Annotated in this window: 58 protein-coding genes and 1 riboswitch (2 of these 59 only partly in view); of the genes, 39 read left to right on the top strand and 19 right to left on the bottom strand. The window is 59.9% G+C overall.

Going from position 1 to position 55,033, the window contains the following annotated elements:
- The 4 genes in view from HF257_RS02380 to copD are tightly spaced (at most 50 nt apart) and all read left to right on the top strand, a layout consistent with a single transcriptional unit that may run on beyond the window.
- Window positions 1-43: the final stretch of a copper resistance system multicopper oxidase gene (locus HF257_RS02380; RefSeq protein ID WP_185703539.1), read on the top strand. The gene continues 1,664 nt to the left of window position 1, outside the view; only the last 43 of its 1,707 coding nucleotides appear in the window; the start codon falls outside the window, past its left edge; the stop codon is at window positions 41-43.
- Window positions 44-53: 10 nt separating this feature from the next.
- Entirely contained in the window at window positions 54-869 is an 816-nt protein-coding gene (locus HF257_RS02375) for a copper resistance protein B (RefSeq protein WP_185703541.1), read from the top strand.
- Window positions 870-919: 50 nt separating this feature from the next.
- Window positions 920-1,306: a copper homeostasis periplasmic binding protein CopC gene (gene copC / locus HF257_RS02370; RefSeq protein WP_185703543.1), complete on the top strand. Its 387-nt coding sequence runs from the start codon at window positions 920-922 to the stop codon at window positions 1,304-1,306.
- Window positions 1,303-2,157 carry a copper homeostasis membrane protein CopD gene (copD, locus tag HF257_RS02365; RefSeq protein WP_185703545.1) on the top strand — a complete coding sequence of 285 codons (855 nt, stop codon included), beginning with the start codon at window positions 1,303-1,305 and terminating at the stop codon, window positions 2,155-2,157. Before copC ends, copD begins: the two co-directional genes overlap by 4 nt.
- Here the strand turns inward: copD and HF257_RS02360 are convergent.
- From HF257_RS02360 to HF257_RS02350, 3 genes are all read right to left on the bottom strand, one after another.
- On the bottom strand, window positions 2,154-3,020 hold the full coding sequence (locus HF257_RS02360) for a DUF6279 family lipoprotein (RefSeq protein ID WP_185703547.1): 867 nt from the start codon (window positions 3,018-3,020) through the stop codon (window positions 2,154-2,156). The genes copD and HF257_RS02360 overlap by 4 nt on opposite strands.
- A gap of 65 nt (window positions 3,021-3,085) precedes the next feature.
- Window positions 3,086-3,808, bottom strand: coding sequence for a TorF family putative porin (locus tag HF257_RS02355; protein WP_185703549.1), 723 nt, complete (start codon window positions 3,806-3,808; stop codon window positions 3,086-3,088).
- Between the two features lie 206 nt (window positions 3,809-4,014).
- Window positions 4,015-4,194, bottom strand: coding sequence for a hypothetical protein (locus HF257_RS02350; RefSeq protein ID WP_003193095.1), 180 nt, complete (start codon window positions 4,192-4,194; stop codon window positions 4,015-4,017).
- A gap of 322 nt (window positions 4,195-4,516) precedes the next feature.
- On the opposite strand from HF257_RS02350, the gene HF257_RS02345 reads away from it, so the two are divergent.
- From HF257_RS02345 to HF257_RS02335, 3 genes are all read left to right on the top strand, one after another.
- Entirely contained in the window at window positions 4,517-5,353 is an 837-nt protein-coding gene (locus tag HF257_RS02345; RefSeq protein ID WP_015885267.1) for a CvfB family protein, read from the top strand.
- A gap of 52 nt (window positions 5,354-5,405) precedes the next feature.
- Complete coding sequence (locus HF257_RS02340; protein WP_185703551.1) at window positions 5,406-5,804, top strand: DUF2177 family protein; 399 nt, start codon at window positions 5,406-5,408, stop codon at window positions 5,802-5,804.
- A gap of 199 nt (window positions 5,805-6,003) precedes the next feature.
- Window positions 6,004-7,446: an NCS1 family nucleobase:cation symporter-1 gene (locus HF257_RS02335; RefSeq protein WP_185703553.1), complete on the top strand. Its 1,443-nt coding sequence runs from the start codon at window positions 6,004-6,006 to the stop codon at window positions 7,444-7,446.
- Here HF257_RS02335 and HF257_RS02330 read toward each other — a convergent pair.
- The gene (locus tag HF257_RS02330; RefSeq protein ID WP_185703555.1) at window positions 7,396-8,565 is read right to left on the bottom strand and encodes an MFS transporter; all 1,170 of its coding nucleotides are present in this window, start codon (window positions 8,563-8,565) and stop codon (window positions 7,396-7,398) included. The genes HF257_RS02335 and HF257_RS02330 overlap by 51 nt on opposite strands.
- A gap of 104 nt (window positions 8,566-8,669) precedes the next feature.
- Here HF257_RS02330 and ptrR point away from each other — a divergent pair, with 104 nt between their 5' ends.
- The 4 genes from ptrR to HF257_RS33250 all read left to right on the top strand — a co-directional run bounded on the left by ptrR (window position 8,670) and on the right by HF257_RS33250 (window position 11,719).
- Window positions 8,670-9,563, top strand: a complete 894-nt coding sequence (gene ptrR / locus HF257_RS02325) for a putrescine utilization regulator PtrR (RefSeq protein WP_185703557.1) — start codon at window positions 8,670-8,672, stop codon at window positions 9,561-9,563.
- 143 nt (window positions 9,564-9,706) lie between these two features.
- Entirely contained in the window at window positions 9,707-9,829 is a 123-nt protein-coding gene (locus HF257_RS33420) for a PA1414 family protein (protein WP_003193089.1), read from the top strand.
- A 364-nt stretch (window positions 9,830-10,193) separates the two neighbouring features.
- Entirely contained in the window at window positions 10,194-10,712 is a 519-nt protein-coding gene (locus HF257_RS33255; protein ID WP_233081198.1) for a Rossmann-fold NAD(P)-binding domain-containing protein, read from the top strand.
- A gap of 38 nt (window positions 10,713-10,750) precedes the next feature.
- Window positions 10,751-11,719 carry a hypothetical protein gene (locus tag HF257_RS33250; RefSeq protein ID WP_233081201.1) on the top strand — a complete coding sequence of 323 codons (969 nt, stop codon included), beginning with the start codon at window positions 10,751-10,753 and terminating at the stop codon, window positions 11,717-11,719.
- A gap of 63 nt (window positions 11,720-11,782) precedes the next feature.
- Here HF257_RS33250 and HF257_RS02315 read toward each other — a convergent pair whose 3' ends face one another.
- The 4 genes from HF257_RS02315 to speB are packed head-to-tail and all read right to left on the bottom strand — an operon-like array spanning window position 11,783 to window position 16,106.
- Window positions 11,783-13,165: a sodium:solute symporter gene (locus HF257_RS02315; protein ID WP_185703559.1), complete on the bottom strand. Its 1,383-nt coding sequence runs from the start codon at window positions 13,163-13,165 to the stop codon at window positions 11,783-11,785.
- A gap of 35 nt (window positions 13,166-13,200) precedes the next feature.
- On the bottom strand, window positions 13,201-14,712 hold the full coding sequence (locus HF257_RS02310) for a purine-cytosine permease family protein (RefSeq protein ID WP_185703561.1): 1,512 nt from the start codon (window positions 14,710-14,712) through the stop codon (window positions 13,201-13,203).
- Between the two features lie 21 nt (window positions 14,713-14,733).
- Window positions 14,734-15,156 (bottom strand): YybH family protein, encoded by a 423-nt coding sequence (locus HF257_RS02305; protein ID WP_185703563.1) that lies wholly within the window; start codon window positions 15,154-15,156, stop codon window positions 14,734-14,736.
- Window positions 15,156-16,106, bottom strand: a complete 951-nt coding sequence (gene speB / locus HF257_RS02300; protein WP_010563906.1) for an agmatinase — start codon at window positions 16,104-16,106, stop codon at window positions 15,156-15,158. Before speB ends, HF257_RS02305 begins: the two co-directional genes overlap by 1 nt.
- 246 nt (window positions 16,107-16,352) lie before the next feature.
- Between speB and HF257_RS02295 the strand changes: the two genes are divergently transcribed.
- The 7 genes from HF257_RS02295 (at window position 16,353) to HF257_RS02265 (ending at window position 24,003) form a co-directional block, all read left to right on the top strand.
- Complete coding sequence (locus tag HF257_RS02295; protein WP_034108063.1) at window positions 16,353-17,246, top strand: LysR family transcriptional regulator; 894 nt, start codon at window positions 16,353-16,355, stop codon at window positions 17,244-17,246.
- A gap of 5 nt (window positions 17,247-17,251) precedes the next feature.
- Window positions 17,252-17,860, top strand: coding sequence for a tRNA-uridine aminocarboxypropyltransferase (locus HF257_RS02290; protein WP_185703565.1), 609 nt, complete (start codon window positions 17,252-17,254; stop codon window positions 17,858-17,860).
- 103 nt (window positions 17,861-17,963) lie between these two features.
- Window positions 17,964-18,866, top strand: a complete 903-nt coding sequence (gene cysM, locus HF257_RS02285; protein WP_017735422.1) for a cysteine synthase CysM — start codon at window positions 17,964-17,966, stop codon at window positions 18,864-18,866.
- Entirely contained in the window at window positions 18,866-20,218 is a 1,353-nt protein-coding gene (gene rlmD / locus HF257_RS02280; protein WP_185703567.1) for a 23S rRNA (uracil(1939)-C(5))-methyltransferase RlmD, read from the top strand. Before cysM ends, rlmD begins: the two co-directional genes overlap by 1 nt.
- A 137-nt stretch (window positions 20,219-20,355) precedes the next feature.
- Window positions 20,356-22,599: a GTP diphosphokinase gene (gene relA / locus HF257_RS02275; RefSeq protein ID WP_185703569.1), complete on the top strand. Its 2,244-nt coding sequence runs from the start codon at window positions 20,356-20,358 to the stop codon at window positions 22,597-22,599.
- The gene (mazG, locus tag HF257_RS02270; RefSeq protein ID WP_185704345.1) at window positions 22,599-23,432 is read left to right on the top strand and encodes a nucleoside triphosphate pyrophosphohydrolase; all 834 of its coding nucleotides are present in this window, start codon (window positions 22,599-22,601) and stop codon (window positions 23,430-23,432) included. The genes relA and mazG overlap by 1 nt, the downstream gene beginning before the upstream one ends.
- Window positions 23,433-23,457: 25 nt before the next feature.
- Entirely contained in the window at window positions 23,458-24,003 is a 546-nt protein-coding gene (locus tag HF257_RS02265; protein ID WP_185703570.1) for a DUF2058 domain-containing protein, read from the top strand.
- A 94-nt stretch (window positions 24,004-24,097) separates the two neighbouring features.
- Here the strand turns inward: HF257_RS02265 and HF257_RS02260 are convergent, their stop codons facing one another.
- The 4 genes from HF257_RS02260 to purM form a co-directional block, all read right to left on the bottom strand.
- On the bottom strand, window positions 24,098-24,286 hold the full coding sequence (locus HF257_RS02260) for a hypothetical protein (RefSeq protein WP_017734626.1): 189 nt from the start codon (window positions 24,284-24,286) through the stop codon (window positions 24,098-24,100).
- Between the two features lie 378 nt (window positions 24,287-24,664).
- The gene (locus HF257_RS02255) at window positions 24,665-25,378 is read right to left on the bottom strand and encodes a DUF3108 domain-containing protein (protein WP_017734627.1); all 714 of its coding nucleotides are present in this window, start codon (window positions 25,376-25,378) and stop codon (window positions 24,665-24,667) included.
- A gap of 8 nt (window positions 25,379-25,386) precedes the next feature.
- Entirely contained in the window at window positions 25,387-26,037 is a 651-nt protein-coding gene (gene purN, locus HF257_RS02250; RefSeq protein WP_185703572.1) for a phosphoribosylglycinamide formyltransferase, read from the bottom strand.
- A complete protein-coding gene (purM, locus tag HF257_RS02245; protein ID WP_005790182.1) occupies window positions 26,037-27,095 on the bottom strand; it encodes a phosphoribosylformylglycinamidine cyclo-ligase in 1,059 nt (352 codons plus the stop codon). Before purM ends, purN begins: the two co-directional genes overlap by 1 nt.
- A gap of 354 nt (window positions 27,096-27,449) precedes the next feature.
- On the opposite strand from purM, the gene HF257_RS02240 reads away from it, so the two are divergent.
- From HF257_RS02240 to HF257_RS02155, 18 genes are all read left to right on the top strand, one after another.
- On the top strand, window positions 27,450-28,490 hold the full coding sequence (locus tag HF257_RS02240; RefSeq protein WP_185703574.1) for a DUF2066 domain-containing protein: 1,041 nt from the start codon (window positions 27,450-27,452) through the stop codon (window positions 28,488-28,490).
- A gap of 45 nt (window positions 28,491-28,535) precedes the next feature.
- Entirely contained in the window at window positions 28,536-29,609 is a 1,074-nt protein-coding gene (locus tag HF257_RS02235; RefSeq protein ID WP_185703576.1) for an AI-2E family transporter, read from the top strand.
- 203 nt (window positions 29,610-29,812) lie between these two features.
- Window positions 29,813-30,517 (top strand): DnaA regulatory inactivator Hda, encoded by a 705-nt coding sequence (gene hda / locus HF257_RS02230; RefSeq protein WP_010208669.1) that lies wholly within the window; start codon window positions 29,813-29,815, stop codon window positions 30,515-30,517.
- Between the two features lie 213 nt (window positions 30,518-30,730).
- Window positions 30,731-31,360 carry a C40 family peptidase gene (locus HF257_RS02225; RefSeq protein WP_185703578.1) on the top strand — a complete coding sequence of 210 codons (630 nt, stop codon included), beginning with the start codon at window positions 30,731-30,733 and terminating at the stop codon, window positions 31,358-31,360.
- A 144-nt stretch (window positions 31,361-31,504) separates the two neighbouring features.
- Window positions 31,505-32,041 (top strand): C40 family peptidase, encoded by a 537-nt coding sequence (locus HF257_RS02220; protein ID WP_185703580.1) that lies wholly within the window; start codon window positions 31,505-31,507, stop codon window positions 32,039-32,041.
- A gap of 153 nt (window positions 32,042-32,194) precedes the next feature.
- Window positions 32,195-32,442: riboswitch (cobalamin riboswitch) on the top strand.
- Window positions 32,443-32,521: 79 nt separating this feature from the next.
- The gene (gene cobO / locus HF257_RS02215; protein WP_010208674.1) at window positions 32,522-33,133 is read left to right on the top strand and encodes a cob(I)yrinic acid a,c-diamide adenosyltransferase; all 612 of its coding nucleotides are present in this window, start codon (window positions 32,522-32,524) and stop codon (window positions 33,131-33,133) included.
- Entirely contained in the window at window positions 33,130-34,425 is a 1,296-nt protein-coding gene (locus HF257_RS02210) for a cobyrinate a,c-diamide synthase (RefSeq protein ID WP_185703582.1), read from the top strand. Before cobO ends, HF257_RS02210 begins: the two co-directional genes overlap by 4 nt.
- Window positions 34,422-35,072 carry a 5,6-dimethylbenzimidazole synthase gene (bluB, locus tag HF257_RS02205; RefSeq protein ID WP_185703584.1) on the top strand — a complete coding sequence of 217 codons (651 nt, stop codon included), beginning with the start codon at window positions 34,422-34,424 and terminating at the stop codon, window positions 35,070-35,072. Before HF257_RS02210 ends, bluB begins: the two co-directional genes overlap by 4 nt.
- A complete protein-coding gene (cbiB, locus tag HF257_RS02200; protein WP_185703586.1) occupies window positions 35,069-35,977 on the top strand; it encodes an adenosylcobinamide-phosphate synthase CbiB in 909 nt (302 codons plus the stop codon). Before bluB ends, cbiB begins: the two co-directional genes overlap by 4 nt.
- Entirely contained in the window at window positions 35,970-36,959 is a 990-nt protein-coding gene (gene cobD, locus HF257_RS02195; protein WP_185703588.1) for a threonine-phosphate decarboxylase CobD, read from the top strand. Before cbiB ends, cobD begins: the two co-directional genes overlap by 8 nt.
- Entirely contained in the window at window positions 36,956-38,407 is a 1,452-nt protein-coding gene (locus tag HF257_RS02190; RefSeq protein ID WP_185703590.1) for a cobyric acid synthase, read from the top strand. The genes cobD and HF257_RS02190 overlap by 4 nt, the downstream gene beginning before the upstream one ends.
- A 43-nt stretch (window positions 38,408-38,450) precedes the next feature.
- Entirely contained in the window at window positions 38,451-38,972 is a 522-nt protein-coding gene (gene cobU / locus HF257_RS02185) for a bifunctional adenosylcobinamide kinase/adenosylcobinamide-phosphate guanylyltransferase (RefSeq protein WP_185703592.1), read from the top strand.
- On the top strand, window positions 38,969-40,024 hold the full coding sequence (cobT, locus tag HF257_RS02180) for a nicotinate-nucleotide--dimethylbenzimidazole phosphoribosyltransferase (protein WP_185703594.1): 1,056 nt from the start codon (window positions 38,969-38,971) through the stop codon (window positions 40,022-40,024). The genes cobU and cobT overlap by 4 nt, the downstream gene beginning before the upstream one ends.
- Entirely contained in the window at window positions 40,021-40,599 is a 579-nt protein-coding gene (gene cobC / locus HF257_RS02175; RefSeq protein WP_185703596.1) for an alpha-ribazole phosphatase family protein, read from the top strand. The genes cobT and cobC overlap by 4 nt, the downstream gene beginning before the upstream one ends.
- 2 nt (window positions 40,600-40,601) lie before the next feature.
- Window positions 40,602-41,330, top strand: a complete 729-nt coding sequence (locus HF257_RS02170; protein WP_185703598.1) for an adenosylcobinamide-GDP ribazoletransferase — start codon at window positions 40,602-40,604, stop codon at window positions 41,328-41,330.
- Between the two features lie 42 nt (window positions 41,331-41,372).
- Window positions 41,373-41,777 carry a MarR family winged helix-turn-helix transcriptional regulator gene (locus tag HF257_RS02165; protein ID WP_124526548.1) on the top strand — a complete coding sequence of 135 codons (405 nt, stop codon included), beginning with the start codon at window positions 41,373-41,375 and terminating at the stop codon, window positions 41,775-41,777.
- 63 nt (window positions 41,778-41,840) lie between these two features.
- Window positions 41,841-43,040 carry an MFS transporter gene (locus HF257_RS02160; protein WP_185704347.1) on the top strand — a complete coding sequence of 400 codons (1,200 nt, stop codon included), beginning with the start codon at window positions 41,841-41,843 and terminating at the stop codon, window positions 43,038-43,040.
- Between the two features lie 150 nt (window positions 43,041-43,190).
- Complete coding sequence (locus tag HF257_RS02155) at window positions 43,191-43,739, top strand: glutathione peroxidase (RefSeq protein ID WP_185703600.1); 549 nt, start codon at window positions 43,191-43,193, stop codon at window positions 43,737-43,739.
- Window positions 43,740-43,804: 65 nt separating this feature from the next.
- On the opposite strand, the gene HF257_RS02150 is transcribed toward HF257_RS02155, so the two are convergent.
- From HF257_RS02150 to HF257_RS02135, 4 genes are all read right to left on the bottom strand, one after another.
- A complete protein-coding gene (locus HF257_RS02150; protein ID WP_185703602.1) occupies window positions 43,805-45,103 on the bottom strand; it encodes an OmpP1/FadL family transporter in 1,299 nt (432 codons plus the stop codon).
- Between the two features lie 146 nt (window positions 45,104-45,249).
- A complete protein-coding gene (locus HF257_RS02145; protein WP_185703604.1) occupies window positions 45,250-45,732 on the bottom strand; it encodes a hypothetical protein in 483 nt (160 codons plus the stop codon).
- 279 nt (window positions 45,733-46,011) lie between these two features.
- Entirely contained in the window at window positions 46,012-46,236 is a 225-nt protein-coding gene (locus HF257_RS02140) for a hypothetical protein (RefSeq protein ID WP_016972449.1), read from the bottom strand.
- Between the two features lie 443 nt (window positions 46,237-46,679).
- Complete coding sequence (locus tag HF257_RS02135) at window positions 46,680-46,985, bottom strand: hypothetical protein (RefSeq protein WP_185703606.1); 306 nt, start codon at window positions 46,983-46,985, stop codon at window positions 46,680-46,682.
- 457 nt (window positions 46,986-47,442) lie between these two features.
- Between HF257_RS02135 and HF257_RS02130 the strand changes: the two genes are divergently transcribed.
- Entirely contained in the window at window positions 47,443-47,766 is a 324-nt protein-coding gene (locus tag HF257_RS02130) for an SEL1-like repeat protein (RefSeq protein ID WP_105694832.1), read from the top strand.
- Window positions 47,767-47,827: 61 nt separating this feature from the next.
- Window positions 47,828-49,306, top strand: a complete 1,479-nt coding sequence (gene rmuC / locus HF257_RS02125) for a DNA recombination protein RmuC (RefSeq protein ID WP_408635589.1) — start codon at window positions 47,828-47,830, stop codon at window positions 49,304-49,306.
- 138 nt (window positions 49,307-49,444) lie between these two features.
- On the opposite strand, the gene HF257_RS02120 is transcribed toward rmuC, so the two are convergent.
- The 3 genes from HF257_RS02120 to HF257_RS02110 all read right to left on the bottom strand — a co-directional run bounded on the left by HF257_RS02120 (window position 49,445) and on the right by HF257_RS02110 (window position 54,025).
- Window positions 49,445-52,915: a hybrid sensor histidine kinase/response regulator gene (locus tag HF257_RS02120; RefSeq protein WP_185703608.1), complete on the bottom strand. Its 3,471-nt coding sequence runs from the start codon at window positions 52,913-52,915 to the stop codon at window positions 49,445-49,447.
- A 118-nt stretch (window positions 52,916-53,033) separates the two neighbouring features.
- A complete protein-coding gene (locus HF257_RS02115; RefSeq protein ID WP_185703610.1) occupies window positions 53,034-53,417 on the bottom strand; it encodes a YbaN family protein in 384 nt (127 codons plus the stop codon).
- Window positions 53,418-53,437: 20 nt separating this feature from the next.
- Window positions 53,438-54,025, bottom strand: coding sequence for a UPF0149 family protein (locus tag HF257_RS02110; RefSeq protein WP_185703612.1), 588 nt, complete (start codon window positions 54,023-54,025; stop codon window positions 53,438-53,440).
- A 276-nt stretch (window positions 54,026-54,301) separates the two neighbouring features.
- On the opposite strand from HF257_RS02110, the gene recQ reads away from it, so the two are divergent.
- Window positions 54,302-55,033 carry the start of a DNA helicase RecQ gene (recQ, locus tag HF257_RS02105; protein ID WP_185703614.1) on the top strand. It continues 1,395 nt past the right edge of the window, so only the first 732 of its 2,127 coding nucleotides appear in the window; it begins with the start codon at window positions 54,302-54,304; its stop codon lies off the right edge, out of view.

Below are 55,033 nucleotides of genomic sequence, written 5' to 3'. Positions count from 1 at the left end.
CATGGAAATGGGCATGTTCCGTGAGGTGCGTGTGCATGAATGAGGACGCGAGCATGAGCCGTCATGTTTTACCCGCGTTGATCGCGCTGGTGTTCGTTCCGCTGGCGCAGGCCGACGAGTTCCAGGGCATGAGCCCGGCCACGCCGGCACTCACCGAGAGCCGTACCCCGATCCCCGTGCTGAAGGATGCCGATCGCGCTGCGGTCTACAACGCGCCCGGCGGCCATATCGTTCACGACAGTGCGATCAACTCGCTGCTGCTGATCAACCAGTTGGAATGGCAAGGCGGCGGCGGTGATGGCGCGCTGAACTGGGATATCAAGGGTTGGGTTGGTGGCGATATCGACCGCCTGTGGCTGCGCAGCGAAGGCGAGCGCAGTGCCGGTCGCACCGAAAACGCCGAAGTCCAGGCTCTGTGGGGCCATGCCATCAGCCCGTGGTGGGACTGGGTGGGCGGTGTGCGCCAGGACTTCAAACCGGGAGATGGCCAGACCTGGGCGGCGTTCGGCGCCCAAGGCATGGCGCTGTACAACCTTGAAGTGGAAGCCACGCTGTTCGTCGGTGAGGCGGGGCGTACCGCTGCTCGGTTGGAAGGCGACTACGACATCCTGCTGACCAATCGGTTGATCCTGCAGCCTACGGCCGAATTCAATTTTTATGGGCGCAACGACCCGCAGCGCGACATTGGCTCGGGCCTCTCGGACAGTGAGCTGGGCCTGCGGTTGCGTTACGAAGTGCGTCGCGAATTCGCTCCCTACGTAGGCGTCACCTGGAATCGCAGCTACGGCCAGACCGCGCAATACGCCCGTGATGAGGGCGAAGACACGAGCCAGGTGCGCTGGGTGGTCGGTGTGCGCCTGTGGTTCTGACGTTTGTACTCTTCCTATAACTCGCCGCCATGAGCGGCGTGGAGCCTTGCATGTCGATGTTTAAAACCGTCCTGGCGGGCGTTGTGCTGTGCGTTGGATCAATCACCAGCCTGGCGGCTTCAGCCCATCCGAAGCTGCTGTCTTCCACCCCGGTGGCCGGTGCCCAGGGAGCGGCCCCGGCGGTGATTGAGCTGCGTTTCTCGGAAAACCTGCTGACGCAGTTTTCCGGCGCCAAGCTGATCATGACCGATATGCCCGGCATGCCGAACTCGCCGATGCCGGTTAAAGCCAGTGTTGCGGCCAGCAGCGATCCCAAGGTGATGCTGATCAAGCCGGCCTCCACGTTAACGACGGGAACCTACCGTGTGGACTGGCGTGCGGTGTCGTCCGACACCCACCCGATCCTGGGCAATGTGGTGTTCAGCGTTCAGCCATGAGTGAACTGGTCCCGGTTTTATTGCGTTTTGCGCTTTATCTGGACTTGATGTTGGTGTTTGGTCTGGGGCTATTTGGCTGGTACGCCGACAGCAGGCTGTTGCATCTGAAATCGCGGCTAAGGATGTTGGCGTGCCTGGGCGTGCTGCTTTCGATGGTGTCGCTGGTGTCCATGACCCAGGCCATGAGCGGCGCCGAAGATTGGCAAACGCTGCGCACGCACCTGCAGGTGATGCTCTGGCAGACCGAGCTGGGCTGGACCTGGTGGCTACGTATTGCGGCGCTGGTGCTGGTTGCGTTCAACACCCGTTTGGCCACCCTGTGCGGCGGCGCCGCTTTGGTGACGTTGGCCTGGACGGGGCATGGCGTGATGCATGAGGGCGCACTTGGGGCGTGGCATATGTTCAGCGACGGTGTGCACCTGCTGGCGGCGGCGGGTTGGGTCGGGGCGTTGGCGGCGTTCGGATTGTTACTGATGTGCGCGTCTTCGCAGGCGGTGCCTGTGCTTGCGCGTGCCTTGGCGGGATTTGAGCGTATGGGCGCGGTATTCGTGGGGGTGCTGATCATCACGGGCGTGGCGAATTATCTGTTTGTGGTAGGGCCGAACCTGGATGGCATCACGCGGGGGACTTACGCGATCCTGTTATGCCTCAAGCTGGGATTGTTTGGCCTGATGCTGGGTTTGGCGGCGCTCAATCGCTGGCACCTGACGCCGTTGTTGCAGCGTTCCCTGGCTGCGGGCGACGTGACGGCGGCGCATAAGACACTGCGCCGAAGCATAGGCTTGGAATGTGCGGCGGTGGTGCTGATCCTGGTGTTGGTGGCTTGGTTGGGAACCTTGGCGCCGAATTAGGCCTGTGCACTCTTCAAGCATTTAAGCGCTTGGAAATCGCTACGCACCTTGTCGATTTTCTGAGTGAGCTTCTGCCGTTGCTGCACAGTGCTTTCGGCCATCACGTCGACAATCAGGCTGCGGGCCGCCGCTTCTGTTTGTGCATAGGCTGCGCGGTACTGCGCAGGCCACAAACTCTCGCGGTCTACCAGCAGTTGCTGGATTTTCTGTGGGAAATCGGCGCTGTGGCGTTGCTGCACGGCGTCGATGAATTGTGCCTGCCAACGGGCGCGGTTGCCGATCCATTCCTGGTTCTGTTCGCCCAACGCGATGGACCAAGCGGTCACGCGGTTCTGCTGGCTGGTGCTGAGCGGACCGATCCAGGCGTCCAGGCGTTTGTTCATGCGCTCGGCGCGTTCCTTGATCTGCTGGGCCAGAGGCGGTTTGAGGTATTCGTCTTGACGCTTGCGCAGGTCCTTGGCCAGAGCGTCGTTCATTTCCTTGACCTGTTGATCGTCCAGGCCTTGAAGCAATTCGATGGCGGACGGTGTTATTTCGCGGGCGATCTCGTCGATGGCTTGTTTAGCCTCGGTGGTACGGGCCTGTAGGGCGGCGTCGGTGACTTGGTTGTCATCGGCCATCTGTTGCAGGCGGTCGAGCCAGTCCAGGTAGCCGGGCAATTGCGTCGTGCAGTGCCAGGCCAGGTGTTCCTTGAGTTTGTCGTTGAACCAGTTCTTCTGCTCGGCGTGCATGCCCAGGTAGTCGTTGAGGGTCCAGGGGATGATCACGTCAAGGTTGCGGTAGGCCAGGCCCACCCGATTGCAGCCGCCGAGCACCAGGCTCAGGGTCAGCAATACCACCAGTAGTTTGAGCCGACGCAGCATGGGCGGGTCCTTCGCAGAGTGGGTTGTCACATGTGAACCCACGCGGTGCGCGACAGTTCAGCCCATCAATAAAACGACCGTGCAGCCTTCAAGGTCAACAGACCATCGCATTGCGAATTGTGTCCGGAATAGGCCGAGCAATCGCCGCCGCTGAGGCTGGAGTCGCTGTAGATCAGGTTGAGATCCACGCCCATCCACTGCCGGGAGAATTGCACCGACCAGTCGCTGAACGTACGAATGGAGCCGCCATCCACCGAAACCGGGGTGCCCAACTGATGAGTGGTGTATTTCATGCTCACACCGATGCCGAAGGGCTGGGTACCACCGAGGTCGGCGAACAGGGTGCTGTCCTGGCGGTCCGGGTCGTTGCTGAAAGAGGCGCCGAAGCGGTTGCCCAGCAGGTTCAGGCCGCCGTAGAACTCCTGGCTGTCGAGGGGACTGAGCTTGGGGTAGCTGTAGTGGATCAGGCCTACTTCGTAGCCCAGGGTCTGGTCGAAAGGGTGTTTAAAGCCCATGTAGGAATCGACTTCAAGGGTGCTGGCGGAGGAGAGGCCCATATTGGGCGAGAATTGCCCGAAATACAGGCCGCTGTCGTGGCTCAGGTCAAGGCCACCGTGGAATGAATCACTGCCGGGAGATGTTGGCTTAACCAACCCCTGGGCCATGCTGCGGCTGGGCGTGGTGCCCAATTTCAGGTCGAAGTCGCCCAATTCGCGCTGGAAGATCTGCGCTTCGGCAAGGGGGCTGGCTGCTAAGGCAGTGACCAGGAAGATGCAGGCTTTGAACATGCTTCACTCCATGAAAAGCGAGGAGCAGTAACGGAGGAAATCGGGCAGATGCCCGTTCTAGACGTGTGCAAGCATACCGGCGAATGCAAGGCGGTGAGGCCCGTTCGTCGATTGGCTGGCTAATGAAAGAGTTGCGAGGGTGTTTCGGGCTCTAGTCCTAGCGCCTTGATGGCAAGACGCTTAGGGACCAGGTGTGCTGCGCGGTGTTACTTTTTACCCAGGCTGATCTGCTTGGACGGGCCGAAAGTCTGGCCGCTTACGCCCTTGGCAATTTGCTGGATTTCGCCGCCGGACTTGAGGAAAGCAGCAATCTGGCTGTTGATCGATTCGCTGGTTTCAACGGCGGGAGCTGGCTTTGCTTTGCTGTTGGATGCTTTTACGCGCATGGCGGCCACTAACCTGTAGAAAATTAACTTGGCCAGGCATCGTACAGGAAATACTTGACAATTGCTTGGCAAATATCCCCCTGAAATAAAGGCAGTGCGTGAAAATAACCAAAGTTCATCTTTGAAATAAGCCGCTAACTTACTGTTTTAACTCGAATCCATGGGCGTACCGGCGCCGAGGGTGGCGTAAAAATTCAGCCGATTGATCGGACGAGCGGGGCGGTGCCACTGGAACGCCACGCAAGCCCGCGATTTTTCAGGCGCGCGCGCGTGGCGGGCGCAACTCGGGTAGAATGCCGCCCACGTAACGAGGGTATTGGAAATGGCTTTAGTCGGGCGCTACAACAGCTTGCAAGTGGTTAAACACACTAACTTTGGTTTGTACCTGGACGGTGCGCAAGACGGTGAAATCCTCTTGCCTAATCGGTATATCCCCAAAGATATTCCCAGTGAAGATGAAGACTGGCTTAACGTTTTCATTTATCTGGACAGCGATGACAAACTTATCGCCACGACTGAAAAGCCGAAAGTTCAAGTAGGCGAGTTTGCCAGTTTGAAAGTCGTGGAAGTCAACAGCATTGGCGTATTCCTCGATTGGGGTTTGCCAAAAGATCTGTTGTTACCGTATTCGGAAGAAAAACGCCAGATGACGGCCGGCGAGTACTGCGTGGTGCACGTCTACCTCGACAAGCACACCAAGCGCATCACCGCGACTGCACGCCTGGACCGCTACCTGGACAAGACCCCGGCCAACTATCAGGTCGGCCAGGAAGTTGACCTGCTGGTCGCCGAAGCCACGGACATGGGCTTCAAGGCGATCATCAACAACAAGCATTGGGGCCTGATCCACAAGAACGAAGTGTTCAAGTTCCTGCGCCCTGGCAAGGAAGAGAAAGGCTTTATCAAAGAGATCCGCGCCGATGGCAACATCAGCCTGAGCCTGCAACCGGTCGGCCAGGAAGCGGCCTCCAGCCTGAACTCGAAGATCCTCGCCAAGTTGCGTGAAAACAACGGCACCTTGCCGGTCAGCGACAAGAGCGACCCGGCGGTGATCAGCAACTTGTTCGGCGTAAGCAAGGGCAACTTCAAGAAGGCCATCGGTGCCCTCTACAAGCAGGGCCAGATTGTGATTCATGCGGATCGCATTGAACTAAGCTGAGAGCGGTTTGCTCTTCTGTAGGAGCCAATCGGCTCCTGCAGAGGCTGTCTCAATGTCCAGAAAAGCTATCTTCGCCTACCTCGGCACCCTGTTCGCCTTCCTTGTGCTCGACGGCCTCTGGCTCGGCGTCGTGATGGGGCCCACCTACAAATCCCTGCTGGGCTCGCTGATGCTTGATCAGCCACGCCTGTTGCCCGCAGCACTCTTCTACCTTCTCTATGTCCTCGGTTGCGTGGTGTTTGTTGTCCTGCCCAGTGCAAGTTGGCGGCGCGCTGCCCGCTTGGGCGCCTTGCTGGGGTTGGTTGCCTATGGCACCTATGACTTGAGCAATTGGGCGACCCTGCAAGGCTGGTCTGCCGGGTTGGCGATTATGGACATGGCCTGGGGTACCGTCCTGACGGCAATGTGCTGCACGGTTGGGTATTTGTGTACACATCGGGTGCGGGAGTGATTGTGTACAGGATTTTTGTGCACCGTTGCTGAGCGAAGCCCCCACTTCTAAACCTTATTCACATCCTTTGGAGCGCCGTATTAGAAGGATTGTGTGCCATTGGCACGCATTCTGCTGACTGCTTCGTATACAAACCGCGCCGCCTCCCGTATGCACACCCGCAACGGCAGCGCAGGCGGGTATTACGAGGAGCCCAGCGATGACCGAACAATTGCCCAAAGGCTACAGCCCGCGCCTGTATAACCAGGACTTGGGCCCACTGCCGCAAAAGTGGACCTGGTACAACATCTTTGCCTTTTGGATGAGCGACGTGCACAGCGTCGGCGGCTATGTGTTCGCCGCCAGTTTGTTCGCGCTTGGCCTGGCCAGTTGGCAAGTGCTGATCGCCTTGCTCGCGGGTATCTGCATCGTGCAGTTGATCGCCAATCTGGTGGCCAAACCGAGTCAGCAAGCTGCTGTACCGTATCCGGTGATCTGTCGGTTGGCCTTCGGCGTGTTCGGCGCGAATATTCCCGCAGTGATCCGCGGCCTGATCGCTGTAGCGTGGTATGGGATTCAGACGTACTTGGCGTCGAGTGCCTTGATCATCGTAGTGCTGCGGTTTTTCCCACAGATGGCGGTGTACGCCGAGCCGCATTTTGCGGGCCTGTCCTACCTCGGCTGGTTTGGTTTCCTCAGCCTATGGGTGTTGCAGGCGGCGGTGTTCTGGGCCGGCATGGAGTCCATCCGTCGTTTTATCGATTGGGCCGGGCCGGTGGTGTATGCGGTAATGTTTGCCTTGGCCGGTTGGATTGTGTGGAAGGCGGGCTGGGCGAACATCAGCTTCACCCTGGCGGAAAAATCCCTGTCGGGCTGGCAGGCTTTTGGCCAGGTGATCGTCGCAACCGCATTGGTGGTGTCGTACTTTTCCGGGCCGACCCTTAACTTTGGCGACTTCAGCCGTTACTGCCGTAGCATGCACGACGTACGACGCGGCAACTTCTGGGGGCTGCCGGTGAATTTCCTGGCGTTCTCGCTGGTGACGGTAGTGATCGTCTCGGGCACCTTGCCGGTGTTTGGCGAAATGCTCCACGACCCGATTGCCACTGTCTCGCGCATCGATAACAGCATGGCCGTATTGCTCGGTGCCTTTGCCTTTGTGACCGCTACCATCGGCATCAACATCGTCGCCAACTTCGTATCCCCGGCGTTCGATTTCGCCAACGTTGCGCCAAGCAAGATCAGCTGGCGTGCGGGTGGGATGATCGCCGCGGTGGCCTCGATCTTTATCACTCCCTGGAACCTGTTCAACAACCCGCTGATGATCCACTACACCCTGGACATCCTCGCCGCCTTTATCGGGCCGTTGTTCGGCATCCTGTTGGTGGACTTCTACCTGATCAAAAAGCAGAAGATCGACGTGGATGCGCTGTTCGATGACAGCCCGAGCGGGCGCTATTACTTCGACGGTGGTGTGAACTGGACGGCGGTCAAGGCGCTGGTGCCGGCGACACTGGTGGGTGTCGCCATCACCTTCACTCCGGCGTTGCAGGGCATGGCCAACTTCGCATGGTTCACCGGATGCTTTCTGGGTGGGTTGTTTTTCCTGGTGTTAGCGCGACGGGAACAGGTGCGCGCGCCCGTTCCGTTGGTGGCTGGCTGAATGCCGTAATAACAACGCCCCCGCCACAAGCAAGCCGCAACCGGCGACGACCAACGCCGGTTGCAGGCCACCACTCAGGTGGCTGCTGACCGATGCCAGCAAAGGCCCGCACAATTGACCGATGGCAAAGCTGGCCGTGAGCAGGCCCGTGCTGCGTTGGTAGCCGTGGGGTGCGATGTCCCGCAGGCGGGCCATCACCAACTGCATGCACGCCAGGAACGGTGCGCCACACAGCAACACACCCAATGCCAGGCCCCAGCCATTGCCCAGCAGGCAGGCGAATACGCCGAGAGCTTGCAGCCACAACGTGGTCATCAACCAACGGCGGGTGGTGTGTAGGTCCTTGCGGCGCAAGCTAGCGACCATCACGCCCATTGCCGCTGCCAAGCCAAAGCATGGCCAGAACAGATCGGCCTGCCAGGCCCCCTTGAATTGCGCGCTGGCCATCTGCGACAAAAACGTCGCCGGGATGATGTAGCCCAAGCCGTAGAGGAAGTAGATCCAGCTCAGGTGCGCGATGCTCTCATTGCTGCCGGCGCTGGTGTCGGGGGCGGCTGTGAAGGTGGGTTGCGGCAGGAACGGCAGGATCGCCAGCAGCATCACCAGCGCCACCGCGCCATACACCAACCACAACGTTGCAGAATCTTGTCCCAGCAGGTTCGAACCCAGCGCCAGCAAACCCGTCAATAAAATCCCCAGGCCAGGCCCGGCAAATACCAGCGCCCCAAGGCGCGGACGACCCGCAGCAATCGCCAGCGGTTGGCTCAGGCTGGTGATCATCACCAGCGCCCATGCACTGGCGACACCCGTACCAAAGCGCAACAGCAAATGCGGCCAGAACCCATGCGCCCAGTACGACGCCAGGGTCAGCAGTACGCATAACCACAGCCCTCCATATAGACGTCCGCGAATGTGGTGATGGCTGCGTGCAAAGATCGAATCCACCGCACCTACGAAGTAGCCCAGGTAATTGGCCGCTGCGATCAGGCCGGCGCCCGTCAGGTCGATCTGGCCTTCGCTAAGCAAGTGCGGCATTTGCGGGGTGAGGGCGAAACGGCCAATGCCCATCGCCATCATCAAGGCGACAAAGCTGGCGAGTAAGCGGATCAGGGGTGACATGTTCGGGTTTCCTGCAGGTCAGCGATTGATCTTCAGGCTAAAGCTGATTGACTTTCTGTAAAATTGAATAATAGTGAGTAACTTGTTCAGTTTTGGAGAAAGGTATGGAGTTCAGTCAATTGCGCATTTTCCAGGCCGTGGCGGAAGAGGGCTCCATTACGCGCGCGGCCGAGCGCCTGCATCGCGTGCCGTCGAACCTGTCGACGCGACTCAAGCAGATGGAGGAACAACTCGGCGTCGAGCTGTTCGTGCGTGAACGCCAGCGCTTGCAGCTTTCTCCTGCGGGCAAAGTGTTGCTGGACTACAGCACCCGCCTGCTGGCCTTGCATGACGAAGCCCACGGCGCGGTGCAGGGCGGGCAACCGGCTGGCGATTTTGTACTGGGCAGTATGTACAGCACGGCGGCGGTTCATTTGCCCAAGCTGCTGGCGCGCTATCACAAGGCGTTTCCGATGGTGAACCTTCAAGTGCAATCGGCGCCCAGCGGTGAGTTGCTTGAAGGCTTGATCACCGGTCGCCTGGACGCTGCCTTTGTGGACGGCCCCATCACGATCGCCACACTCGACGGTGTGCCGTTGTGTGAAGAGCGCCTGGTATTGATCTGTGAGGCCGATCACCCGCCCGTGCGGGGGCCGCAAGATGTCGCGGGGCGCTCGGTGTTCACGTTCCGACGCAGCTGCGCCTATCGCACACGGCTAGAGACGTGGTTTTCCCACGAGCACGTGGCGATGGGGCGGGCGATTGAGATCGAGTCTTATCAGGGCATGTTGGCCTGTGTGATTGCCGGTTCCGGGGTGGCGCTCATGTCTGAATCCATGCTCGAAAGCTTGCCGGGCAAGGACAGTGTGTCCGTTCATCCGCTGACAGGGCCATTTGCCACCGCGACCACCTGGCTGATGTGGCGAAAGGGTATGCTCGGCGCTAACCTCAATGCGTGGATTGACCTGCAGCAAGTGGGTAGGGCTGAGGTGTTGCAAGACACGCGCGCCATTGCTTGAACGATCCGTCAGGATTCAGATCAATTCAGTAATAGTTCGTTGTGGTTTCGTTCAAGCATTACGTAGGACTTAGGGCTACTATCACTGTAGGAAAGGGCGACAGAATTTGCGCCCGCCAGCATTACCCTCAAAGGGGGCAAACCATGAAAGAGAAAATTCAAAACTGGCTCCACGACCTCGGTGTTGCACTGGGCTTGATCGAGCCGCCACTGCAGCCGGTTCCGATCCGCACTGACGACGAGCAGCGCCGGCCACGTCGCAGGTAAATACCGGTCGAAGCAGGATTAAACATGTGGGAGCGGGCTTGCTCGCGAAGGCGGTGTGACAGTCGATGAAAGGTTGACTGTCACGCCGCCTTCGCGAGCAAGCCCGCTCCCACATTGGGTTCTACGTCAGGCAAAAAAACAGCCGCCACAGCCCACAACGCCAACGTCCCCTTCACTCGCCCAATCACCAGGCTTTTGCATTCCAGTGTCGGAATTGGGCTACCTGCCTATCAGAATCGGCTGGCTTATTAGATTTTAAAGACACGCGTAGGTTGAATTCCGCCGGGTAATGATTTGTATCGTTTACCCCCAATTTATTGAGTGCCTCTTATCGGGGTATCAGTAAGTTTGCGGAGATATCGCTATGACGCTCTCTTCCGTTCCGCCCGTCGCTGCGTCACTCATCGCTACAACCGACAATATTTTACAGATCGCACCTGTGTCGAAACGCTGGAAGGCTGACGCACCCTGCAACGTAGTGTTTCTACGCCCGACAATAACCAAGCACGCTTTGCTGATACAGATCGGCCTTCTGCGCCCATCCACGATCATTGTCGCCGACCAAACCATCGATGCCGACATCATTGATCAATGGCGTGCATCTCAGCCCTTTGGAGATCTTTGCCTGGTCCGCAGGGGTACAAGCTTGGATAAGGTGCGGGTGGATCTTTGCAAGTCCCACGGCATTCAAGTGGTCAATACACCTGGGATCAACGCGCCGCATGTTGCTGCTTATATCGCGCATTGGCTGACACTGGGCGATCTCACTGCCCCGCATGAGGTCTGTGTATTGGGGTTCGGCAATGTAGGCAAGAGCTGGTCAAGTTACTGCTGGATCAAGATCCGGACGTTCGGATCAAGGTGTTGGTTCGGCAGGGGCTAGCGCCCGATAGAACCGAGAAAGTCTTTTGCAATAGTCGAGTGTCGTTTGTCGTTGATTGGGTAGAGGCGCTGGAGGGGGCTTCTGCTGTCGCCATCTGCTTGTCTCTGAATGATGAGTCTGCACATCGTATTGATCGAGGCCTCATTCAGTGCATGCACAGTCACGCTCGCTTGGTCTGCGTCGCCAAACCGGATGTTTTTAGTGATGATGCTTTGCAGACGTTGGCGGTGGCTGAAGGCGTCCAGCTTGTAGTGGACTACGGACCTGCAACATTGGATGCGTTCCGGATGCGCACACAAACGCTCGGTTGTAGTGTTGACACGTGGCGCAACCCTGCAACCCTGACGACGCACGCAGCCACTACCGAAGCCTGCAATGTTGACCTTGACTATGCGGTCTCAGTCCAACTGAGCTTGACGGCCCTGAGCGGCATTGTCCGGCGCCAACTTGCGCAATCCTTGGCGATTCCCTCGCAACCCTTAGAAGCCGGTGCGCCGCAGGTGTCGATCATCGGCAGGGGTATCAACGGTCTGCTTCAAGCGGTGATGCTCCGGTTGGCGAATTATCAGGTGACGATCTACGAAGGCAATCAGGATCGCGATGGCGCCAGTCATCGGTTTCCTGCAATACCGTATTTGGCGGTTGAGTGTCATCGCGCAGGTATCGAATTGTTTGAAAAGCTCCTTGCGGACAATCCATCGCTGGCTCCCTTGTTTAAGGAGGCAGCCTACGATATCGAGTTCGTCCATTTAAAGGGTGAGATAGAGGCCCTTTTGCGGCGCTCTGGGGTTCAGTTGCAGCCTAAGCATCTGAGTTCGGGCGAAATTGCCGAATTGAGCAGAGAGCATGTCGTCGTCAGTACGATGGGGGAGGGGGAGGAGGTTTCGATAGTTTATTGCGCTGCCTATTATCGAATTGCGGCCGGGGGCATATCACAGAGTTTGGTAGGGGCGTCTCTAGTCCAGGAAATTATCCAGGCAAACCGAAGGTTGTCAGTTGAATCATAAAAAAACGGGCGCGACATCCGACGTCGCGCCCGCTGAAGAAACCGCTCTACATCCTGTTATGCATCAAACCGCCCGAGCCACCGCTGCCTCCGGCTTGGGCGACAGCAAACTCACTACAACAAAACTCACCAACCCAATCGCCAGGCTGTAGTAGATCGGCGTGTTCGAATCCAACCCATCCTTGATCATGAACACCAGCGCCGTCACAAAGCCCAGCGTCATCGAGGTGATCGCTCCGGAGGTGGTCGCGCGTTTCCAGAAGATCGCGCCGATGAGTGGGATCAGCATGCCGCCCACCAACAGGTTGTAAGCCAGGGTCAACGCACTGATCACATCATTCACCACCAGCGCGATACCCAGCACGGCAATGCCCGTCAGCATTGTGAACAAGCGGTTGATCGCCAGGCTCGACTGTTTACCGCCACGCAAACGCGGCAGCAGGTCTTCGGTCAGTACGGTGGAGGCTGCGAGCAAACCGGCGCTGGCGGTGGACATCATCGCGGCCAGTGCCGCTGCAATCACCAGGCCGCGGATGCCGTCCGGCAGCGAGACTTTAACGATAGCGGCAAACGCGTTGTTGACGTTGTCCAGGTCCGGGATCAGCACGTGCGCGGCCATGCCGATCAACGCACAGGCCAGGCCGTAGAGGATGCAGTAGAACCCGGCGAAAGTGCCGGCGTACTTGGCGACCTTTTCGTCACGGGCGGTGAACACCCGTTGCCAGATGTCCTGGCCGATCAGGATGCCGAAAAAGTAGATCATGAAGTAGGTGATGATCGTGTCCCAGCCGATCGCGGTGAAGCTGAAATTCGACGCTGGCAGCTTGGCCACCAACTCATCCCAGCCGCCAACGCGGTACAGGCAGATCGGCAGCAGGATAAACATCAGGCCGACGGTCTTGATCACGAACTGCACGATGTCGGTGAGGGTCAGCGACCACATGCCGCCGATGGTCGAGTACACCACCACCACGCCACCGCCCAGCAGCACCGAAATCCAGAACGGCAGGCCGAACAGCACTTGCAGCACGGTACCGATGGCCAGGATCGAGGTCACGCCGATCATCAGCGCGTAGGCCAGCATGATCACCGCACTCGCTTGGCGGGCCATGGGGTTGTAGCGCTTTTCCAGCACTTGGGTGACGGTGAAAATCTTCAGCTTCAACAGCGGCTTGGCCAGGAACAGGTTCAGCGCAATGATGCCCATGCCCAGTGCGGCACACAGCCAGAAGCCGGAGATGCCATGCACGTAGCCCAGGCGTACGGTGCCGACGGTAGAAGCACCGCCCAATACCGTGGCAGCCATGGTGCCCATGTACAGCGACGGGCCCAGGTTGCGACCGGCTACCAGGTAGTCCTCGTGGGTCTTGGCGCGGCGCATGCCGTAATAGCCGAGCACGAGCATGCCGGCGGCGTAGATGAGTACGACGAATAAATCCAAAGCCATGACGGCGATTCTCCGGTTATCTTTTTTATGGGCGATCAGGCGGCTGGTTGCAGCGCCGGTTTAACGCGCGCATCCGTGCGCTTGCTGCGAGGGTCGGCAGGACCATAGACAGCGGCTGGTTCCGGGAACACGCGAAGCAACGTCAGGTACACCACCGACGCCAACCCCAGCGTCACTGGCAAGCTGATATCGATGCCATCGGCCAGATTGCCCAGCGGCCCGACGAACTGGCCCGGCAAGTTGACGAAGCACAAACCCACCAATGCACTTGGGATCCAGGCCCCCAGCCCGCGCCAGTTCCAGCCATGGCTGAACCAGTAGCGGCCGCCGGTTTCACCACGGGTGAATACCTGCAGGTCATCCGGGCAGTAGAAGCCGCGACGCACGATCAGGCCAATGATCATCATCACCATCCACGGCGTGGTACAGGTGATGATCAGCACGGCGAAAGTCGACACGCTCTGCACCAGGTTGGCAGCGAAACGTCCGATAAAGATGAAGGCAATCGACATCACCCCAATCAGCAGCGTGGCCTTGACCCGCGACAGCAAGCGCGGGAACACGCTGGACATGTCCAGCCCCGTGCCATACAGCGAAGTCGTTCCGGTGGACATGCCGCCGATCACAGCGATCAGGCACACCGGCAGGAAAAACCAGCTCGGCGCCACTGCCAGCAAACCGCCGACATAATTGTTGGCCGCGATGTAGTCCGGTGCCTTGATCGCCACGATGGTCGCGGTGGCCAGGCCGAACAGAAACGGGATCAGGGTGGCGATTTGTGCAGCGACTACCGCCAGCATGATGCGCATTTTCGGCGTCTCACGCGGGATGTAGCGTGACCAGTCACCCAGGAACGCGCCGAAGGAAATCGGGTTGCTCATGGCCACCAACGCAGCACCAATGAACGCGGCCCAGAAACCGGTCTGGCCCATGGCGACCGTGCCGGCAAAGTGACTGTCAAAAGCCGGTGCGAAGGCGAAGATGCCCAGCAAAAACAGCAAGCTCGCAGCCCACACCGCAATACGGTTGACCCACAGCATGAAGCGAAAGCCGTAGATGCACACGGTCAGCACCAGAATCGCGAACACGCCGTAGGCCATGCCCAGGGTCAGGTTAGTTTCCGGCAGGCCGATCAGCCGTTTCGCACCGCCCACCAGCGCGTCGCCTGAACTCCACACTGACAGTGAGAAGAAGGCAATCGCCGTCAGCAGCGACAGGAATGAGCCGACAATCCGCCCGTGCACGCCGAAGTGTGCACCGGAAGATACGGCGTTGTTGGTGCCATTGATCGGCCCGAACAGGCCCATGGGCGCCAGGATCAGCGCGCCCACCAATACGCCCAGCACAATCGCCCAGACGCCGGCCTGGAACGACAAGCCGAACAGCACGGGGAAGGAGCCCAGTACGGCAGTGGCAAAGGTATTGGCACCGCCGAAGATCAGTCGGAACAGATCCTTAGGGCCGGCGGTACGTTCGTGATCCGGGATCTGTTCGACCCCGTTGGTTTCTATTTTTCGAATACTTTTATCGTTGTTTTTATTATTCATGATCAGCTCCGATCACATTGGCTAAGGGGGCGGCAGCCCTTCCGGCATAGCGGACAAATGTTCGTGACAGGCTAGCCACAGGCCTTCTTTTTGTTCTGTGCGAGATCCTTGTCGTTTGAAGACAATGGTCTCGCGTTCCTGGCTAAAAAATTGCTCCCCGTTCATGCGCAGCTCGGTGGCCACGTCATGAATAAAAATCGCCACGTCACCTTGCAGGCTGACAAAGGCGTTGCTCGAGGTGCACGAGAGCACTTCGAACGCCTCGTCCCGACGCCAGCTGTCCCACAACGCCTGGTAGGCATCGCGACTGAGCAGCGGCTGGGGGAGGGTGTAGAACACAAAGCTGGCGTCGCTGCTGAACGCGCCGAAATAAGCGGCGCGATCGTTGCGGGCGAAGGCCGCCACCAGGTCGGCGGCGGCGTGCAGGACTTCTTGCGCGCTCATTAGCGGTGCGCCACGCCAGGCAATACGCAGAGCATCTCGTACAGCAAGTTGGCGCCCAGCAACGAGGTGTTGCCGGTGGTGTCGTAGGGCGGCGAAACTTCTACCAGGTCACAACCAATCAGGTCGAGGCCCTGGCAGCCACGGATGATCTCGATGGCCTGGATGGTGGTCAGCCCGCCGATTTCCGGGGTGCCGGTGCCGGGTGCCCAGGCGGGGTCGATGCCGTCGATATCAAAGCTCAGGTACACCGGGCCGCCGCCGACTTTTTCACGCACTTCGGCCATCAGCGGTGCGAGGGAGTGGTGCCAGCATTCTTCGGCCTGGACCACGCGGAAACCTTGCTTGCGGCTCCAGTTGAAGTCTTCGGCGGTGTAGCCCTGGGCACGCAGGCCAATCTGTACCACGCGGTCGCAGTCCAGCAGACCTTCTTCTACGGCGCGGCGGAAGGTGGTGCCGTGGGCGATTTTCTCGCCGAACATATGGTCGTTGACGTCGGCGTGGGCATCGATGTGCACCAGCCCGACCTTGCCGTGTTTCTTATGGATGGCGCGCAGGATCGGCAGGGTGATGGTGTGGTCGCCGCCCAGGGTCATCGGGATCACATCGTGCTCAAGAATCTCGTCGTAGGCTTCTTCGATGATGCGCACGGCGTCGAGCAGGTTGAAGGTGTTGATCGCTACGTCGCCGATATCGGCTACCGACAGCGAGTCAAACGGTGCGGCGCCGGTGGCCATGTTGTAGGGGCGGATCATCACCGACTCAGCGCGGATTTCACGCGGCCCGAAGCGGGTGCCGGCGCGCAGCGAGGTGCCGATGTCCAAGGGCACGCCGATAAAGGCGGCGTCCAGGCCCTTGGCCGATTGCAGGTGGGGAAGACGCATCATGGTGGCGATGCCGGCAAAGCGCGGCATTTCGTTGCCGCCCAGTGGTTGGTGAAAAATCTTGTCCACGGGAGTGCCTCATCGTTGTTTTGTTTATTAGGGGCCGATTCTGCGAAATACATGGAAACGAAAGAATCGGCAGGGGCAAATACTTAGTTCAGATTTTTCTAAACTATTGCCTGAGGTAAACTCGGTTCAAATGTGGGAGCGGGCTTGCTCGCGAATGCGGTGGATCAGTTGAATCATCTGTGGCTGATGCACCGCATTCGCGAGCAAGCCCGCTCCCACAGGTTTTTGTGTATATCTGGAGAACCGATGGCCAACGCCTTGCCCGACCTGAAACTCCTGCGCATCTTCGTCAGCGTCGTGCGGCACCAGGGATTTGCCAATGCCCAGCACGAGCTCAACCTGTCGACGTCGGCCATCAGCACGTATATGAGCCAGTTGGAGTCGGCGCTGGGCCTGGTGCTGTGCCATCGCGGTCGGGGTGGGTTCAGCCTTACTAGCAAGGGCGAGCTGTTCCATCAGGAGACCTTGCGCCTGCTGGGCGAACTGGAAGGTTTCGAGCAATACGCGGCAGCGTTGAAAGGCGAATTGCGCGGCACGCTAAAGCTCGGCGTGCTCGACTCCACCGTCAGCGACAAAGCCTTGCCGTTCGCCGAAGTGATCGGCGCCTACAGCCTGGAACACCCGGCGGTGCATTTGCATTTGTCGGTGATGAGCCCTTATGAACTGCAGCTCGGTGTACAGGACAACCGCCTGGACCTGGCCATCGGCGCCTTCTCCAATCGCATGAGCGGGTTGATCTACATGCCGCTGTACCGCGAACAGCACTGGTTGTATTGCAGTACCCGCCATCCTTTATTCAACGAACGGCGTATTCCCGAACAAGTGATCACCCAGCAACGCATGGTCGGTCGTGGCTATTGGAGCCAAGCTGAACTGGCGCGGCACGGCTTCAAGCACAGCGCCGCGACGGTGGAGAGTATGGAGGCGCAACTGATCTTGGTGCTCTCCGGCGCCTACATCGGCTACCTGCCCGAGCACTACGCCCAGGCCTGGGCCGACAAGGGCGACCTGCGCGTACTGCTGCCAGCCACCTTCGGCTATCAGGCGCCGTTCTCGATGATCATGCGCCGTGGCCGTAGCCGTGAACCGTTGATCCAGACCTTCCGTGACTTGCTCAAAACCCAGCTCAACCAGGCCTGATAAACATGTCCAGACCCCAATGCTCCCGCTGCCTGCGGCCTGTAACCCATTGCCTGTGCGCGCTGATCCCCAGCCTCGACAGCCGCACACGCGTGTTGCTGCTGCAGCACCCAAGCGAGGTTGGCCATGCGTTGAATACCGCACGGTTGGCGGCGTTGGGTTTGAACAATGCGCAATTGGTGGTGGGCGAGGTGTTTGAGGGCCTGCCGAGTTTGTTGAATGTGCCCGGTTACCAGGCGCGGCTATTGTTCCCCGCCGACGGTGCCCAGCCGTTGCAGGCCTACGCATCGTCCGATGCGCCGCTGCTGCTGGTGATCCCCGATGGCACCTGGCGCAAGGCGCGCAAGATGCTGCACCTCAATCCGTTGCTGGCCGCGTTGCCACGCGTAACCCTGGCTGAGGGCGGCGTATCCCGTTACCGGCTGCGCAAGGCACCGGGGCCTGGGGCGTTGTCGACGGTTGAAGCCATTGTGCAGGCGTTGCAGGTATTGGAAGCGCCGACGTCATTTGAAGCGTTGCTCAAACCTTTTGAGGCCTTGATCGACGGTCAGATTGCAGCGATGGGTGATGAGGTGTTTCAGAGAAACCATGGCGATCGATCCGTTGACACATGATCGGCTTATTCTTTTAGGTCATAAGCACCGCACTTTGCGTGATATGGCGCGCCGGCCTTTCCCGGTATGATGTGCGCCCCGCAGTCTGGATTGCGAATACGCCATGACCTTGCAGTACCCTACAATCGCCGATTGCGTCGGCAACACGCCCCTGGTCCGCTTGCAACGCATGGCGGGTGAAACCAGCAATACCCTGTTGCTCAAGCTCGAAGGGAACAACCCGGCTGGTTCGGTAAAAGACCGCCCGGCGTTGTCGATGATCACCCGCGCCGAGTTGCGCGGGCAGATCAAGCCTGGCGACACCCTGATCGAAGCCACCTCCGGCAACACCGGGATCGCCTTGGCCATGGCCGCCGCGATCAAGGGTTACAAGATGGTGCTGATCATGCCCGACAACGGCAGCGCCGAGCGCAAGGCGGCGATGACCGCCTATGGCGCCGAGTTGGTGCTGGTGACCCAGGAAGAAGGCATGGAAGGTGCCCGCGACCTCGCCGAGCGCATGGCCGCCGAAGGCCGTGGTCAGGTGCTGGACCAGTTCGCTAACGGTGACAACCCTGAGGCGCACTACACCACCACCGGCCCGGAAATCTGGCGCCAGACTGGCGGTACCATCACCCATTTCGTCAGCTCCATGGGCACCACCGGTACCATCATGGGCAATTCGCGCTACCTCAAGGAGCAGAACCCGGCGATCCAGATCGTTGGCCTGCAACCGATGGAAGGCGCGGCGATTCCTGGCATCCGCCGCTGGCCCGAAGAGTATCTGCCCAAGATCTACAACGCGACCCGCGTGGACCGCATCATCGACATGGCCCAGCGTGAAGCCGAAGACACCACTCGCCGGCTGGCCCGTGAAGAAGGCATCTTCTGTGGCGTCTCGTCCGGCGGTGCAGTGGCGGGCATGTTGCGCCTGTCCAAAGAGGTGGAAAACGCGGTGATCGTCGCGATCATCTGTGACCGAGGCGACCGTTACTTGTCGACCGGCATCTTCGACGAACCCAACTGATGGCCAAGCACGAGAGAGGCCTGCGCTTCCAACCGACGGGCGGCAGCCGGGCTCCACAGATTCCTGTGGGCAAGAAGCAGCGCTTGACCATCGAACGCCTGGCCAATGACGGCCGGGGCATCGTGTTCTTTGAAGGGCGCACGTGGTTCGTCAACGGTGCGTTGGCTGGTGAAGAAGTGGAAGCGCGGGTATTGGGCGCCCACGGCAAGATCGTCGAGGCCCGTACCGAGCGTGTGTTCAAGGCCAGTGAATTGCGCCGCCCGGCGCCGTGTGCCCATGTTGGCCGCTGCGGCGGGTGCAGCGTGCAGCACTTGCCCCATGCCGAACAACTTGCCCTGAAACAGCGCATGCTCGCCGAGCAATTGTCGCGGGTGGCGGGTGTCGAACCGCAAGAGTGGGCGGCGCCTTTGAGTGGCCCGGAGTTCGGCTATCGCCGCCGCGCCCGCGTGGCCGTGCGCTGGGATGCAAAGGCGAAGAAACTTGAAGTGGGTTTCCGTGCCGTGGCCAGCCAGGACATCGTCGCGATCGACGATTGCCCGGTGCTGGTACAGGCCTTGCAACCGATCATGCAGCGTCTGCCTAACATGTTGCGTCGTCTGAGCAAGCCGCAGGCCTTGGGGCATGTTGAGTTGTTCAGTGGCACGTCCATTGCGGTGTTGTTGCGACATATGTCGCCTTTGTCCGATGCAGACCTGCAGGTGTTGAAAGAATTTTGCGCCTTCCATGAAGCCCAATTGTGGCTGCATGGCGAGGGCCAGCCGGAGCCGGTCGAGGCCGATTCGGCGTTGGGGTTTCGGTTGGAACAGTGGGACCTGGAGTTGGCGTACCGACCGGGTGACTTCGTGCAGGTAAATGCGGGAGTCAACGAAGCGATGGTGGCCCAGGCCCTGGAGTGGCTGGCGCCGCAGCCCGATGAGCGGGTATTGGATCTGTTTTGTGGCCTGGGCAATTTTGCCCTGCCACTCGCCAAGCAAGTGCGCGACGTGGTGGCAGTGGAAGGTGTGCAGACCATGGTGGACCGGGCGGCCCTCAATGCCGTCAGCAACAATTTGCATAATGCGCAGTTTTTTCAGGCCGATTTGTCCCAGCCTTTGACCGACGCAGAATGGGCCAAACAGGGCTTTTCTGCGGTACTCTTGGACCCACCCCGCGATGGTGCCCTGGAGGTCGTGCGCAAGCTTGCGACCCTCAAGGCCAAGCGCCTGGTGTATGTGTCCTGCAACCCGGCCACGCTGGCGCGGGACACGGTTGAGTTGGTCAAGCAAGGCTACCGGCTAAAACGTGCCGGGATCCTCGACATGTTTCCGCAGACAGCGCATGTCGAGGCCATGGCGTTATTTGAAGCGGGCTAGGATGCCCGTTTAATCCGACTGGCCTGCATTCTCCAAGGCCGTGACCTGCCAGGGAGCGTGTGTAAGCTTTAATAGGTAAAGCAGGTCAGCGATGATTTCTGGCGCATCGAAGGTGCGTCGTAGGGAAGGTAAGCAAGATGGTACAGGTGAGAGCACACCAGCCGATCAACACCGACGGCAGTATCAATCTCGAGGCATGGCTGGATCATGCCGTCAGTGTCGACCCGGCACTGGACCGTGAAGCCTTGAAGGCCGCTTGCGAGTTCGCTCGTGAGTCTGAGCAACAGAACAATGCAGCCAAGAACCTGTGGGCCGAAGGCACTTCAAGCTTTCGCACCGGGCTTGAGATCGCCGAGATCCTCGCCGACCTCAAGCTGGACCAGGATTCGCTGATCGCTGCCGTGCTCTATCGCGGCGTACGCGAAGGGCATATCGCGTTGCCGCTGGTGAGCCAGCGTTTCGGCTCCGTGGTGGCCAAGCTGATCGACGGCGTGCTTCGCATGGCGGCCATCAGCGCCAGCCTCAGCCCGCGCCAGTCCATGGTGCTGGGCACACAGGGCCAGGTGGAAAACCTGCGCAAGATGCTGGTGGCGATGGTCGATGACGTTCGCGTCGCCCTGATCAAGCTGGCCGAACGCACCTGCGCGATTCGTGCCGTGAAGACCGCCGATGACGAGAAGCGCAACCGCGTCGCTCGTGAAGTCTTCGACATCTATGCGCCGCTCGCGCATCGCCTGGGCATCGGCCATATCAAGTGGGAGCTGGAGGACCTGTCCTTCCGTTACCTTGAACCCGACCAATACAAACAGATTGCCACGCTGCTCCACGAGCGGCGGCTTGACCGTGAGCGCTTCATCACCGATGTGATGAACCAGTTGCGCTCCGAGTTGCAGGCCACCGGCGTTGAGGCCGACATCAGCGGCCGCGCCAAACACATCTATTCCATCTGGCGCAAAATGCAGCGCAAGGGTCTGGCCTTCAGCCAGATCTATGACGTGCGTGCCGTGCGTGTGCTGGTGCCGGAAATGCGCGACTGCTACACCGCGCTGGGCATCGTCCACACCCTGTGGCGACATATCCCGAAGGAATTCGACGACTACATCGCCAACCCCAAGGAAAACGGCTATCGCTCGCTGCACACGGCGGTGATTGGCCCCGAAGGCAAGGTGTTGGAAGTGCAGATCCGCACGCACGCCATGCACGAAGAGGCGGAGCTGGGCGTGTGCGCGCACTGGCGCTACAAGGGTACCGACGTCAAGGCCGGTTCCAACCAGTACGAAGAGAAAATCTCCTGGCTGCGACAAGTGCTGGAATGGCACGAAGAGCTCGGCGACATCGGCGGCCTGGCCGAACAGCTGCGGGTGGATATAGAGCCAGACCGGGTTTATATCTTCACCCCTGACGGCCACGCCATCGACTTGCCGAAGGGCGCGACGCCGCTGGACTTTGCCTACCGCGTACACACCGAAATCGGCCATAACTGCCGGGGCGCCAAGATCAACGGGCGCATCGTGCCGCTCAACTACAGCCTGCAGACCGGTGAACAGGTCGAGATCATTACCAGCAAGCACGGCACGCCGAGCCGCGACTGGCTGAACCCGAACCTGGGCTACATCACCACGTCGCGGGCGCGGGCGAAGATCGTCCACTGGTTCAAGTTGCAGGCGCGCGACCAGAACGTTGCTGCCGGCAAAACCCTGCTCGAACGTGAATTGGCACGCTTGGGCTTGCCGCAGGTGGACTTCGACAAGCTGGCCGAAAAGGCCAACATGAAGATCGCCGAAGACATGTTTGCGGCCCTCGGTGCTGGCGACCTGCGTTTGGCGCAATTGGTCAACCTGGCCCAACAACTGGTGGAGCCGGAGCGCGGCAGCGAGCAACTGGAGCTGATCCCACGCAAAGCCACGGGCTACAAGCCGGGCAAGCGTGGCGATATCCAGATCCAGGGCGTGGGCAACCTGATGACGCAAATGGCCGGCTGCTGCCAGCCGTTGCCGGGCGATGCCATCGTCGGCTACATCACCCAGGGCCGTGGCGTGAGCATTCACCGCCAGGACTGCGCCTCGGTGCTGCAACTGGGCGGACGTGAGCCAGAGCGGATCATCCAGGTCAGCTGGGGGCCGGTGCCGGTACTCACTTATCCGGTGGATATCGTGATTCGGGCCTACGACCGTTCAGGCTTGCTGCGTGATGTGTCGCAAGTGCTGCTCAACGAGCGCATCAACGTGTTGGCGGTCAACACCCGCTCGAACAAAGAGGACAACACTGCGTTGATGTCCCTGACCATCGAGATTCCGGGGCTGGACGCATTGGGGCGGTTGCTGGGGCGGATTTCCCAGTTGCCGAACATCATTGAGACACGGCGTAACCGCACACCATGATGTATTCGCTTGAAGACCTGCTGCACCTGATGAACCGCCTGCGGGACCCGCAATACGGGTGCCCGTGGGACATCAAGCAAACCTACGCCACTATCGTGCCGCACACCCTGGAAGAAGCCTACGAGGTCGCCGACGCCATTGAACGCGGCGACTTCGATCACCTGCAAGGTGAGCTGGGCGACCTGTTGTTCCAGGTGGTGTATTACAGCCAGTTGGCGCGGGAAGAAGGGCGCTTTGAATTTGCCGGGGTGATCGACAGCATCACCCGCAAGCTGATCCGCCGCCATCCCCACGTATTTCCTACCGGCGACCTGTATGCGCCGCTGGATGTCCCGCAGTTGAGCGAAGAGCAGGTCAAGCAGCGCTGGGAGCAGATCAAGGCCGAGGAGCGCGCGGAAAAATCCGACGCGCCGGAGCAATTGTCCCTGCTGGATGACGTGCCCACGGCCTTGCCGTCGCTGTCCCGTGCCGCCAAATTGCAAAAGCGCGCCAGCCAGGTCGGCTTTGACTGGCCATCCGCCTTGCCGGTAGTGGACAACGTGCGCGAAGAGCTGGATGAAGTGCTCGAAGCCATGGCTGATAACGATTCGGTGGCCATCGCTGATGAGGTCGGCGACCTGCTGTTTGCGGCGGTCAACCTGGCCCGTCACCTCAAGGTCGACCCGGAAACCGCGCTGCGTGGCGCCAATGCCAAGTTCGAGCGACGCTTCCGATTTATCGAGCAGGCATTGCGCGACACGCACAAACCCATAGAAGATTGCACCCTCGAAGAGTTGGACGCCCTGTGGGGCGAAGCCAAACGTCAGGAAAAGAACGTGTCCAGCTGCGGTTGAGCGGCTGCCTAAGTGAGTAAGCACCATGAGCATTTCCCTTCGCGATCAGTTGCTCAAAGCAGGTCTGGTCAACCAAAAGCAGGCCAAGCAGGTCGGCAAAGAGAAACAGAAACAGCAGCGCCTGGTACACAAGGGGCAGATCGAGGCGGATGACACTCAGGCGCGCCAGGCTGCCGAGGCCAAAGCCGAGAAGGTCAAGCGCGACCAGGAGCTGAACCGTCAGCAGCAGGAAAAAGCCGAAGCCAAGGCCCGCACCGCTCAGGTTAAGCAACTGATCGAGACCTCGCGTCTGCCCAAGCTGACCACCGAGGACTACTACAACTTCGTGGACGACAAGAAGGTCAAGCGCCTGTCGGTCAACACCCTGATGCGTAACAAGCTGAGTAACGGCTCCCTGGCCATCGTGCACCACGGCGGCGGCTACGAGGTGATCCCGCGTGAAGCGGCGCTGAAAATTCAGGAGCGTGCCCCGGAGCGTATCGTGCAGCTCAATATCCTGACTGAAAGCCAAGTGCCGGATGAGGATGATCCGTACGCGGCGTACCAGATCCCGGATGACCTGATGTGGTAAGGCTGTAGAAACAACAAACCCCGCTCAAAAGGCGGGGTTTTTATTTCTAGGTACTCCGGCTGCGTGGGCTGGAGTACCTATTGGATTTCAATGCTCAGGAGCTTTCTGCCTGGCGTTTCATCTCAAGCGACTCAAGCTCGTTTTTATAATTATGAGCGTCGCTCTCGTTGTGAAACATGCCGACCAGCAGGTCTTGTTGGTGTACATCCCAGATGTGAATCCCATGGCCCAGCGCTTCGTGGGACATGTGTGCATCGTCGCGTTCAGTTACTTTTACAGTCATCTGCTTGCTCCAATCTCTGGTGGGTCTGCGGCAAGTCGTCGCAGGCCTCTTTTATATGATTTGTTAGCTTGCTAAGTAAACCGACTTTTCGCGCAACAAATACTTGCGGGAAATGCAACAGTGCTGCAGCCCTTTAAAACCGTGACATTGCGTCGCAGGTGCTTGAGTTTTATGACAGAAGTTTCATGTTGGAGTCAGGCTTTAATGCTGTGGTGACCCTGCCATAGCCTTCGCGAGCAAGCCCGCTCCCACAGTAGAAATGCGTTCTAAATGTGGGAGCGGGCTTGCTCGCGAAGGCGGTAGAAGCCTCAAAACAGAACCTCAAGGCGAAAAAAAGCCCCGCATTCAGCGAGGCTCATTTCTTCACACATCAGTGCATCAGCTACCTTTGACAGCCTTACCGTCAACGGTACCGTCCTGCAGCATGATGTTGTATTCCTTGCCGTCAGTCTCGACCTGACGCAGGGCAACCAGGATGCCGCCCTGGTCCTTGGCAAACCACATCTGGGTAATGCGCTTGCTTTGCGTCGGGTCACGCACGCGCTCAACCTTGATCGCGTCAATGGAGCCGACCTTGGTCTGGACCTTTTCCGGGCCGATCACACGGAAGTCGTAGGTGTCGACGTCGGTGCCTTCGACCACGTTGTAGCTCATGCTTTTCTTGCCGGCGGCGACGTCGCGCTGCAGGGCCAACTGGTAGGTCGACTTGTCGAGCATGCCGCTTTGCAGGGCTACGTTGACCGGGTCCTTGTTTTCAAAGCCGGTGACTTTCTTGGCGGTTTGATCGAAGTCCAGATTGATCTTCTTGGCCTTGCCCAGGCCGCCGCGTTCGAAGGTGTAGCTCTTGGGTTGCAGGGTGTCCTTGTCAAACAGGATCACGCTGGTTTCGGTGAGGCTGGCAATCATCATCGAAGCCTTGAAGTTCAAGGTCCAAGTGCCGTCGCCATTCTTGGCCAGGCTGCGTTCAGCTGAACCACTCATGGGCAACTGTTTCCAGTCGGCGGTGTAGCTTACGGAGAAAGGGTGAAGGTCCGCTGCTTGCACGGCAGGCAAGGCAAACAGAGCAAAAGCGAAGAGCAAGGCGCGACGCATAAAATCTCCTAGGTTCGAATCAAGTGGCCGCTGGCCGCAAGTAACTGACCGTCCAATAATGCACCCTGGTCACCAAGAATCAACCGTCCCTCGGCAAACCAGCGAACAGCCAGTGGGTAAATCCTGTGTTCCTGGGTGTGAACCCGTTGCGCAAGTGTCTGCGCCGAGTCGTCAGACTCTACCGGAACCACTGCCTGTACGACCAGAGGCCCGCCATCGAGTTCCTCGGTCACAAAATGCACGCTGCAGCCATGCTCTCTGTCGCCAGCATCGAGCGCGCGCTGGTGCGTGTGCATGCCTTTGTACTTGGGGAGCAGGGAAGGGTGGATATTCAACAGGCGCCCTTCATAGTGCCGCACGAAGTCAGCGCTGAGGATGCGCATGAAACCGGCCAGTACCACGAGTTTGGGCTTGAAGGCGTCGATCAGTTCGACCAAGGCGGCATCGAAGGCTTCGCGGCCTTCGAAGGCCTTGTGATCCAGCGAGCGGGTGTCGATACCCGCGTCCCTGGCGCGTTGCAGGCCGTAGGCGTCGCTGCGGTTGGAGATCACCGCAGCGATGCGCACCGGGCTATCGCCGGTGCGCGTGCTGTCGATCAGGGCCTGCAAGTTACTGCCGGTGCCGGAGAGCAGCACCACGACATCACAGGTCTGGGACATCAATGAGCCTTGAGGTTCTTCAGTTCAACCTGGGCGGCGCCTTCCGGTGCGGTGGCGATCTGGCCGATCACCCAAGGCTGTTCGCCGGCTTCGCGCAACACGTTCAGTGCTGTTTCAACGTGCTCTTGAGCGACGCAGATAACCATGCCTACGCCGCAGTTCAGTACGCGGTGCATCTCGGTTTCGTTGACGTTGCCTTTCTCTTGCAACCAGTCGAATACCGCAGGACGCTGCCAGCTGGCCACGTCGACGATGGCCTGGGCGCCTTTTGGCAGTACGCGCGGGATGTTGTCCAGCAGGCCGCCACCGGTGATGTGGGCCATGGCTTTGACGGCGCCAGTGTCCTTGATCAGCTTGAGCAGAGGCTTGACGTAGATGCGGGTCGGGGCCATCAGCAGGTCGGTCAGCGGCTTGCCGTCGAGTTGGATGTTCTCGATGTCGGCGCCGGACACTTCGATGATCTTGCGGATCAGCGAGTAGCCGTTGGAGTGCGGGCCGGAAGATGGCAGGGCCAGCAGGGCGTCGCCGGCGGCAACCTTGGAGCCGTCGATGATCTCGGCTTTTTCTACAACGCCGACGCAGAAACCGGCCAGGTCGTAGTCTTCGCCTTCGTACATGCCTGGCATTTCAGCGGTTTCGCCGCCTACCAGGGAGCAACCCGACAGCTCGCAACCCGCGCCAATCCCGGTCACAACCTGTGTGGCGGTCTCGACGTTGAGCTTGCCGGTGGCGTAGTAGTCCAGGAAGAACAACGGCTCGGCGCCGCACACCACCAGGTCGTTGACGCACATGGCGACCAGGTCGATGCCGATGCTGTCGTGCTTGTTCAGGTTCAGTGCCAGGCGCAGCTTGGTGCCCACGCCGTCGGTGCCGGAGACCAGTACAGGCTGCTTGTAGCCGGCCGGGATCTCGCAGAGGGCGCCAAAACCGCCCAGGCCGCCCATGACTTCGGGGCGCGCAGTGCGCTTGGCGACGCTCTTGATGCGTTCGACCAATGCTTCACCGGCGTCGATGTCTACACCGGCGTCCTTGTAGCTCAGGGAGGGTTGCTTGCTCATGATCCAGGCCTTTAGGGGGGATTCAGGGGTAACGACCGAGTTGGCGGGGGCTTTTATAAAGGCCACGCCGTTGACGGTCTGCGAAGGCGCGCGATTTTATCAGGCTTGAGGGGCAGCGGCCATCCTCGGGCCGACGGGCAGGGCCATATAGATCAAAAAAGCCGGTTAAAAAAAAGCTATTCGGCTCGGCTTTGGTGCGTATTAAGGTATAGCCTTGAATGCGCTAGCGTTATGACAGTACGAAAACTTACCAAGACCCTGTGAATGTTTTACCGGTCGCTGTGGTCACAGCCTTGCAACACCGGATTCACGCGGTCTGTTCCAGCCGCTAAATTTGTCGTTCGGGAATCTTCCATGCGTCTGTGTAAATTCTTCTTTGTGGGCTGCTTGTCGTTGGTCAGCCTGGCGAGTCATGCCGAAACCCTCAATGGCCTGTATCAAGTTCTGGAACCTGTCAGCAGCCAGTCGCCCCAAGAGCGCGACCAGGCCACCCAGCGTGCCGTGCAAACCCTGGTGATCCGCCTGACCGGTGACGCCAAGGCCGCCGATGGCCCAGGCCTGGCGGCGGTGCGCAAGGACCCGCAACAAATCATCAGCCAGTACGGCTACGACGCAGGGCCGCCCGAAAGCCTGCAGGTGGATTTTGACCCGGTCAGCACTGATCGCGCCTTGCGTGAAGCCGGCCTGTCGATCTGGGGCAGCAATCGTCCGTCGATTCTCGGCTGGTGGCTGAACGATTCCACTGACGGCAGCAGCCTGGTGGGCGATGGCCAGGCTGTCGCGCAAGCACTGCGCCGCGCGGCACAACACCGCGGCTTGCCGCTGCGCCTGCCGTTGGGTGACCTGGAGGAGCAGGTCGTCGCCACCGCACCCAATCTTGAAAGTGCCGATGCCACGCCATTGCGTGCGGCATCCGAACGTTACGGCGCCGATGCGTTGCTGGCCGTGCATGCTCGGCAGGAAGGCAATCAATGGCAAGCCAAGTGGCGCTTGTGGTTGGGCGACAAGAGCGAGCAGGGCACTGCCCAAGGCGCTGACACTGGCGCGGTGGCCGATGCGGTGATGCTGGCGGTCAGCCAGAAACTGGCGCCGCGCTTTGCGGTCAAGCCGGGTGTCAGCACTGAACAGTTGCTGGAAGTGCAGGGCATGACCCTTGAGCGTTACGCCGCGCTGGGCCATCTGCTCGAGCCTTTTGGCGGCCAGCCCCAACGGGTGGACGGCAACCGCATTGTGTATCGCGTCAATGGCAGCGCCGATCAGCTACGTACTCAATTGAGCCTGGCCAAGTTGCAGGAGGTGCCCGCAGGTGAATCGCCGGCTCCACAACCGGTGGTAGAGGGTGCTCAGGCACCGGCCGCACCTGAACCCCAGGCGCAACTGCGTTTTCATTGGTAAATGTTCTTCTATATAGATAGAAGCAAATAAAGGATGGAGTGGTTTATGGCGGATACGCGTCGTTGGGTGTGGCTTGGCGGGATTGTCCTGCTGTGCGGTTTTGTGTTTTTGCTGCATTCGATCCTGACGCCGTTCCTGGTTGCGTTACTGCTGGCCTATCTGTTCGATCCGGTGGTGGATCGCCTGGAAAAAGCTGGCCTGTCGCGTACCTTGGGCGTGGTGGCGGTGTTCGCCTTGTTTACCTTGATCATCACGGCATTGGTATTGGTGTTGGTACCGATGCTGGCCAAGCAACTGTTTCGCCTCTATGAGTTGGCGCCGCAGATGCTTGATTGGTTGCAGCACACGGCAATGCCATGGGCGCAGGCCAAGCTGGGGTTGTCGGATGGGTTCTGGAAGTTCGACAAGGTCAAGGCGGCCATCAGCGAGCATATGGGCCAGACCACCGACATCGTCGGTGTGGTGCTGAGCCAGGCCACTGCATCCAGCCTGGCGCTGATCGGCTGGTTGACCAACCTCGTGTTGATCCCGGTGGTGGCGTTCTACCTGCTGCGCGACTGGGACATCATGATGGCCAAGATCCGCAGCCTGCTGCCGCGTAACCGTGAGGAGCAAATCGTCTCCCTGGCCGGAGAGTGCCATGAGGTGCTGGGCGCGTTCGTGCGTGGCCAATTGTTGGTGATGTTGGCGCTGGGGATCATCTACGCAGCGGGCCTGATGGCTATCGGCCTGGAGCTGGGCCTGTTGATCGGCCTGATCGCTGGCCTGGCCGCTATCGTGCCGTACATGGGCTTTGTTATCGGTATCGGCGCGGCCTTGGTGGCCGGGTTGTTCCAGTTCGGTGGCGACTTGTACCCGATGCTCGGGATTGTCGCGGTGTTCATGGTCGGCCAGGCGTTGGAAGGCATGGTGCTGACGCCGTTGTTGGTGGGGGACCGGATTGGTCTGCACCCGGTGGCGGTGATCTTCGCGATCCTGGCGGGCGGTGAGCTGTTTGGGTTTACGGGCATCTTGCTGGCACTGCCGGTGGCGGCGGTGATCATGGTGCTGGTGCGTCATGTGCACGATCTGTACAAGGATTCGGATGTGTACACCGGGGTGGAAGACCCCGACCTGTAACCGTTGCGTAACAAACCCGGCCTTGGCCGGGTTTGTTGTTTCTGGGACATTGCGTCAAACAATCTGCAAAAAAACCTGCAAGTTAACGCAAACCTTTGATTTTGCTTGTGGTCTGCTGCATTGTGCGCCCGGCGTCACGGGTATAAACTTTGCAAACTTTACACAGAGGCCACTAACGGTTCGTTTGGAGCCGTTCAGTCAGCATGAAACCGATTCAGCTGCCCTTAGGTGTGCGTCTGCGTGATGACGCCACCTTTATCAACTACTACCCAGGCGCCAATGCCGCTGCACTCGGCTATGTCGAGCGGCTATGCGAAGCCGACGCCGGGTGGACCGAAAGCCTGATCTACCTGTGGGGCAAGCACGGCGTAGGGCGTACCCACCTGTTGCAGGCCGCGTGCCTGCGTTTCGAGCAGATGGGCGAGCCGGCGGTCTACTTGCCTCTGGCAGAGTTAATGGACCGTGGCATTGGAATTTTCGACCATCTTGAGCAATACGAGCTGGTCTGCCTGGATGACCTGCAGGCCATCGCCGGCAAGGCGGAATGGGAAGAAGCGCTGTTTCACCTGTTCAATCGCCTGCGTGACAGCGGTCGGCGCTTGCTGATTGCGGCATCGACCTCCCCACGGGAGTTACCGATCAAGCTGGCCGACCTCAAGTCGAGGATGACCCTGGCGCTGATCTTCCAAATGCGCCCGTTGTCCGACGAAGACAAATTGCGTGCCCTGCAGTTGCGTGCTTCTCGTCGCGGCCTGCACCTCACCGACGAAGTTGGGCATTTTATCCTCACCCGTGGCACCCGCAGCATGAGCGCGTTGTTCGATTTGCTCGAACAGCTCGACCAGGCGTCTTTGCAGGCCCAGCGCAAGCTGACCATTCCCTTCCTGAAAGAAACCCTCGGCTGGTAGGCAGCCCTTTGTTTTTGGGGCTTTCGGCAAATTCCAGGCGTCAGAAAACCTGCGTTTTAGCCGGTTTGGCCACGCAAAAGGCAGGTAAAAGGTGTTAAGGGCTTAGATGTCATAGTCCAAACAAGAAGTCACATAGATCGCGATTGAATTTGCAAATCGATCCGATAGTGGGCATAGTCTCGACTTCTTTACATATCAGCCACGGTCGTGCCCATGCTAAATCGCTTCGCACCCCTCGTGCCTCTCGCACTCGTTACCCTGTTGTTTGGTTGCGCCTCCCACCCTCAACAAGTGGCAGAGCAGCAAAAATCCCAGCAACAGTCCCAGGCAAAATTCGTCGCTTCCCAATCTTCGACTGTTTATGAAGAAGAAGTGGCAACCGAGACAGAATTGGCCAACTTTGCCGGCAGCAAGCCTTATCAGCTTCCAGTTCTGGCCGACAGCATCCTCGAACGCGGCATGTCCCTGATCGGTACCCGTTACCGTTTCGGCGGTACCTCCGAAGCCGGTTTCGACTGCAGCGGTTTCATCGGCTACCTGTTTCGTGAAGAAGCTGGCATGAACCTGCCACGCTCCACTCGCGAAATGATCAACGTGAATGCACCGTTGGTCGCACGCAACAACCTCAAGCCCGGTGATCTGCTTTTCTTTAGTACTGCTGGTCGTGGCCGTGTGAGCCATGCCGGTATCTACTTGGGCGATAACCAGTTTATCCACTCCAGCAGCCGTCGCAGTGGCGGTGTTCGAGTCGACAACCTGGGTGACAGCTACTGGAGCAAAACCTTCATCGAAGCCAAGCGCGCACTCGCCATGGCCCCGACTACGGTTACCGCTAGCAAGTAAACTTAAAGTGATACTTGAAGTTTGACGTGTAAGCGCTAGAATCCCTGGATATTGTTGGAATCCGTTCGCGCGAGCTTTGCTTGCGCGTTCTGGTTTTCAGCGTTCGGCAGCGAAAGCCGCATCCAGACCAGGATTGTTCTGCACATGTCGACCTCGGCCCGCCTGATCCTTATTCTCTGCGCCGCGCTCATCAGCGCCTGCGCAAGCCGTCCCCCACCCGCGCCCGTGGCAGTCAAGCCCAAGCCGGTGTTCAACTATTCCACCCAGAATTACTCGCCTGCTGCCGAAGACGTGCTCTTCCGCGCGCTGGGCCTGGTCGGCACCCCTTATCGATGGGGCGGTAATACGCCAGACTCAGGCTTTGATTGCAGTGGCCTGATCGGTTTTGTTTTCCGCGATGCCGCCGGGATCTCCCTGCCGCGCACCACCCGCGAATTGATCGTGATGCGCGCCCAGGATGTCAGCGAGCAGAACCTGCAGACTGGCGACTTGCTGTTCTTCGCCACCGGTGGTGGCTCCCAGGTCAGTCATGCTGGGATCTACGTGGGTGAGGGTCGCTTCGTACATGCACCGCAAACCGGCGGAACGGTGAAGCTGGATACCTTATCCAAGGCGTATTGGCAGAATGCGTACCTGAGTGCCAAACGCGTTTTGCCAGGCAACTTGGCGCGTAATCCCTGAACTAGACAAATCCAAATGTGGGAGCGGGCTTGCTCGCGAATGCACAGTGTCAGTCACCGAATATATTGACTGACCCACCGCATTCGCGAGCAAGCCCGCTCCCGCATTGGTTTTGTGGTGGCTTTAATTGACGCTCCACCCCCAACCCACTACCCTTCGCGACTTGTTCCAGGTGCTCTGTGACCCATGGGTCGACAGAGTGAAACAGGGAAGCCGGTGAGTGAGCGCACTTGTACACAGTGCTGCCGCGATTCCGGCGCTGCCCCCGCAACGGTAAATGAGTCAAGGCGCTGCCTTTTGCCACTGTATCGCCTGCGATATGGGAAGGCGCAACGTCGGCTTGCTCTCCAGATAGAGCGCCACTCATGAGCCCGGAGACCGGCCCGGAGCATCCAACAGCATCACGGTGGGCGATGCTTGGCTGTCTGTATTGTCTTTTTCCTGCCCGCCGTTTTTGTCCAGCCCCAACGGAGAGCTGCCATGACTGATTCCCCCGACCGTGACGAACGCCACCTGGCGCGCATGCTGCGCAAGAAAGCCGTGATCGACGAGCGCATCGCCAATTCCCCCAATGAATGCGGTTTGCTGCTGGTGCTGACCGGCAACGGCAAAGGCAAAAGCAGCTCCGCGTTCGGCATGCTCGCCCGGGCCATGGGCCACGGTATGCAGTGCGGCGTGGTGCAGTTCATCAAGGGTCGCAACAGCACTGGCGAGGAATTGTTCTTCCGTCGCTTCCCTGAGCAAGTGCGCTTTCACGTGATGGGCGAAGGTTTCACCTGGGAAACTCAGGACCGTCAACGCGACATCGCCGCCGCCGAAGCGGCCTGGGCGGTGTCCCGTGAGTTGCTGCAAGACCCTTCCATTGGCCTGGTCGTGCTGGACGAGCTGAACATCGCCCTCAAGCACGGCTACCTCGACCTGGACCAGGTACTGAGTGACCTGCAAGCCCGCCCACCGATGCAACACGTGGTGGTCACCGGCCGTGGCGCCAAGCCTGAATTGATCGAAATGGGCGACACCGTCACCGAAATGGGCATGCTCAAGCACGCGTTCCAAGCCGGTATCAAGGCACAGAAGGGCGTCGAACTTTGAATCAGCCCCGTCACTGCCCGGCCGTATTGATCGCCGCACCGGCATCCGGCCAAGGCAAAACCACCGTCACCGCAGCCCTTGCCCGCTTGCACCGCAATCTGGGGCGCAAGGTGCGCGTGTTCAAATGCGGGCCGGACTTCCTCGACCCGATGATCCACGAGCGCGCCAGCGGTGCGCCGGTGTATCAGTTGGACATGTGGATGGTGGGCGAGCAGGAAAGTCGCCGCCTGTTGTGGGAAGCAGCAGGGGAGGCCGACCTGATCCTGATCGAAGGGGTGATGGGGTTGTTCGACGGCACACCTTCCAGCGCTGACCTGGCGCGCCACTTCGGCGTGCCGGTACTGGGTGTGATCGACGGCACCGCCATGGCGCAGACGTTTGGTGCGCTGGCCCTCGGCCTGGCCCGTTATCAGCCGGACTTGCCGTTCGCCGGGGTGCTGGCCAACCGCGTCGGTACCTTGCGTCATGCGCAACTGCTGGAAGGCAGCCTCACCGAAGGCCTGCGTTGGTACGGTGCGTTGTCCCGCGAGACTGGGATCGAATTGCCAAGCCGTCATTTGGGCCTGGTACAAGCCAGCGAACTGAATGACCTCGACGTGCGCCTGGACGCCGCGGCCCAAGCCTTGGGCAGCAGCTGCGAAGTCGCGCTGCCGCCGCCAGTAACTTTTGCTGCGCCGGAAGAAATCGTCGCCGAGCCGTTGCTCGACGGCGTGCGCATTGCCGTGGCTCGTGACGAAGCCTTTGCCTTCACCTACGGCGCCAGCCTCGACCTGTTGCGGGCGATGGGCGCTGAGTTGCGCTTCTTCTCGCCGATCCACGATCGCGAATTGCCTGACGCCGACAGCCTCTATCTGCCCGGTGGTTACCCGGAACTGCACCACAAGGCACTGTCGGAAAATACCCCGATGCTCGACGCCATCCGCGCTCACCACGCGGCCGGCAAGCCGTTGCTCGCTGAATGTGGCGGCATGCTCTATCTGCTGGATTCGCTCACCGATGTAGAGGGCATCCGTGCCGAACTGGTCGGCCTGCTGCAGGGCGATGCGGTGATGCAGAAAAAGCTGGCGGCGCTGGCGCTGCAAAATGTTGAGTTGCCCGAAGGCGTGCTGCGGGGTCATACCTATCACCACTCGTTGACCAGTACCGAGTGGCAACCGATTGCTCGTGGCGTGAGTCCCAATGGCGGGCGTGGCGCCGAGGCGGTGTATCGGCAGGGACGGATGACGGCTTCCTACGTGCACTTTTACTTTCCGTCCAATCCTGCGGCGGTGGCTGCACTGTTTGCGCCATGACTGATAACGCCTTCCCCCAAGCCGACCGTGACGCCGTCTACCGCGCTATCGCCGAACGCCGCGACATGCGCCACTTCAGCGGCGGCACGGTTGCCCCTGAGTTGCTGCATCGCCTACTTCAGGCCGCCCACCAGGCGCCCAGTGTGGGCCTGATGCAGCCGTGGCGTTTTATCCGTATCAGCGACCGCCAATTGCGTGGCCAGATCCAGCATCTGGTGGAAGAAGAACGCGTACGGACCGCCGAAGCGCTGGGCGAACGCTCCGATGAGTTCATGAAACTCAAGGTCGAAGGTATCCACGACTGCGCCGAAGTGCTGGTGGCCGCGCTGATGGATGATCGCGAGCGCCACATCTTTGGTCGCCGTACGTTGCCGGAAATGGACATGGCCTCACTGTCCTGTGCCATCCAGAATCTGTGGCTGGCAGCCCGAGTCGAAGGCCTCGGCATGGGCTGGGTCTCGCTGTTCGAGCCCCAGGCCCTTGCCGATCTACTGGGCCTGCCGCCTGGTGCCAAACCCCTGGCCGTGCTGTGCCTGGGGCCGGTAACCGAGTTCTACCCGGCACCGATGTTACAGCTCGAAGGCTGGACCGAGCCTCGGCCGCTGAGTGACATGTTGTATGAGAATACGTGGGGAGTGAGTCAATGAGTGTGGCCTTGCTGTGTGTCGCGGCAGTGGCGCTGGATGCGCTGCTGGGCGAGCCCAGGCGCTGGCATCCGCTGGTGGCGTTCGGCAATTTCGCCGGGCGCATCGAGCAACGTTTCAACACCGGTGGCCGGGGCTGGCGCAGCCATGGCGTGACCGCCTGGTTTATCGCGGTGGTGCCGCTGACCTTGCTGGCTACTGCGTTGTCGTGGGCGCCGTATATCGGCTGGGCACTGGAGATTCTTGCGCTGTATTGCGCCCTCGGCATGCGCAGCCTTGGCGAACATGTGATCCCGGTGGCCCAGGCGCTGCGCAGTGATGACCTGGACGAAGCCCGCAAACGCGTGAGCTATCTGGTGAGTCGCCAGACCAGTGAGCTGGACCGTACTGAAGTCGCTCGCGCCGCCACCGAGTCGGTGCTGGAAAACGGCAGCGATGCGGTATTTGCCGCGTTGTTCTGGTTTGTCGTCGCCGGGGTGCCGGGTGTGGTGCTTTATCGCCTGAGCAATACCCTCGACGCCATGTGGGGCTATCGCAACGAACGCTTCGAGCGTTTCGGCTGGGCCGCGGCCAAAATCGACGACGTGTTGAACTACATTCCCGCACGCTTGGTGGCGTTGACCTACGCCTTGCTCGGCAAAACCCGACTGGCTCTTAAATGCTGGCGCACCCAAGGACCAACATGGGACAGCCCGAACGCGGGTCCGGTAATGGCAGCGGGCGCGGGTGCGCTGGGCGTCGAGTTGGGTGGCCCGGCGATCTACCACGGCGAAGTGCATCAGCGCCCGCAACTGGGTGAGGGCCCTGCGGCGGATGCAGACGCCATCGACCGGGGCTGGCAACTGGTGCAACGCGGCGTATGGTTGTGGCTGCTGATCCTGTGCGCGGGGGCGCAATTCTATGCTTGAACACGGTGGTCGACTGCGCAAGGCGGCGATTCAATACGGGATCGCCGAGGCCGACTGGCTGGACCTGTCCAGCGGTCTGGCGCCCTGGCCCTTCCCAATTCCCGAGATTCCACTACGGGCCTGGGCGCGCTTGCCGGAAACCGACGACGGCTTGGAACAGGCAGCGAGCGAGTATTACGGCGCCGCGCACTTGCTGCCGGTAGCGGGTTCCCAGGCGGCGATCCAGTTGCTGCCGCGCCTGCGCCGTGCGGGCAAGGTCGGTGTGTTGTCGCCATGCTACGCCGAACACGCCGAAGCCTGGCGCCGTGCCGGTTATGTGGTGCGTGAAGTGCAAGAGCAGGAAGTCGATTTTTTCCTAGATAGCCTCGACGTGCTGGTGGTGGTCAATCCCAATAACCCCACCGGCTTGAGCCTGACGCCGCAGCGTCTGTTGGACTGGCATACCCGCCTGGCCCAGCGCGGCGGCTGGCTGGTGGTGGACGAAGCCTTCATGGATGTGACGCCACAGTTGAGCCTGGCGAGCGAGGCCCATCAGGTTGGCCTGATTGTGCTGCGTTCATTCGGCAAGTTTTTCGGTTTGGCCGGTGTACGGCTGGGCTTTGTGTTGGCAGAACGCAAGTTGCTCAAGTTGCTGGCTGAACAGGTCGGACCGTGGGCCGTCAGCGGGCCGACCCGCGTAGTGGGCAAAGTGTGTCTGCGTGACTTCGCCGGGCATGCGCGGCAACGCGCGCGGTGCCTCGAGGCCGGCCAGCGTTTGTTTGCGTCTCTCGAGCGTCATGGTTTTCAACCCCAGGGCGGATGCGCGTTGTTCCAATGGCTGATCACCCCGCACGCCGAGCGCATGCATGAGTTCATGGCGCAACGCGGGATTCTGCTGCGTTTGTTCGTCCACGACAGCAGCCTGCGTTTTGGCCTGCCCGACACCGAGGCCGATTGGTTGCGACTCGACAACGCCCTGGCCGCCTATAAGGAGGCCACATGAGTACGCTGATGGTGCAAGGCACCACCTCCGACGCAGGCAAGAGCACCCTGGTGACCGCGCTGTGCCGCTGGCTGGTGCGCCAGGGTGTGGCGGTGGCACCTTTCAAACCGCAAAACATGGCCCTCAACAGTGCCGTGACAGCCGAGGGCGGTGAAATCGGCCGCGCCCAGGCGGTACAGGCCCAAGCCGCCAACCTGGCGCCGCATACCGATATGAACCCGGTGTTGCTCAAGCCCAACAGTGACACCGGCTCCCAGGTGATCATCCACGGTCGCGCCGTGACCAGCATGAACGCCGTGGCCTATCACGATTACAAAGCCATCGCGATGCAAGCCGTGCTGGCCTCCCATACGCGGTTGAGCCAAGCCTATTCAGTGGTGATGGTGGAAGGCGCGGGTTCCCCGGCAGAGATCAACCTGCGCGCCAATGACATCGCCAACATGGGGTTTGCCGAGGCGGTGGATTGCCCGGTGTTGTTGATTGCCGATATCAACCGTGGCGGCGTGTTCGCTCATTTGGTGGGCACCCTGGAGTTGCTTTCGCCCAGTGAGCAGGCGCGGGTCAAAGGCTTCATCATCAACCGCTTTCGTGGCGATATCGCGCTGCTGCAACCGGGGCTGGACTGGTTGGAAGCGCGCACCGGCAAACCGGTGGTGGGCGTGTTGCCCTACGTGATGGACCTGCACCTGGAAGCCGAAGACGGCATCGACCGGCGCCAGACCGACAAGGCCGCCCAAGTGCTCAAGGTGGTGGTCCCGGTGTTGCCGCGTATCAGCAACCACACGGATTTCGACCCGCTGCGCCTGCACCCCCAAGTGGATTTGCAGTTTATCGGCCCAGGCCAATCGATTCCGGCTGCCGACCTGATCATCCTCCCAGGCTCGAAAAGCGTACGCAGCGACCTCGCGTACCTACGCGCCAACAGCTGGGACACCGCCGTGGCGCGGCACCTGCGCTACGGCGGCAAGGTGTTGGGTATTTGTGGCGGCTTGCAGATGCTGGGTGAGCACGTCCATGACCCGCTCGGCCTGGAGGGGCCTGCCGGTTCCAGCGATGGCCTGGGGCTGCTGGCGTTCAGCACCACGCTGGAAGAAGAAAAGCAGCTACGCAATGTGCGCGGGCGTTTGTTGTTGGAAGACGCCGAAGTCAGCGGGTACGAGATTCATGCGGGCGTGACGTCCGGTCTCGCGTTGGAACACGCGGCCGTGCTTTTGGATGATGGCCGTAGCGACGGCGCGCAGAGCGCAGACGGGCAGATCCTCGGCACCTACCTGCACGGCCTGTTTGAAACGCCGGCTGCCTGCGGTGCCCTGTTGCGTTGGGCGGGTTTGCAGGATGTGCAGGCAGTGGATTACCACGCTCTGCGAGAGCGCGATATCGAGCGCTTGGCGGACCTTGTGCAACACCATCTGGACACTGACCTGCTGCGCGACCTATGTGGGATTTGATGATCCCTTGTGGGAGCTGGCTTGAGTATAAAGGTGTAACCCCATGCTCCAACTGATCCTCGGCGGCGCCCGTTCCGGTAAAAGCCGCCTCGCCGAAAAGCTCGCCAGTGACAGCGCGCTGCCGGTCATCTATATCGCCACCAGCCAACCGCTCGACGGCGAGATGAATGAACGCGTTGCCCTGCATCGCCAGCGCCGGCCCGACCACTGGGGCTTGATCGAAGAGCCTGTCGAACTGGCGCGGGTGCTGCGGGAACATGCTGCACCCGACCGCTGCCTGCTGGTGGATTGCCTGACCCTGTGGCTTACCAACCTGCTGATGCTCGACGATCCAGCTCGGCTGGCGGCGGAGCGCGACCATCTGTTGGAAACCCTGGCCTCGCTGCCAGGTGAAATCATTTTTGTCAGCAACGAGACCGGTTTGGGTGTCGTGCCGCTGGGCGAATTGACTCGCCGCTATGTGGATGAAGCCGGTTGGCTGCATCAAGCCTTGGCCGAGCGGTGTCAGCGTGTTGTCCTGACGGTTGCCGGCCTGCCCCTGACTTTGAAAGGTATTGCGTTATGACTGACACCTGGTGGCTCAACCCTTGTAAGGCCATTGACTCTGCTGCGTACGAACAAGCCTTGGCACGCCAGCAACAATTGACCAAGCCGGCCGGATCTCTCGGTCAGTTGGAAGCGCTGGCGGTGCAGTTGGCGGGCTTGCAAGGCAAGGTCAAACCCTCGGTGGATCAACTGTGGATCGCCATTTTTGCCGGTGACCATGGGGTGGTGGCGGAAGGTGTGTCGGCGTTTCCCCAGGAAGTGACTGGCCAGATGCTGCATAACTTTGTCACCGGCGGCGCGGCCATCAGCGTGTTGGCGCGGCAACTGGATGCGCAATTGGAAGTGGTCGACCTTGGCACAGTCACGCCATCGCTGAGTTTGCCCGGCGTACGCCACCTGAATATCGGCGCGGGCACCGCCAACTTCGTCAACGGCGCGGCGATGACCGAGGCGCAAGGGCAACTGGCCCTGCAAGCCGGTCGTGACAGTGCCCGTCGCGCGTTGGAAGGCGGGGCGCAGCTGTTTATTGGGGGCGAGATGGGCATCGGCAACACCACGGCCGCCAGTGCGCTGGCCTGCGCGCTGCTCGATTGCCAAGTCAGCGACCTGACCGGCCCGGGCACAGGGTTGAATGCTCAAGGCGTCAGCCACAAGGTTGCCGTGATCGAGCGCGCACTGGCCTTGCACGCCGGGCAGCGCGGTGATGCCCTGCAAACCCTGTTCAATCTCGGTGGTTTCGAAATCGCTGCATTGGTGGGCGCCTATCTGGCCTGCGCACAGGAGGGCATCGTGGTGCTGGTGGACGGGTTTATCTGCACGGTCGCGGCCCTGGTCGCCACGCGATTGAATCCGGCCAGTCGTGAATGGCTGGTGTTCGGCCACAAAGGGGCTGAGCCGGGCCATCGCCATGTGCTGCAAAGCCTCGACGCGCAACCGTTGCTGGAGCTGGGCTTGCGCCTGGGCGAGGGCAGTGGCGCGGCGTTGGCGGTGCCATTGTTGCGTCTGGCCTGCGCGCTGCACGGCCAGATGGCGACCTTTGCCGAAGCCGCCGTGGCAGACCGCCCGGCATGACTACCTTGCACCTGGACTTGTTGCGCCACGGCGAAACCGAGCTGGGCGGCGGCCTGCGTGGCAGCCTGGACGACGCGCTCACCGCCAAGGGCTGGGAGCAGATGCGTACCGCTGTGCTGGTGAAGGGGCCTTGGGACCGTTTGGTCAGTTCGCCGTTGCAGCGTTGTGCGCGGTTTGCCGAGGAGTTGGGTGCACGGCTGAACCTACCGGTGAGTGTTGAAAAGGACCTGCAGGAACTGCACTTTGGCGCTTGGGAGGGGCAGAGTGCGGCAGCGCTGATGGAAACCGACGCCGAGGCGTTGGGGCTATTTTGGGCTGACCCCTACAGCTTTACACCGCCGGACGGCGAGCGTGTCACGGACTTTTCCGATCGAGTTCTGGGCGCTATCGCACGCTTGCATCAGACCTATGCCGGCGAGCGCGTGCTGCTGATCAGCCATGGCGGCGTGATGCGTTTGCTATTGGCCCGGGCGCGCGGTTTGCCTCGCGAGCAATTGCTGAATGTCGAGGTCGGCCACGGCGGCTTGTTCAGCTTGCGGGTTGAGGCTGGCGGTGTGTTGAAGGAAGGAGTCTGAGGATGCTGCCGTTCTGGATCGCCCTGCAATTTCTGAGCAGCCTGCCCATTCGCCTGCCAGGTATGCCGCAGCCGCAGGAACTGGGGCGTTCGCTGTTGTTTTACCCGTTAGTCGGCTTGCTGTTCGGCATGTTGTTGTGGGGCCTGAACGCAGTGCTGATGGGATCGCCATTGCTACTGCATGCTGCGTTGCTGCTGACGGCCTGGGTGCTGCTCAGTGGTGGCCTGCACCTGGATGGTCTGGCGGACAGTGCCGATGCCTGGCTGGGCGGCTTCGGCGACCGCGAGCGTACCCTCACCATCATGAAGGACCCACGCAGCGGGCCGATTGCGGTGGTCACGCTAGGGCTGGTGTTGCTGCTTAAGTTCACTGCGCTGGTAGCCTTGATCGAGCAACATAACGGCGCGGCATTGATCCTGGCGCCGTTGATCGGGCGCGCATCGATGTTGGCGCTGTTTCTGACCACACGTTATGTACGTGCGGGAGGATTGGGCCAGGCACTGTCGGATCATTTACCGAGAGTTGTCGGCCAACAGGTGCTAGTCCTCAGTGGTCTGGCGTGTATCCTGATCGGCGGTTTCAGCGGCGGGATCGCCGTACTGCTCGCGGCATTGTGTTTTGTTGCCTTGCGCCACCTGATGGTCAAACGCCTCGGCGGCACCACCGGCGACACTGCTGGCGCCTTGTTGGAACTGCTGGAAGTCGCGGTGTTGGTCGGCTTGGTGTTGTAACACTTTCTTGCATTCTCTTAATCGCGGGTATATACACGTTCCATGCTTGCCTCCCAATGTTTATGTACCAACCTGCGTCGCGCCGCTCGTGGCGTCAGCAGGCATTATGACGGCGCTCTCGACGGCTTCGGGATCAACGTTGCCCAGTATTCTTTGCTGTGCAACTTGCAGCGTCTGGATCAGCCGAGCATCTCTAGCCTGGCGGAAGCCATGGGGCTGGATCGCAGCACCTTGGGGCGCAACCTGCGGGTGCTGGAGGGCGAAGGCCTGGTGCAACTGGTGGAAGGCGACGACCTGCGCAACCGCCTGGTGCTGTTGACCGAAGCGGGTGAAGAACGACTGGCCGCCGCGTTACCGGCCTGGGAAGCGGCACAGCAGAAACTGATCGATCAACTCGGCGCAGAAAAACGCGAAACCTTGTTGGCCTTGCTGGACGAACTCGCCTGAACGCGAGTTTGTTCAAATACAAGCGGGTATATACCCGCGAGCGGAGAATAAGAAATGACCTCGATGTGGCGCACCAGTGGCTGGATTCTTGTGGGGAGTGCGCTGATCCTGGCGTTGTCGTTGGGCGTGCGGCATGGTTTCGGCCTGTTCTTGGCACCGATGAGCAGCGAATTCGGCTGGGGCCGTGAGACGTTTGCCTTCGCCATTGCCTTGCAGAATCTGATCTGGGGCTTGGCACAACCCTTTACCGGTGCGTTGGCTGACCGTTTCGGCGCGACCAAGGCCGTGTTTGTCGGCGGTGTGTTGTACGCGGCCGGCCTGGTGTTGATGGGTATGTCCGATTCGGCGGTGTCGTTGTCCCTGAGTGCAGGCTTGCTGATTGGTATCGGCCTGTCCGGCACGTCGTTCTCGGTGATTCTCGGCGTGGTTGGCCGCGCCGTGGCGCCAGAAAAACGCAGCATGGCCATGGGGATCGCCAGTGCTGCAGGTTCCTTTGGTCAGTTTGCGATGGTGCCGGGCACGCTCGGCTTGATCAGCTGGTTGGGCTGGTCGGCTGCCCTGCTGGTGTTGGGCCTGATGGTTGCGCTGATTTTGCCGCTGGTGAGCATGCTCAAGGACCGACCGCTACCGGTCATGGCCGGGCAGCAAACCCTGCGTGAAGCTCTGAAGGAAGCCTGTTCCCACTCTGGGTTCTGGCTGTTGGCCTTTGGCTTTTTCGTCTGCGGTTTCCAGGTGGTGTTTATCGGTGTGCATTTACCGGCGTACCTGGTGGACCAGCATTTGCCCGCCACGGTTGGCACCACGGTGCTGGCGTTGATCGGCCTGTTCAATATCTTCGGCACCTACACCGCCGGCTGGCTCGGTGGGCGCATGTCCAAGCCGCGCTTGCTCACGGGGTTGTACCTGTTGCGTGCGGTGGTGATTGTGCTGTTCCTGTGGGCGCCGGTCACTGAAGTCACGGCCTACCTGTTCGGCATGGCCATGGGCTTCCTGTGGCTGTCCACTGTGCCACTGACCAACGGCACGGTCGCGACGCTGTTCGGTGTACGAAACCTCTCCATGCTCGGTGGGATCGTGTTCCTGTTTCACCAGCTCGGTTCGTTCCTTGGCGGCTGGTTGGGCGGGGTGGTCTATGATCGAACCGGTAACTACGATTTGATTTGGCAGGTGGCGATTCTATTGAGCCTGCTCGCGGCGGCCTTGAACTGGCCGGTGCGAGAGCGGCCAGTGGCCCGACTGCAGGCGCAGATGGAGGCGGCATGAGCATAGCGGCACGGGGTTTGATCATTGCTGCGGGGTTGGTTCTGGTGCTGCTGGCCTGGTGGGGCTGGCAACACGGCGGCCTGGCATTGATGCAACTGGGCATGTCGATCTGTTAACGTCGTGACCTGATCACTTTCAAGGACACACGACATGCAAATGCGCTGGCTCGCTGTACCCGTGCTGGTGGCCATTGGCAGTGCCGCGATGGCTGCCGATTGCCCGCCGTTGCTGGAAGGCCAATTGCCCAAGTTGCGCGCCAAGGAATCCATCGACCTGTGCCAGCGTTTTGCCGGCAAGCCCCTGGTGATCGTCAATACGGCTAGCTTCTGTGGGTTCGCGCCGCAATTCAAAGGCCTTGAAGCGTTGTATCAGCGTTACAAGGGCGAAGGGCTGGAGGTGATCGGCGTGCCGTCCGATGACTTCAAGCAAGAGGCCAAGACCGGCGAGGAAACCGCCAAGGTGTGCTACGTGAATTACGGCGTGACCTTCACCATGACCGAACCGCAGAAGGTCAAGGGGCCCGATGCAGTGCACCTGTTCAAGGTATTGGCGCAGCAGAGCAATGCGCCGAAGTGGAACTTCTACAAGTATGTGGTGGATCGGCAGGGCAAGGTGATTGCCAATTTCTCCAGTTTGACCAAGCCGGACAGCCCGGATTTGATCGAGGCGGTGGAGAAGGCGTTGGCTTCGAAGCCTTGATTGTCAGCGATTAAAAAGCCCCGCTTCCTTTGCAGGAGAGCGGGGCTTTTTTATGCGACGTTGGATTAGAACTTGTACGTCACGCCCAGGCCGAAGCCGTTGGCGCTGTTTTCGTACTTGGACGCGTAGGTCTGGCCCAGCGCGTTCTGTTTGTTGACCTTGATAGGCTCTTCCTTGAGGTAGGAGTAGGCCAGGTCGACAGTCATGTTATCCATCACGGCATAGCCCAAGCCAACGCTGAAGATTGTCCGGTCACCGGTAGGAATGCGCGGCGAACGGTCAGTGTTGTTGGTTGGTGACTGGTCCCAGGTCAGGCCGGTACGCAGTACCACTTGCTTGGTGACTTGGTACGAGGTGCCAATCGCGTAGGCCCAAGTATCGTGCCAGTTCTGCGGCTCGGAAATCTGGCCGACGATGCGAGGTGCCAGACCGCCACCGGTAGCTGCCGTAACACCTTCGTTGTTGACGGTGATGTCTTTCAGGCGGCTCCAGCGAGTCCAGGTTGCACCGCCGTACAGTTTCCAGGCGTCGCTCAGGTCTTGGGTGACCGAAGCATCCCAGGATTCTGGGGTGTCGACTTTCAGCGAAGCGTCGTAACGAGCGCCTGCCAGTACCTGGGCTGGAACCCCGGTTCCTGGCGTTACAGTGGTGTGGCCTTCAAGCTTGTATTTCACTTTTGAGTGATACGTCAGACCAACGCGAGTGGTGTCGGTGGCCTGTACGAGGATGCCAGCATTGAAACCAATAGCTGTATCGTCGCCTTTAACCTTGATTTTGTTGTCGCCGGTGCCTGCCAGGCCCGGTACGAAGCCCAGGTTTGGTTGCGACTCCAAAGTGCCTGCAATGCGGTTGATGGTCGGACCGAAACCGATCGATACCCTGTCATTGAAGGCATAGCTGACGGTCGGCTGGAAGGTGATAACCGACACTTCACTCTTATTGCCAAACGCACGACCTTGGAAACCACGCTCATAGTCGGTCTTCAGGCCGAAGGGCGCGTAAACGCCGAAGCCCACAGCCCACTGGTCGTTAAGCTTGTTGGTGTAGAAACCAAAAGGGACGGCGGTGAACGGCACCATGTCGCCTTTGTTGCTGCCGCTGGAGCGACCGCTGGGGTCTTTGATGTTGGTCGTTGCGTCGATAGCAGCAACACCACCCGTAATCTGCTGCCCTTCAAGGCGAGCCATACCGGCAGGGTTACCATAGACAGTGCTGGCGTTATCGGCAGAAGAAGAGCGACCTGCGAAACCGGTACCCATTCCTGCGACGTCTTGTTCGTTAAGGGCAAAGCCACTTGCAAAGACGTGGGAAGAGGCCATGGCAACGGCGAGGCTAAGTGTGGTCTTGAGCATTACTTTTTTCATTATTAGAACTCCGTGGTGATCACCGCTGCGGAAAGTAACAATAATTTTAAGATCGCGCTATAGGCTGTAATGCAGGAGATAGAGCGGTTTTGTAGGACAATCCGACCAAAATCGCCGTTTTTTGGTGAATCTTGCAAATTGCCCGGTCAACAGACCACGTGATTCATGGATGAAACACAGGTTTGCCAGGTTTGCGTGAAATCTTTGATTCGCCCGTGAGGGTGAAATATTTCTTTCCAGATACGCGCCATGGCCAAGACATCACCGGGCGGTGGTAATGCGGGGGTGTGTTGCTCCACCAAAAGCCAGGCGATGGCCGTGGCATAACGCAGGTTTACGGTGAGCTCAAGTTGCGGTGCGCTGAGAAAGGCGTGCTGGCTGGCCAGTCCGCGTACCAGGCTGGCGCGCTCGGGGTCCAGCGCCAGGTAGTTGTCCCATAGCGCGCGGTGACGGGGTTCGGTGATGCTGTACAAGCCATGACCGCGCCGGTCGTGCAGGGCGGAGCCCAGTTCCGACTGGCTGGCGGCAATGCCCAGCAGCAGTGATTCAGCAGTCTCGTTGTGACAGCCCAGGTAGATCAACGTCGGCCGGATCACGTAACGACACAATTCGCTGGCAGCGATACCCATACACGCCTCAATCCGTGAAGAAAGTGGTCGACGAGGCCTGAGTGGGGGCTTGGCAGCAGTGAATCGGATCTCAGGCTCGTCGGAAGCGGATCATGCCGCTTGAGTTGAAGTGTAGTGTCATATTTATGATGTAAAGGACTGTTTTTAAAACATCTTCTTCATTTAGTTATAACGTTTATATCTATTCGCACTTAGTGCAAAAGCTCAAGGCAGAAATTTCAGGCAATAAAAAACCCTGCTTTTTAAACAGGGTTTTTGTGTTTCAGCGACTCGGGTCGATCAGGCGGTCAATGCCTGACGGGTACGCTCGATCACGGCCTGCAGCGGTTCTGCGCTGGAGTATTGATCGGGGTACAGGCGTTCGCTGTGACGAGCGATGCCGTGTTCGTTGACCAGGGTGAAGCTGAAGCAGCCTTTGCGAGCGGCCATGATCAGGCAGTTCATTGGAGCAAAAGCGTTGGTGAGGGTGCGAATGGCATCCTGAGTATGGATTTGAGTGTTCATATTATTGGTGTTCCTACAAATGACACAGATAAGAGCCGTGCCGTATTAAAACGTTCCAGTGACGTTGACCACTATTGATCAAACGAAGAACCCGACTGGAACAAAGCAGCCAGTTTGAAGCGCTGATAAGTTAGGCGCGCTTGGGCTGGCAGGTAGGTACTTAGGAGGGCAGGCAACACAACAGGGGCAAAGGTTCTGGGCCCGGGGTGAAGATCCTGATCAATTTGCAGGTTGGTTCGGTCAGAGTATTGAAACTTCGCGACACCCTTTGATTGTTCAAAGGCCGTGTCGTCGCAAGGAATACCTGGAAACCATCGAGGTGGTCGATCCCGCGTTGTTCGAGGGAGTTGTTCGACCAGAATTGACTTTCAGCTTGGTACTAACGCCGCGGATAGTAACGGATTGAAACAGGTAAGGGAAGTGTGTTAGCCAAAAAAGTTTAATCAGTAGCCCAGCAGGCCGTGATAAACCAGCACCGTAGCCGCTGCCGCCAGTGAACAGCCCAGCCCGTAGGCCGCCAGGGTCAGGCGCAGGGACTGGCCGGTTTCAATGGCCTTCATCACATCGCGCATGTCATTGATGCGGCCATCGCCCAGCTCGATGCACAGGCTTACTGCAGTGAAGGCTGCCGACAGCAGGATAGCGATGGCAAACAGCGCCCCGTCCGGGGATGGCAGTGCTGCATTGATTCCCAGGGAAATGGCGCAGACGGCCAGCAGCAATGCGGCGAACAGCAGTATTCCTTTCATCGAGCTACCCACCGTTGTGCTGTAGGACGGGAAGTGTGGCGAGCGTTTCGAAATTTGAAAAGTCCCTGGGTCGACCCTGCGGTAACATTTTTGAACCGACTCGCTGCAAAAAAAGCCGGTGATATAACCATCAGGTGGGTACTTGTGCACATTAGTTGCTGCGTGTGTAACCGCGCTGTCAACTGCGTTGCGGCGGCGCCATTTGCCTGCAATGAAAATTTAAGTCAATGAAAAATCTCGCTTTTTTTTATTGGTGAAAAAATCGTCAGTTTGACTGCGGCCCCCATTCCATGGGCCTTTGGGCGAGTTAAAGGGGGGTTGTCCACTGAGTTATCCACAGCTTCTGTGGATTGTCCCAAGCGCTTGCTCTAGAACGGGCGTGCAGAGTTTTTTCAGCTTTACCTGTACGAAAAAAAGAGTAGAGTGGCGCGCCTTCCGATCTGTCCCACAGTGTTTTATGAAGTTTCGCTCAGTATCACCTTCTGTTACCGACACCCCTCAAACTGTTACCGCTCCCAAGCGTTTCTCCTTGAAGGTTGCCCTGTGGCTGCTCGACAGCCCGCGTCTGGGGCACAGCACCAACGTCAAACACTTTGCCGGGCGCTTGCTCAAGCAACCGGCCCGTGAAGGTGTGGTCGCTGCACAGAGCCGTTTGGGCGAACTGATGTGCCGTGAATGCGGCAACGCCCGTGACCGCCGCATCGGCCACGATCTGCTGCGCCTGGCCGCTCGCGCCGGCGATCGCCGCGCCCAACGTGAACTGGGCCAGGTCGAAGACTGAACTGTCTTCCCGCCCTGTGCTCCGTTAACCTTGCTCTTTTTCGGTAATGGCAGAAATGGCTATGCTTTTTGACTGGACCAGTATTGCCCTGGGCCTCGCTGGTGCTGCTGTGCCGTTATTGGCAGTGTGCTGGCAGATTCAACGAAAGTTGACCGCCCGCATGACCGGCTGGGAACTGCTCGAAGAGCGTCTGGCCACCTCGCAACTGGCCCAGGAAGGCCTTGCGGCTCAACTGGATGCCAGTCGCGACGAAATCAGCGACCTGAGCCAGGCCAATGCCGCCAAGCAAGCCGATTTGGCTGCCGTGCGCCGTGAAGTCGAACTGCTGCAGATTGATCGTGACAACGCCCGCGACGCCGCTCACGCCTGGAACCTCGACCGCAGCGCCAAGGACACCGAACTGCGCCGACTAGACGCGTTATCAGCGGCCTTGCGTGCCGAACTGCGCGAACAGCAGGACAGTCATCAGCAGCGCCTGGCGGACCTGCAAGGCTCGCGCGATGAGTTGCGTGCGCAGTTCGCAGAATTGGCCGGCAAGATTTTCGACGAGCGTGAGCAACGTTTTGCCGAAACCAGTCAGGAGCGCTTGGGCCAATTGCTCGACCCGTTGAAAGAGCGCATCCAGTCCTTCGAAAAACGCGTTGAAGAAAGTTATCAAAACGAAGCCCGCGAGCGCTTTTCCCTGGCCAAGGAACTTGAACGCCTACAGCAATTGAACCTGCGGCTGTCAGACGAAGCCACCAACCTGACCCGCGCCCTCAAGGGGCAGAAAACCCAAGGCAACTGGGGCGAGTTGATCCTTGAGCGTGTGCTGGAACACGCCGGCCTGGAGAAGGGGCGTGAGTATCAGACCCAAGTCAGTCTCAAAGGCCCGGATGGCGAGCGTTTCCAGCCGGACGTGCTGATCATGCTACCGGGCGACAAGCAGGTGGTGGTGGACTCCAAAGTTAGCCTCACCGCGTATCAGCAGTTCGTCGGCGCGGATGATGAAGTGATCGGCCAGGCAGCGTTGAAGCAGCACGTGCTGTCCCTGCGCAATCACGTCAAAGGCTTGGCCGGTAAGGATTACAAGCGCCTGGAAGGCCTGCACAGCCTGGATTTCGTGTTGTTGTTCGTCCCGATCGAGGCGGCGTTTTCTGCTGCGCTGCAGGCCGAGCCGAACCTGTTCCAAGAAGCCTTCGACCGCCATATCGTGATCGTCAGCCCCACCACCTTGCTCGCCACGTTGCGGGTGATCGACAGCCTGTGGAAGCAGGAACGCCAGAGCCAGAACGCCCGGGAAATCGCCGAGCGCGCTGGTTGGCTGTATGACAAGTTCGTGCTGTTTATCCAGGACTTGGATGAAGTGGGTAATCGCTTGCAGCAGTTGGATAAGGCTTACAGCTCTGCGCGTAACAAGCTGACAGATGGACGCGGAAACTTGGTCAGTCGGACTGAGCAATTGAAGTTGCTGGGCGCGCGGGCCAGTAAAAGCCTGCCTGCGGATTTGTTGGAGCGGGCGATGACGGATGCTGATGGGGTAGCGCATTTACCTGAATAAATACAGATCAAAATGTGGGAGCGGGCTTGCTCGCGAATGCGGTGGATCAGTTAGAACATCTTTGACTGACACTCCGCATTCGCGAGCAAGCCCGCTCCCACACAAGCCCGCTCCCACAGGAATTTCAGGGTAGTTTGCCTACAGCGGCAAATGCCGACTCAGTAACGCCCGCAACGCCGCAGGCTTCACCGGCTTGGCCAGGTAGTCCAACCCCGCCGCATGCACTTCGGCCACCATCTCCGGTCGGCCGTCAGCGCTGATCACTACGCCAGGAATCGGCTCCGCCAATTGTGCGCGCAGCCACCCCATCAACTCGGTACCGGTTTCGCCATGGTCCAGGTGGTAATCCACCAGCGCCAGTTGCGGGCGTACACCCTCGGCCAGCAGCGCCGCGCATTGCGCCTGATCAGTGGCGGTCCACACCTCGCAACCCCAACGGCTCAACAGGCTGCGCATGCCGATCAGGATGCTTTCTTCGTTGTCCACGCACAGCACCTGCGCGCCGCTAAGTGGCAGGCCGTTTTCCTGCGGAGCCAGAACGCGCGGGCTGGCCTGGTTACGTGCCAGTGGCACGCTGACGCTGAAGACGCTGCCTTTGCCCGGCCATGAGCGCACGCTCAAGCGATGGCCCAGCACACGGCACAGGCCGTCGGCAATCGCCAACCCCAGGCCCAGACCTTTTTCGGCGCGCGTCTGGTGGCTGTCCAGGCGCTTGAATTCTTCGAAGATCACCTTCTGCTTGTCCGGCGGAATGCCGGGGCCACGGTCCCAGACTTCCAGGCACAGTTCGCCTTGGCGCCGGCGTACGCCCAGCAATACCGGGCCGTCGGCATAGCGGAACGCGTTAGTCAGAAAATTCTGCAAGATTCGCCGTAGCAACTTGATGTCACTGTCGACGCGCAAACGACTGCCACGCAGCCGGAAGCGCAGCCCTTGCTCCTGGGCCAGCGCCTTGAATTCTGCGCCGAGGGTGTCGAACAGTTCATTGAGCACAAACGGCTGGCGCTGCGGATTGATCTTGCCGTTTTCCAGGCGCGAGATGTCCAGCAAGTCGCTGATCAGGTCTTCGGCGGAACGCAGTGAGCTGTCCAAGTGCTGCACCAGTTGCCGCGCTTCACTCGACAGCCCATCGTTCTGGTGGGAGAGGGCGGCGGAGAACAGTCGCGCGGCGTTCAGCGGTTGCATCAGGTCGTGGCTGACGGCGGCGAGAAAGCGGGTTTTCGACTGGCTGGCGGATTCGGCCACGCCCTTGGCGTCGGTCAGTGCCACGTTGAGCTGCGACAGCTCATGGGTCCGTTCGGTCACCCGTTGCTCCAACCCTTCGTTGGCCTCGGTGAGTGCCTGCTCAGCTTCGCGGAACGCGGTGATGTCGGTGAAACTCATGACAAATCCGCCGCCCGGCATCGGGTTGCCGATCAGTTCGATCACTCGTCCGTTGGGGAATAGGCGTTCCGAGGTGTGCGCGCGCCCCTGGCGCATCCAGTGCAGACGTCGCGCCACATGCACTTCGGCCTCGCCTGGCCCGCACAGGCCGCGCTCGGCGTTGTAGCGAATGATGTCGGCAATCGGCCGGCCCACGCTGATCAAGCCGTCGGGGTAGTTGAACAGTTCCAGATAGCGACGGTTCCAGGCCACCAACTTGAGCGATTGGTCTACCACGCTGATGCCCTGGGTGATGTTTTCAATCGCGCCTTGCAGCAAGGCTCGGTTGAATTGCAGCACTTCCGACGCTTCGTCGGCGATACGTACCACATCCTCCAACTGCATTTCCCGACCTTCGATCGCGGCTTTTACCACCGCGCGCGTCGACGATGCGCCAAGCACACCGGCCAACAGGCGTTCGGTGTGTGCTATCCAGTCGTTGTCGGCGTTCTGGTTGGGGTTGAAACCTTTGCCCTGGCGGTAGGCGAAGCGGATAAAGCTTTGCTGTGCGCGCTCTTCACCCACAAAACGCGCCGCCAGGCTGAGCAGGTCACTGATCTGCACCGACAACATCGAGCGGGCGCTGGCACGTTGGCTGATCTCCTGGCCGATGAAGCGCCCCGCCTGCCAGTGTTCGGACACCCGCGTGCGAGACAGCATCGACACCCACACAAACAGGGTGAAGTTGCCTGCTAGCGAAAACACGGTGCCCAAGGTCAATGAGGTGACGGACAAACCGAGCGGGTGGGAATGCATCCACGTTAGCCCAGGGAAAAGGCTAAGGGACCATCCCAGGCTTTTCGCGGTAACCGGTAGGACCAAGGTGTAGAACCACAGGAACGTTCCCGCTGCGAGGCCGGCAAACACACCGCGCCGATTGGCTTGCTTCCAGTACAGCGCACCGAGCATGGCCGGTGCCAGTTGGGTTACGGCGGCAAAGGCGATCTGGCCGATGGTCGCCAGGCTCGCCGTGGAGCCGAGCAGTCGATAACTCACATAGGCCAGCAACAGGATGATCACGATGCTGACTCGGCGCACCGACAGCATCCAGTGACGGAACACTTCGAACGGCCGCTCGGCGCTGGAGCGGCGCAGCAGCCAAGGCAGCAACATGTCGTTGGACACCATGGTCGACAAGGCAATGCTTGCCACGATCACCATGCCGGTAGCCGCCGAGGCGCCGCCGATAAACGCCAGCACGGCCAGGGCCGGATGAGCTTCGGCCATGGGCAGGCTGATCACGTAGGAGTCTGGTAGCACGGACGCGGGCAACAGCATCTTGCCGCCGAGGGCAATAGGGATCACGAACAGCGCGGCGAGGATCAGGTAGGCCGGGAACACCCACTTGGCCAGGCGCAGGTCCTGCGGGTCAATATTCTCCACCACCGTCACATGGAACTGTCGCGGCAGGCAGATGATTGCCATCATGGCGACGCCGGTCTGTACCACCATCGAAGGCCAGTTGACGGTTTCTTTCCAGTATTCGTCCAACCGTGGCGCCAGCATCGCTTGGCTAATCAGGTCACCGAAACCGTCGTACAGGCCGTAGGTCACAAACGCGCCGACGGCCAGAAACGCGAACAGCTTGACCAGGGATTCAAACGCAATCGCCAGCACCATGCCACGGTGGTGCTCGGTGGCGTCGAGGTTGCGTGTGCCGAACACAATGGTGAACAACGCCAGCACCAGCGACACGATCAATGCCGTGTCCTGGGCACGGGTGCCGGTGGTGTCTGGGCCCGAGCCGATCAGCAGGTTCACCCCGAGCACGATGCCTTTGAGCTGCAATGCGATATAGGGCAGCACACCCACCAGGCAGATCAGCGCCACGACCACCGCGAGGGACTGGGATTTGCCGTAGCGCGCGGCGATAAAGTCGGCAATGGAGGTGATGTTTTCCTGCTTGCTGATCAGAATCATCTTCTGCAGCACCCAGGGTGCCAACACCAGTAGCAGCACCGGTCCTAAGTAGATCGGTAAAAACGCCCACAACTGTTCGGCAGCCTGGCCTACGGCGCCGAAGAATGTCCAGCTCGTGCAGTAGACAGCCAGTGACAGGCTATACACCCAGGCACGCATGCGCGGCGGCAACGGCGCATGGCGTCGGTCACCGTAAAAGGCGATGGCAAACATAATGGCCATATAGGCCAGGGCAACGGCGGCGATCAGCCCGCTGGACAGCGTCATGGTAACTCCGAGCATAAGAACACCCAGGCATTCCAGGCCCGGTTGGACAGTCTCGCATGATGCTTGGGGTTAGTCAGTGTCGACCAAGGTCGTGTGAGGGGTAATGTCGCAGGGGCTTTCAGCGGGGCGGCAGGGGTTTCTGGCGCAGGATGTAGATCGACACCAGCACTGCGCTGGTCAGCATGAAGCCGCGTGCCCAGGGCAGGGGGACGAGGTAGCAGGAAACGCTGATGCTCAACCACATCAAGCCAATGGCGTAGACCTTGCCTTTGAGTGGGATGCCATTGCCGTCCAGATAGTCGCGCACCCAGGGGCCTAGGCGCGGGTGTTCCACCAGCCAATGGTAGAAACGTGGAGAGCTTCGAGCGAAGCAGGCGGCGGCGAGGAGCAGGAAGGGTGTGGTCGGCAATACCGGTAGGAAAATGCCGATTACTCCCAGCGCTACGCTCAGCCAGCCGATGGCCAGCAGCACGTAACGCAGGAGCAGCGAGCGATTGCCCATGGGTGTCACGGGCAAGCGACTCAGTGGTGACGTGGCTTGAGGATCGCCGGTTTTTCGTCAGGGGCATTGCACAGCAGGTACAGGGCGGTCAGGGCTTCCGGGATCTGTACGATCATGTCGTCCATCAAGTTGGCGTCGGCGGCGATGTCGGAGAACTCCGGCTGGTCGTCGAACAGGCCCGAACCGACCATGATCGGCAGCAGCATTTCGCTGACTTCTTCCTCGGCGGTTTCGAACCAGGCGGCTTCACGCAGGAACACGCCTTCCATGAAACCGATGCACCAGCCGCGCAGGTCGGAGTCGTCCGGTTCTTCGCCCAGGTCCAGTTCGCACGGCAGCTCGAACTCCTCGTCGGAGGCCAGTTGGCGACCGATGTGGGCCTTGAGGGCCAGCAGGGTGGATTCGATTTCTTCGCGCTGGGCAGCGTCGGTGTAGTGAGGTTCTTCGGCGAACAGGGCGTCGATCCACTCACGGTCAGGTACAGGCTCTGAGCAGATGGACAGGGCGGTCAGGTAGCCGTGGGCGGCCACGTAGTCCAGCGCCTCGTCATGCAGCTCATCGGCGTCGAGGAAGGCTTGCAGGCGGGTTAGTTGCTCAGCGAAGGACATTGAAGGACTACCTTGGGAATAAACGATGCTGAATTCTAGGCTTTCTTGAGCGCCCAGGCCAGCCGCACTGCATATTTGCCAGGTTTTAGATAGCGCTGGCTATTCGTCAGTGGCGCCCTTTGGTGGATGTCGCTCGGGTATACTGCCGCGTTTTGTGATGCCCTTGCAGGCCAAGCGCCAGTCCGAGAAAACTTCGCTTACGGATTATTTCCCGTGACCCCGTGTTTTCTCGGCCAGCCTGTACAGAGGAATTTCGGCACTATTTTGGAGTTATACATGCTCGAGCAGGCTCAACGCGTCCTCAAGGACATCTTCGGCTACGACAGTTTTCGTGGCCGCCAGGGTGCGATCATTGAGCGCGTGGCCAGTGGCGGCGACGCCCTGGTCCTGATGCCTACCGGCGGTGGCAAGTCCCTGTGCTTCCAGGTGCCGGCGTTGCTGCGCAATGGCCTTGCCGTGGTGGTGTCGCCGCTGATCGCGTTGATGGACGATCAGGTGGCTACCCTCGAAGAGCTTGGCGTTGCCGCAGCGTCCCTGAATTCCACCCTCAGTGCCGAGCAGCAGCGTGACTTGGCTGCGCGGATCAAGCGCGGTGAAGTGAAAATGCTTTACCTGGCCCCCGAGCGACTGGTGCAGCCGCGCATGTTGGCCTTCCTGCAGAGCCTTGAAATCGCCCTGTTTGCCATCGACGAGGCCCACTGCGTATCGCAATGGGGCCACGATTTCCGTCGCGAATACCTGCAACTTGGCCAACTGGCCGAGCTTTTCCCTGACGTGCCGCGTATCGCCCTGACCGCCACTGCCGACAAGCGTACCCGCGAGGAAATCGTCGAGCGCCTGCATTTGCAGAACGCCGAGCGCTTCCTGTCGAGCTTCGACCGGCCGAATATTTTCTACCGCATCGTGCCCAAGGAGCAGCCGCGCAAGCAGTTGCTCGCATTCCTGTCTGAGCGTCGCAGTGATGCAGGTATCGTTTATTGCCTGTCGCGCAAAAAGGTCGATGAAGTG

Source organism: Pseudomonas cremoris (assembly GCF_014230465.1).
The sequence above is the reverse complement of the archived record's forward strand: the minus strand, read 5'-3'. Positions and strand labels throughout refer to the sequence as shown.

Excerpts from the sequence above, each read along its gene's own strand:
- HF257_RS02375 (WP_185703541.1), top strand. The coding sequence starts at position 54 with ATGAGCCGTCATGTTTTACCCGCGTTGATCGCGCTGGTGTTCGTTCCG.
- copC (WP_185703543.1), top strand. The coding sequence starts at position 920 with ATGTCGATGTTTAAAACCGTCCTGGCGGGCGTTGTGCTGTGCGTTGGA.
- copD (WP_185703545.1), top strand. The coding sequence starts at position 1,303 with ATGAGTGAACTGGTCCCGGTTTTATTGCGTTTTGCGCTTTATCTGGAC.
- HF257_RS02360 (WP_185703547.1), bottom strand. The coding sequence starts at position 3,020 with ATGCTGCGTCGGCTCAAACTACTGGTGGTATTGCTGACCCTGAGCCTG.
- HF257_RS02355 (WP_185703549.1), bottom strand. The coding sequence starts at position 3,808 with ATGTTCAAAGCCTGCATCTTCCTGGTCACTGCCTTAGCAGCCAGCCCC.
- HF257_RS02350 (WP_003193095.1), bottom strand. The coding sequence starts at position 4,194 with ATGCGCGTAAAAGCATCCAACAGCAAAGCAAAGCCAGCTCCCGCCGTT.
- HF257_RS02345 (WP_015885267.1), top strand. The coding sequence starts at position 4,517 with ATGGCTTTAGTCGGGCGCTACAACAGCTTGCAAGTGGTTAAACACACT.
- HF257_RS02340 (WP_185703551.1), top strand. The coding sequence starts at position 5,406 with ATGTCCAGAAAAGCTATCTTCGCCTACCTCGGCACCCTGTTCGCCTTC.
- HF257_RS02335 (WP_185703553.1), top strand. The coding sequence starts at position 6,004 with ATGACCGAACAATTGCCCAAAGGCTACAGCCCGCGCCTGTATAACCAG.
- HF257_RS02330 (WP_185703555.1), bottom strand. The coding sequence starts at position 8,565 with ATGTCACCCCTGATCCGCTTACTCGCCAGCTTTGTCGCCTTGATGATG.
- ptrR (WP_185703557.1), top strand. The coding sequence starts at position 8,670 with ATGGAGTTCAGTCAATTGCGCATTTTCCAGGCCGTGGCGGAAGAGGGC.
- HF257_RS33420 (WP_003193089.1), top strand. The coding sequence starts at position 9,707 with ATGAAAGAGAAAATTCAAAACTGGCTCCACGACCTCGGTGTTGCACTG.
- HF257_RS33255 (WP_233081198.1), top strand. The coding sequence starts at position 10,194 with ATGACGCTCTCTTCCGTTCCGCCCGTCGCTGCGTCACTCATCGCTACA.
- HF257_RS02315 (WP_185703559.1), bottom strand. The coding sequence starts at position 13,165 with ATGGCTTTGGATTTATTCGTCGTACTCATCTACGCCGCCGGCATGCTC.
- HF257_RS02310 (WP_185703561.1), bottom strand. The coding sequence starts at position 14,712 with ATGAATAATAAAAACAACGATAAAAGTATTCGAAAAATAGAAACCAAC.
- HF257_RS02305 (WP_185703563.1), bottom strand. The coding sequence starts at position 15,156 with ATGAGCGCGCAAGAAGTCCTGCACGCCGCCGCCGACCTGGTGGCGGCC.
- HF257_RS02295 (WP_034108063.1), top strand. The coding sequence starts at position 16,353 with ATGGCCAACGCCTTGCCCGACCTGAAACTCCTGCGCATCTTCGTCAGC.
- HF257_RS02290 (WP_185703565.1), top strand. The coding sequence starts at position 17,252 with ATGTCCAGACCCCAATGCTCCCGCTGCCTGCGGCCTGTAACCCATTGC.
- cysM (WP_017735422.1), top strand. The coding sequence starts at position 17,964 with ATGACCTTGCAGTACCCTACAATCGCCGATTGCGTCGGCAACACGCCC.
- rlmD (WP_185703567.1), top strand. The coding sequence starts at position 18,866 with ATGGCCAAGCACGAGAGAGGCCTGCGCTTCCAACCGACGGGCGGCAGC.
- relA (WP_185703569.1), top strand. The coding sequence starts at position 20,356 with ATGGTACAGGTGAGAGCACACCAGCCGATCAACACCGACGGCAGTATC.
- mazG (WP_185704345.1), top strand. The coding sequence starts at position 22,599 with ATGTATTCGCTTGAAGACCTGCTGCACCTGATGAACCGCCTGCGGGAC.
- HF257_RS02265 (WP_185703570.1), top strand. The coding sequence starts at position 23,458 with ATGAGCATTTCCCTTCGCGATCAGTTGCTCAAAGCAGGTCTGGTCAAC.
- HF257_RS02260 (WP_017734626.1), bottom strand. The coding sequence starts at position 24,286 with ATGACTGTAAAAGTAACTGAACGCGACGATGCACACATGTCCCACGAA.
- HF257_RS02255 (WP_017734627.1), bottom strand. The coding sequence starts at position 25,378 with ATGCGTCGCGCCTTGCTCTTCGCTTTTGCTCTGTTTGCCTTGCCTGCC.
- purN (WP_185703572.1), bottom strand. The coding sequence starts at position 26,037 with ATGTCCCAGACCTGTGATGTCGTGGTGCTGCTCTCCGGCACCGGCAGT.
- purM (WP_005790182.1), bottom strand. The coding sequence starts at position 27,095 with ATGAGCAAGCAACCCTCCCTGAGCTACAAGGACGCCGGTGTAGACATC.
- HF257_RS02240 (WP_185703574.1), top strand. The coding sequence starts at position 27,450 with ATGCGTCTGTGTAAATTCTTCTTTGTGGGCTGCTTGTCGTTGGTCAGC.
- HF257_RS02235 (WP_185703576.1), top strand. The coding sequence starts at position 28,536 with ATGGCGGATACGCGTCGTTGGGTGTGGCTTGGCGGGATTGTCCTGCTG.
- hda (WP_010208669.1), top strand. The coding sequence starts at position 29,813 with ATGAAACCGATTCAGCTGCCCTTAGGTGTGCGTCTGCGTGATGACGCC.
- HF257_RS02225 (WP_185703578.1), top strand. The coding sequence starts at position 30,731 with ATGCTAAATCGCTTCGCACCCCTCGTGCCTCTCGCACTCGTTACCCTG.
- HF257_RS02220 (WP_185703580.1), top strand. The coding sequence starts at position 31,505 with ATGTCGACCTCGGCCCGCCTGATCCTTATTCTCTGCGCCGCGCTCATC.
- cobO (WP_010208674.1), top strand. The coding sequence starts at position 32,522 with ATGACTGATTCCCCCGACCGTGACGAACGCCACCTGGCGCGCATGCTG.
- bluB (WP_185703584.1), top strand. The coding sequence starts at position 34,422 with ATGACTGATAACGCCTTCCCCCAAGCCGACCGTGACGCCGTCTACCGC.
- cbiB (WP_185703586.1), top strand. The coding sequence starts at position 35,069 with ATGAGTGTGGCCTTGCTGTGTGTCGCGGCAGTGGCGCTGGATGCGCTG.
- cobD (WP_185703588.1), top strand. The coding sequence starts at position 35,970 with ATGCTTGAACACGGTGGTCGACTGCGCAAGGCGGCGATTCAATACGGG.
- HF257_RS02190 (WP_185703590.1), top strand. The coding sequence starts at position 36,956 with ATGAGTACGCTGATGGTGCAAGGCACCACCTCCGACGCAGGCAAGAGC.
- cobU (WP_185703592.1), top strand. The coding sequence starts at position 38,451 with ATGCTCCAACTGATCCTCGGCGGCGCCCGTTCCGGTAAAAGCCGCCTC.
- cobT (WP_185703594.1), top strand. The coding sequence starts at position 38,969 with ATGACTGACACCTGGTGGCTCAACCCTTGTAAGGCCATTGACTCTGCT.
- cobC (WP_185703596.1), top strand. The coding sequence starts at position 40,021 with ATGACTACCTTGCACCTGGACTTGTTGCGCCACGGCGAAACCGAGCTG.
- HF257_RS02170 (WP_185703598.1), top strand. The coding sequence starts at position 40,602 with ATGCTGCCGTTCTGGATCGCCCTGCAATTTCTGAGCAGCCTGCCCATT.
- HF257_RS02165 (WP_124526548.1), top strand. The coding sequence starts at position 41,373 with ATGCTTGCCTCCCAATGTTTATGTACCAACCTGCGTCGCGCCGCTCGT.
- HF257_RS02160 (WP_185704347.1), top strand. The coding sequence starts at position 41,841 with ATGTGGCGCACCAGTGGCTGGATTCTTGTGGGGAGTGCGCTGATCCTG.
- HF257_RS02155 (WP_185703600.1), top strand. The coding sequence starts at position 43,191 with ATGCAAATGCGCTGGCTCGCTGTACCCGTGCTGGTGGCCATTGGCAGT.
- HF257_RS02150 (WP_185703602.1), bottom strand. The coding sequence starts at position 45,103 with ATGAAAAAAGTAATGCTCAAGACCACACTTAGCCTCGCCGTTGCCATG.
- HF257_RS02145 (WP_185703604.1), bottom strand. The coding sequence starts at position 45,732 with ATGGGTATCGCTGCCAGCGAATTGTGTCGTTACGTGATCCGGCCGACG.
- HF257_RS02140 (WP_016972449.1), bottom strand. The coding sequence starts at position 46,236 with ATGAACACTCAAATCCATACTCAGGATGCCATTCGCACCCTCACCAAC.
- HF257_RS02135 (WP_185703606.1), bottom strand. The coding sequence starts at position 46,985 with ATGAAAGGAATACTGCTGTTCGCCGCATTGCTGCTGGCCGTCTGCGCC.
- HF257_RS02130 (WP_105694832.1), top strand. The coding sequence starts at position 47,443 with ATGAAGTTTCGCTCAGTATCACCTTCTGTTACCGACACCCCTCAAACT.
- rmuC (WP_408635589.1), top strand. The coding sequence starts at position 47,828 with ATGCTTTTTGACTGGACCAGTATTGCCCTGGGCCTCGCTGGTGCTGCT.
- HF257_RS02120 (WP_185703608.1), bottom strand. The coding sequence starts at position 52,915 with ATGACGCTGTCCAGCGGGCTGATCGCCGCCGTTGCCCTGGCCTATATG.
- HF257_RS02115 (WP_185703610.1), bottom strand. The coding sequence starts at position 53,417 with ATGGGCAATCGCTCGCTGCTCCTGCGTTACGTGCTGCTGGCCATCGGC.
- HF257_RS02110 (WP_185703612.1), bottom strand. The coding sequence starts at position 54,025 with ATGTCCTTCGCTGAGCAACTAACCCGCCTGCAAGCCTTCCTCGACGCC.